Here is a 57,671-nt window from a genome sequence, read left to right on the forward strand (position 1 = left end):
GGGGGAGCAGCCAAACCTCCCCGGAACAAGACCACGTTAGCCTCGCCTCCGGGGCACCGGCCCCTTCCCACGCAATCACCGTCATGACCGGTGTTCCCCGCGGAAGGGACAGGGGCAGATTATGGGTGGGGTCGCGAAGGGTGTGGATAAGTAGAGTGAAAGATTTTTGTGAAAGCGAACGGGGTCAAGGGGTTGGACGGAGATTGGTCAGCTTTTCATGCACATCTGGCATGCTTGGCGCTGCCCCTCACCTCCCCGCAAGGGCAGGGAGAGGGCGACGGCAGGCGTGGGCGGAAAGCACCCCTACCCTTTGCCCACACGCACGAACCACTCGTCCTCGTCGATCACCTCGATGCCGAGTTCGCTTGCAAGCTTGAGCTTCGAACCAGCGCCCGGCCCGGCAACGACCAGATCGGTCTTGGCGGACACCGACCCGGCCACCTTGGCGCCAAGCCGTTCGGCCATCGCCTTGGCTTCCGAGCGCGACATCTTTTCAAGCGATCCAGTGAACACGACGGTCTTGCCCGCAACCACGCTGTCGGCAGAAACGGTGACGACATAGGGCTTGGGGCGGACCTGGGTGAGCAGCGCGTCGAGCACATCATCGTTTCGCTCATTGGCGAAGAAATCGCGCAGCGCCCCGATCACGGTATCGCCGATGCCGTTGATGGAGGGGAACACCGTATGCGGATCGGCAGCCGCAGCTGTCTCCTTGCCGACCCGGATCAACTCCTCGATGGTCGAGAACGTTTTTGCCAGAAGCGCGGCGGTCGTCTCTCCGACATGGCGGATACCCAGCGCAAAAATGAAGCGGTCGAGTTCCGGTTCGCGGCGAGCGTCGATTGCGGCAAACAGCTTGTCGAGGCCTTCATAATTGCGATCTTCGACACTGCGGACATTCTTGCGTGTCTTGCCCGAAGCCGCCTCCCTCAGCCTGGCCTGTTCTTCACGGCGCTCTGCCAGCGCCAGCTGCACATCGGGACGCCTGTCCTTCAGGGTGAAGATGTCGGCAGCAGTCTTGATCAGCCCGGCGTTAAAGAAAATGTCGATATTCTCCGCGCCGAGGCCCTCGATGTCCATGGCCCCGCGCGACACGAAATGGCGCAGCGCCTCCACCGCCTGCGCCGCACAGATCAGCTCGCCCGTGCAGCGCCGGCGCGAATCTTCCTTGCCGGTCTTCTCATTGATTTCGCGCGTGGCCGGCGACCCGCAAACCGGGCAGGTATGCGGGAATTGATAGGGCTCGGCATCGGCAGGCCGCTTGTCGATCACGACGCTGACAATCTGCGGGATGACGTCCCCTGCCCGCTGGATCACGACGGTGTCGCCGATGCGGATGTCGTTGCCTTCGCGGATCGGCAGGCCAAAACTGTCGAAGCCCTTGATGTAGTCCTCGTTGTGAAGCGTGACGTTCTCGACGACCACGCCGCCAACGGTGACAGGCGCAAGCCGCGCCACCGGGGCGAGCGTCCCGGTGCGGCCAACCTGGATATCGATCCTGCGCACCGTCGTGGTCGCCTGCTCTGCCGGGAATTTATGGGCGACCGCCCAGCGCGGCTCGCCTGTGACAAAGCCCCAGCGACGCTGCAATTCAAGCTGGTCGACCTTGTAGACGACCCCATCGATGTCATAGCCGAGCGACGAGCGCTGCGCCTCGATCAGCTTGTATTGCGCGATAAGGTCCTCCACCGACCTCGCCCGCACCATCAGCGGGCTGATCTTGAACCCCCAGTCGGCGAACTTCTGCACGGCATCGTACTGCGTGGGAGCCGGGTCCTCGCTCGTATATCCCCAGGCATAGGCGAAGAACTTCAGGTTCCGGCTGGCCGTCACCGTGGGGTCCTTCTGGCGCAGCGAGCCGGCCGCCGTATTGCGCGGGTTTACGTAGTCCTGACCGCCGCTGGCGGCGGAACGTTCCTTCAAGGCCTGGAACTCGGCATAGGTCATGTAGACCTCGCCGCGGATCTCGATGACCTCCGGCCAACCCGAACCGGCAAGACGTTGCGGAATGTCGGCAATCGTCTTGAGATTGGCGGTAATGTCTTCGCCAACCGCGCCATCGCCGCGCGTCGCACCTTGCACGAAAACGCCCTTCTCGTATCGCAGCGACGCCGACAATCCGTCGATCTTCGGCTCCGCCGTAAAGGCGATATCGAGGTCCTTGTCCCGCTCGAAAAAACGCCGGCCACGTTCGATGAAATCGACCACGTCCTGATCGGTATAAGCCTTGGCAAGGCTGAGCATCGGCACGGCATGGCGCACCTTGGCAAAGCCCTCTGCCGGGGGCGCGCCTACGGTCTGGGACGGCGAGTCTTCGCGGATCAGCTCAGGAAAGCGTTCCTCGATGGCGAGGTTGCGACGCCTCAGCTCATCGTATTCCGCGTCGGAAATCGTCGGCGCATCCTCGGCATGATAGCGCCGGTCATGCTCCGCAATCTCGATCGCAAGCCGTTCCAGCTCGTCCGCAGCTTCGCCCTCGGTCAAAGCATCGACAGGTTTACCAGACATGGCGCCTCTCCCACGCGAACGGTGCAATACGAAGACGGATCAAGCGATAGCGGGAGTAGTAGCGCAGGAAGCTGCAAGGAAACAGCCACATACGCGCTTATCCTGACTCAATTTGGCAGCTCACTAACAGTTCAGGAAGCCGCCGCCGTGTTCTCCCGCAAGAGCCGCTCCGCCGCCGCGCGAGCCTCATCCGTAATGGTCGCGCCGGCAAGCATGCGGGCGATCTCTTCCTGCCGCGCATCCGTATCCATCTCGGCAATGCCGGTCGCCACGCGGTCGCTGCCACCTGACTTCGAGATCAGAAAATGCGTAGCCGCCCTCGCCGCCACCTGCGGCGCATGGGTAACCGACAGAACCTGCACACGCCTGGAAAGTCGCGCCAGCCGCTGCCCGATGGCATCCGCCACAGCGCCGCCCACGCCGGTATCGATTTCATCGAACACAAGGGTCGGCGCTGAACCCCGATCGGCCAGCGCCACCTTGAGCGCCAGCAGGAACCTGGAAAGCTCGCCACCGGAGGCAACCTTCATCATCGGGCCAGGGCGGGTGCCCGGATTGGTCCGCACCCAGAACTCGATCTGGTCAATGCCCTCTTCCATGCGGTTGCCGGCCTCGCTCGACATCTCCACGAGGAACTCCGCGCGTTCCAGCTTGAGCGCGGGAAGCTCCGCCATCACCGCCTTGAGCAGGCCGGTAGCCGCCGCATGGCGAAGGGCTGAAAGATGCGCCGCTGTCTCGTCATACAGGCTACGCGTTGCCACCGCCTGCTTCTCCAGCCCGTGCAAGCGATCCTCGCCCGCATCGAGATCGGCAAGGTCGGCTGACATTGTGTCGCGCAGGCGTGCAAGATCATCCACCGCTACATTGTGCTTGCGCGCGACGGCCCTCAGCGCAAACAATCGCTCCTCGGCCTTTTCAAGCTTTTGCGGATCGTATTCGGTCGCGCGAAGCGCTGCCTCGACGCCCGCCTGCGCGGCGTCGAGCGAAAGCAAAGCCTCGTCAAGCGATTTGACGACATCGTCAAGCAGGCCGGGCGCTTCGCCAGCCTTGCGCTGCAACCGCCTCAGCAGACTTGCTAATTGCGGCAAGGGTGAAGACGGACCTGACAGGACATCCTGCGCGTCATGGATTTCAGAGGCAACCTTCTCGGCTCGCATCATGGCGGCGCGAAGTTCCGCCAAGTCGCCTTCTTCGCCCGGTTGCGGATCGAGCTTGACCAGTTCCGCCACCGATGCCCGGAGAAAATCGGCTTCCCGCGCCGCAGCCTCCACCTTGGCGCGATGACGCGCAAGCTCCTGCTCCGCCGCGCGCCACGTGCGCCATGCTTCGGCGGTTTCGCGAACGGCACCGGCATGGCCGCCGAATGCGTCCAGCAGTTCCCGGTGCGCCCCAGCATCCACCAGAGCGCGGTCATCGTGCTGGCCGTGGATTTCCACCAAAGCGCGGCCGATATCGCGCATCAAGGTAACGCTGGCCGGCTGGTCGTTGACGAAGACGCGCGTGCGCCCATCCGCCGTCTGCAAGCGCCGAAGAATGATGTCGCCATCGTCCTCGATCGCATTTTCGGAAAGAACAAGTCTGGCTGGATGGTTGCGCGGCACGTCGAAGACGGCCGTCACCTGACCCTGCGTCGCGCCGTGGCGAACCAGCGAGGCGTCGCCTCGCGCGCCAAGGGCGAGCGACAAAGCATCGAGCAGGATGGACTTACCAGCACCCGTTTCGCCGGTCAGCACAGAGAGCCCCGGCGAAAAGTCTATGTCCAGCTTCTCGATCAGAACGATATCGCGGATCGACAGTCTGGCGAGCATCAGGACCTTCAGCCGGTGATGAGCTTTCCGGCCTTGGAAATCCACGAGCCGGCATTCTCACGCGGCGCGAGACCGCCGCCCTGCAGCAGCTTGTAGGAATCCTTGTACCACTGGCTGTCCGGATAGTTCTGGCCGAGCACGGCAGCAGCGGTCTGCGCCTCGTCGGTCAGGCCCATCGCGTAGTAGGCTTCGACCAAGCGTGCCAGCGCTTCCTCAATGTGGCGGGTGTTGGAATAGGTTTCGACAACGCTGCGGAAGCGCTTGATCGCCGCCAGATATTCACGCCGCTCGAGATAGTAGCGGCCGATCTGCATTTCCTTGCCGGCAAGCTGATCGTTGGCGAAACGGATTTTCGCCTTCGCGTCCTCGACATATTCCGAGTCGGGCCAACGCGTGACCACTTCTTGCATGGTCTGTACGGTCTGGCGCGCTTCCTTCTGATCCTGGGTCACGTCCCTGATCTGGCGGAAATAGCAGAGGCCGATGATGTACATCGCATAGTCGGCGTCTTCGGTCGAAGGATACAAGGTCAGGTAGCGCTTGGCCGACCCGATCGCTTCTTCGTAATTGCCCTGGCGATAGTTGGCGAAAGCGCCCATCACCATCGATTTGCGGGCAAATTCTGAATACGGATGTTGTCGGTCGACGGCCGCAAACTTCTTGCTTGCCTCGGCAAGGCGTCCGGCATTGAGGTTGGCGAGGCCCTGATTGTAGAGCACGTCGGCAGGCTCGGTCTGGTCGACATAGGTCGAGAGGTCGATGTCCTTTTCGGACGACATGCAGCCGGACAGCAGCAAGGGCGCCGTTGCAACCGACAGGGCCAGGAGAATACGTTTCGCGGGTGCCATCGATCGATCAGCCCGTTTGAACAACATGATTGGAGTCGGCCCTTTCGGCACCATTTCAGTCATCAGCGAGCAGCCATAGACCATAACAGCATCGCGCGGCAACGCTATCATCCGGCAATCGCACATTTTTGTGGCAGCGGCCTAAAGTCAGACTACCCAAGGTGCATAGACAGGCGAGCGAACCGCCCGCATTTCGGCACTGCGCCCGCGTTCCGGTCGCGTCGTTTCAACGATCTCGAAGGCGGTACGGTCGGACAAAAGCCTCCGAAGTGCAGCCGCATTCAAGCGATGGCCGCCACGATAGGAGCGGAAACAACCGATGAAGCGCGCGCCGGCAAGAGCCAGATCACCCATCGCATCGAGCGTCTTGTGGCGAACGAACTCGTTCGGGTAGCGAAGGCCGCCCATGTTGATGATGCGGTTGTCGTCTCCGATCACCACCGAATTTTCAAGCGAAGAACCAAGCGCATAGCCCGCCGCCCAAAGCCGCTCGACATCCTTCATGAAGCCGAATGTGCGCGCGCGCGCAATATCACGGCGGAAAACGTCGGCATTCAGATCGGAAGCGAATTGCTGACGGCCGATGGCTGGGCTTTCAAAGTCGATCTCGACTTCGAAGCGTGTGCCTGCATAGGGTCGGAACTCCGCCCAAGAGGCGCCACTTTCAATGCGAATCGGCTTGACGATGCGAATGAAACGCCGCTTTGCCGCCAGCGTTTCGATACCCACCTGGTCGATTGCATCGACAAACATGGCGGCACTGCCGTCGAGGATCGGAATTTCGTTGCCGTCGATTTCTATGACGAGGTTATCGATGCCGACGCCGAGAAGTGCGGCCGTCAGATGTTCAACAGTCGCCACATGCTGGCCGGCCGGATCTCCCAACAGTGTGCAGAGATCGGTTGCGCCGACTTCTGAAACCAGCGCTCGCACTTCCTTGTCCGACGCCGCTCCACCGACAAAATGAAACACGATGCCTGTGTCGGCATCCGCCGGAGCGAAGCTTACGGAAACCGGCTTGCCGCTGTGCACACCCGTTCCGGCCAGCGTCACTCGCGCTTTAACTGTCGTTTGATAATCGTTCAAAACGATCCCCGTGTGCCCAAGCCCACATTGCCAGCTTTATCAGTCCAGCCGGCTTTGTACATATCAATGACTGGAGGCCCCATCCCAACCCACAGTCAGTTATTGCCGCGCGAAGATAATAATGCGTCCGACAGACTCCAAATCACGCTTTCTTTCCTCGTGTAATGGCGCATCCTTCGTCGGGGTGGCGGCAACCTCTTGATTTAAAGGCGTTTATACAGAAACAGGCAGGCGTTTTCACGCCTGCCTGTTGATAAGTATTACAACCGGTTAACGGTCAGTTTGCCTGGCGCCGGAGGAAGGCCGGAATTTCCAACTGATCCTCTTCGTGAACGCTGCGCGACGGCGATGCGAGGCGGCCGTGGTCGTCAAGCTGGCCACGGCGCGGCGCGTAAAGCTGCGGGTCCTGGCTCGGCAGGCGACGAACTTCCGGAGCGGCCTGACGCAACTTCGGTTCGCGCGGCTGGGCGGGCTGCAAGCGTGCCGGCTCCTCCTCGCGGCGGGTCAAGCCATTGGTCAGGCGCTTCAGCAGGCCCATCGGGCCGCGATCCTCATGATCGACCGGATGCGACTTGGCTTCGACTTCCGCCTTCACGACCGGAGGAAAATCCTCCACGCGAGGCATGCGCTGCGGTGCGGCAGCCATCGGCTGCTGCATCTCGCGCGGCTGCGGAGCCGGCTGCATGGCCTGAGGGGCAACGTGCTGGACGGGTGCCTGTGCAGGCGGGGCCTGGAACAGCTTGCTCTGCGGACGGAACTCCTCGGCATGTCCGGTCGGGGCCGCACGGTGTGCCATCGCGGCCGCATTCTGCTCTGCCATCTGAATGGCTTCGGCGATCGGATCATGCGCGCGCTGCTCCTGCTGTATAGCAGGCTGCGTCGGAGCCGGACGAATTTCAGCCGCAGCGGCAGGCCGCACCGGCTGCTTCGGCGGAACCGAGCGGATGGCGATCGGCGCAGCAGCAATATCAGCAGCCGACTTGTCGATGCCGGTGGCGACGACCGACACGCGGATGACGCCTTCCAATTCCTCGTCGAAGGTAGCGCCAAGAATGATGTTGGCGTCCTGGTCGACTTCTTCGCGAATGCGGGTTGCAGCTTCGTCGACCTCGAACAGGGTAAGGTCGCGACCGCCTGTAATGGAGATCAGCAGGCCCTTGGCGCCCTTCATCGACGTCTCGTCGAGCAACGGGTTGGCGATAGCGGCTTCGGCTGCGGCCATTGCGCGACCGTCGCCCGATGCCTCGCCGGTGCCCATCATCGCCTTGCCCATTTCGCGCATCACCGAACGGACGTCGGCGAAGTCGAGGTTGATAAGGCCTTCCTTGACCATCAGGTCGGTGATGCAGGCAACACCGGAATAAAGCACCTGGTCGGCCATGGCGAAGGCATCGGCAAAGGTGGTCTTGTCATTGGCCAGGCGGAACAGGTTCTGATTCGGGATAACGATCAGCGTATCGACGCACTTCTGCAGCTCCTCGATACCCAGAACGGCCGTCTTCATGCGGCGCTGGCCTTCGAAATGGAACGGCTTGGTGACAACGCCGACGGTCAGGATGCCCTTTTCACGGGCAGCGCGGGCAACCACCGGAGCAGCACCCGTGCCCGTGCCGCCGCCCATGCCGGCGGTGACGAAGCACATATGCGTGTTCGAGAGATGGTCGTTGATCTCGTCGATGCACTCTTCCGCCGCCGCACGACCGACCTCGGGCTGCGAACCAGCGCCAAGACCTTCGGTCACATGGGCGCCGAGCTGAACGAGCCGCTCGGCCTTGGACATGGTCAGAGCTTGCGCATCCGTGTTCGCCACGACGAACTCGACGCCGCGCAGGCCCGCCGTGATCATGTTGTTGACCGCGTTTCCGCCACCGCCACCGACGCCGAATACGGTGATTCGTGGCTTGAGTTCGGTAATGTCCGGCTTTTGCAGATTGATTGCCATTGTCCTCGTCCTTTGCCTTTTCCCGCCGCCTCGCCGTAGCGGCCGCCTATGGGGCTGTCCCCGTCAACTCTAGAAACTGTCCCTCAACCACTGACTCATGCGATGCAATCGTCCATCGGTTCCGGTCATCTTCAGACCAGATACTCTACTTGCTGAAGCACTCTCGAAGCTTGCGACCTGCGGGTAGATCAAAAGTCCGACCACGGTCGAAAATGCAGGTCCCTTTGCCGCTTCGGGAAGGCCGGCAACGCCGAGCGGCCGCCCTATCCGCACATTTCTTCCAAGGATACGCCGCGCCGCCTCCGGCAAGCCGGCAAGCTGGCTCGCGCCGCCCGTCAACACGATGCGCTTTCCAACGGCACTGCCGTAGCCTGATTTGTTGATTCGGTCGCGCAGCAATTCCAGCGTCTCATCGACACGGGCGCGGATGATACGCGTCATCACCGAGCGAGGAATTTGCTGGGGGGCCTCATTGTCGTCGCCGATCGGATGGATGGTGACCAGATCGCGGTCATCGGCGCTTCCAGGCAACGCCGAACCGTGCATCACCTTCAGGCGCTCAGCGGCCTCGATCGTGGTCGACAGGCCCTTTGCCAGATCCAGCGTAACGTGGTTGCCGCCAACAGGAATGGCATCACCATGCGCGAAAGACCCTTCCGAGAAAATCGAGATGGTCGTCGTTCCGCCGCCCATGTCGATGCAGGCAGCGCCCATTTCGAGTTCGTCATCGACCAACGCCGCCAGCCCGCTGGCATATGGCGTAGCGACAAGGCGCTCGACCGACAGGTGCGACCGGTTGATGCTAAGCTCGAGATTTTTCAGAGGCGCGGCATCTCCCGTCAAGACGTGCATGTCGACGCCAAGCGTATCGCCCACCATGCCCCGCGGATCGCGCACGCCATGTTCGGCATCCAGCGCGAAGCCGACCGGCAGCGAATGGATTACCTCACGCTCGGACTTCAGCGCCTGCCGCGCACCGGCCAGGAGAACCCGCTTGATGTCGCCTTCGTCGACCTCATGCCCGCCCAGATTGATGGTTGCGGAAAAGGTTTCACTCTTGAGACGACCCGCCGTCATGTTGACGATGAGCGAATCAACCGTAAGCCCCGCCATCCGTTCAGCGGAGTCGACAGCCAGGCGAATGGCATGCTCGGCGCGATCGAGATCGACGACGACGCCGGACTTCACCCCCTGCGATTTCTGGTGACCTATGCCGATGACCTGAACACGATGCGAACGGCCACGCAGCAGCTTGCCGTCCTCGTTGGGCTTCAGCTTGGCAACAACGCAGCAAACCTTGCTTGAACCGACGTCGAGCACCGTAAGGATGCCGGATCGGCGCGATGAGGAATCGCCATGCCCGCCAAGCCAGCTCATATTTTCTTCTCCGGCTTGCCAAGGCCCTTCGGCTTTTCTTTCAGCGCCGCCATGCGCGCCGCCGATGCGTCCGGCGACAGCTCCACGGCAACGCGATCGGGAATTCTCAAATCGACGGCGACGACATCACGTCCAAGCAGGCCATTTTCACGGTCCATCCGCACAATGTCCGCAAGAGCTTGACCGACATCGTGCTCCGGCAGCTTCACGGTGATGCCATTGCCCAGCTTGATGTTCCAGCGTCGGTCGCCGACGCGGATGTAGCCCTTGACCTGCGCGGCAAGCGTCGGAAACTGCTGCACTTGCGCCATCAAGTCAGGAGCATGGTCGGGCGCACCATTGCCAACGATCAACGGCAACTTCGCCAGTTTCCCGCCGGTGAACGGCGCAATGATGCGGCCGGAACGCTCGATCACGTCAAGCGTCGTCCCTTGCTGCCAAAGCGCGAACGCCTGCCGTTCGTCGATGCGGATCTCAAGCGTGTGCGGATAGACCTTGCGAACGGTCGCGACTTCGACCCAGGGCAGCGAAGCCACCCTTTCGCGTGCGGCTTCGACATCAAGCCCGATCAGCGAAGTCCAACCATTCAGCTCGAGCTTGTCGAGAATATCGATTTCGGAGGTATGCTGGTTGCCCACCACCTTGATCTGGTCGACGGCAAAGCCGGTTCGCGCCGTGACACTTTGAACAAAGCTGTCGAGATGCCCGCCGACATAGGCCCCATAAGTCGCGCTGGTCGAAAGCAGCACAGCCGAAAGGATCGTCGCAGCGTAGGGCGGGGCAGTGTAAGCCCCCTTACCCAACCTCGACACCATGCGCAGCGGTCGACGCAGCCAACGGCGCGGAACGAAACGGCTCAACGGCGCAAAGACATCAGCCAGCGCAGCGCCCGAGGCGCCCCTTCCGCCACTCTGTCCCCACCTCAACGCAGACACGAAGCGTCCTCCACCATCCAACTCAACAAATCGCCGAACGAATGTCCCGCATGAGCGGCGATTTCGGGCACCAAAGACGTCGGCGTCATGCCCGGCTGGGTATTGACCTCAAGCCAGACAACCTCGCCGTTTTCGGAGTGACGGTCGTCGTAACGGAAGTCCGACCGGGATACGCCCCGGCAACCGATCGCTTGGTGAGCCTTAAGCGACAGTGTCAGTATTTTTTGGTAAATATTCGGTGAAATTTTTGCGGGGCATTCGTGTTTTGATCCGCCGACCACGTATTTTGAATCGTAATCATAGAAGGCATGCCCCGTCGGGATGATCTCGGTTACACCGAGCGCCACATCGCCCATCACGGCACATGTCAGCTCGCGCCCATGAACATAACGTTCGACCATCACCACATCGCCATACTTCCAGTCCGGCGACGAAATCACCTGGGGCGGATGCGACTGCCCTTCCTTGACAATGACCACGCCGAAGCTCGAGCCCTCGTTGACCGGCTTGACCACATAGGGTGGCCGCATCGGATGCTTTTCGACAATCGAAAAGCGGCTGACGACCTTCGATTCCGCCACCGGCAAGCCGGCGGCCTTGGCAACCTTCTTGGCTTGCTCCTTGTTCATCGCAAGCGCCGAGGAAAGCACCCCGGAATGTGTATAGGGAATCGCTAGGTATTCCAGAATCCCCTGGATCGTACCGTCTTCGCCAAAGGGGCCATGCAAGGCATTGAAGGCAACATCCGGCTTGAGTTCGGCAAGAGTGGCGCCCACGTCACGATCAACATCCAGCCGCGTAACACGATAGCCTTCAGCCTCGAGCGCATCCGCGCAAGCCCTGCCGGAAGACAAGGACACAGGCCGCTCTGACGAGAAACCACCCATCAAGACAGCCACGTGCTTGTTCTTCATTCCCCGTCATCCCCTTGGCGGGCCAGCAACCCTGCTTCCTGAAACAAAAACCAAGCGCCCGGCGGGCTGCCCCGCCAGAAAAACAACGCGCTAAACGACTCAAATCAGGAAACGCTTCCAGAGCAGAGAATCAGAGAGTTGATTCCGTGACAAGTGCTTAAGATTCCGAGAGATTCACTTTCTGCGAAAACAGCGAAAAAACTGCGGAAGTGAGTCTTCAGAGCAACTGTCCGAGAAACTCCTGGACCGTATGCCCGGCCCGGAAATTTCCGATCCGCTTGATCTCCCAATGAAGGCGGATGCCGGAATGTTCGAGCACCCGGGCGCGCACGGTTTCGCCCAGATATTCAAGGTCGTAGCCGGTAGCCGACCCTGTATTGATCATGAAATTGCAGTGCATGGGCGACATCTGCGCGCCGCCGATCATCAGGCCGCGGCAGCCGGCATTGTCGATTTCCTTCCACGCCGAGGTGCCCTCCGGGTTCTTGAAGGTCGAACCGCCAGTCTTCTCGCGGATTGGCTGCACCGTCTCGCGATGATTCTGAACGGCATCCATGGCGGCCTTGATCACCGCCTTGTCTTCTGGATACCCCTCGAACAACGCCGACGTGAAGATGAAATCCGCTGGTGCCGACGAATGCCGGTAGGCATAGCCCATGTCGGAATTTGAAAGCGTGTGGCGGTTGCCCTTGCGATCCAGGGCTGTCACTTCCACCACGCGCTCGCGCGTCTCGACCCCGTTGGCCCCCGCGTTCATCCTGAGCGCGCCGCCGATCGCACCCGGTATGCCGTGATAGAAATGGAAGCCGCCGATACCGGCTTCCAGCGCCACCGCCGCAACGCGCTTGTCCGGCACGGCGGCGCCTGTCCTGATCTGGGTGCGCGAGACTGCCTCGGCCTCTCCAAACCCCTTGGCGGAAAGGCGAACCACAAATCCGCCAATGCCACCGTCCCGGACCAGAAGGTTGGAGCCGACGCCGACAACGGTCAGCGGAACATCTTCAGGCACTGCTTTAAGAAAAGCCGCCAGGTCGTCCTCGTCAGCAGGCTGGAACAGCGCGTCGGCAAGGCCGCCTGCCCGGAACCAGGTGATCTTGTCCATCTCGGCATTCGGCGTGATACGCCCGCGCAAACCTGCGAGTTCGCCACCAAGCTTTTCTATCAGTGCTTCGCCACGGCTCAAATCTTCGCCTCGCCAAGTTCCTTGGGCAATGCATAGGCCCACTGCGTGATGTTACCAGCACCAAGGAAAACAACGAAATCACCGGGCTTTGCAAGGTCACGCACAAGTGGCGCGATAGCGGACGGGCCTTCGATGTAGCGTGCATCGCGGTGCCCGCCGGCGCGCATGCGCGCAACCAGTGTGTCGCTGCTCACACCTTCTATCGGCTCTTCGCCTGCCGCATAGACAGGCGCGACCATGACCGTATCGGCATCGTTGAAGCAGACCGAGAAGTCGTCGAAGAGGTCGTGCAGGCGCGTGAAGCGATGCGGCTGCGCAATGGCGATGATGCGGCCCTTGGTCGAATCGCGCGCAGCCCGCAGCACGGCCTTGATCTCGACCGGGTGGTGGCCGTAGTCGTCGAATATCTCCACCCCACCCCATGAGCCGGTATGGGTGAAACGCCGCTTCACGCCGCCGAACGACGACAGGCCTTTCCTGATCGCCTCGGCGGACAGGCCAAGTTCATGCGCGACGGCTATGGCAGCGGTGGCGTTCGACACATTGTGGCGGCCAGGCATCGGCAGCCTCAGCCCCGGAATGGAGATGTCGGCGCCAGTCTTGCGGTTGCGGATGATGACATCGAATTCGGAGATGGCACCATGCATGCGGTGATTGGTGAAACGCACGTCGGCCTGTGCATTTTCACCATAGGTGATGACGCGCCGGTCCTCGATGCGGCTGACCAGCGCCTGCACTTCCGGGTGGTCGATGCACATGACGCCGAAGCCGTAGAACGGCACGTTTTCGACAAACTGCCGGAACGCCTCCCGCACACGGTCAAAGCTGCCATAGTGATCGAGGTGCTCGGGGTCGATATTGGTAACGACGGCAATTTCAGCCGGCAGTTTCAGGAACGTGCCGTCGCTCTCGTCGGCCTCGACCACCATCCACTCGCCGTCGCCCATGCGGGCGTTGGTGCCGTAGGCGTTGATGATGCCGCCATTGATCACCGTAGGATCAAGCCCGCCGGCTTCGAGCAGCGTCGCGACCATCGACGTCGTGGTCGTCTTGCCATGCGTGCCGCCGATGGCCACCGCCTGGCGAAAGCGCATCAGCTCGGCCAGCATTTCGGCGCGGCGCACCACCGGCAAAAGTTTTTCGCGCGCCGCTTTCAGTTCCGGGTTGGATTTCTTGATCGCCGTCGAAACCACGACCACTTCCACATCGCCGAGGTTTTCAGCCCGGTGACCGACGAAACACTCGATACCCTTTTCGCGCAGACGCTGGACATTGGCGCTCTCGGCCTGGTCGGAGCCTTGCACCCTGTAGCCAAGGTTGTGCAGCACCTCGGCGATGCCGCTCATGCCGATGCCGCCGATGCCGATGAAATGCACGAGGCCGATGGATTGCGGCATCTTCATGCGTGCAGTTCCTTCCTGAATTGTTCGACTGATTTGCCGGACGCAATAGCCTCTGTCAGGTCGGCGAGCAACCTCGTGGCGTCCGGTTTGCCGACAGTCCTGCCGGCAGCGGCCATCGAAGCCAACCTGTCCGGACCGTTCATCAGGCTGCCGATCAGTCCGGCAATCTTATCCACCGACAGCGTCGATTGTGCGTGGACTTCCGCACCGCCGGCAGCGGCAAGTGCTGCCGCATTCGCAGCCTGGTCATGGTCGAGCGCGTGCGGGTATGGAACGAGCAAGGCAGGCCTGCCGATCACCGCGATTTCCGAAACGGTCGAAGCGCCCGAGCGCGAAATCACCAGATGGCTGGCCGCCATGCGAGCCGCCATGTCGGTGAAGAATGGCGAGACTTCCGCCTGTACCCCAATCTTCTCGTAAGCCGCCTTCACCCGGGCCACGTCTTCCGCCCGCGCCTGCTGCACGACGGAGAGCCTCGCCAGTTGATCCTTATCCAACCGCGCGACGGCGGCGGGAACCGCGTCGGAGAAGAACTGTGCGCCCTGGCTTCCGCCAAACACCAGAAGGCGAAATGCGTCGCCGGATCGCGAAACCGAATATGGCGTTGCCGCCGCCGAGATCACTTGCGGCCGCACCGGGTTTCCGGTGGTAACGGTCTTTGCCCCGGCAGCGCTGGCATCCTCCGGCAGAAAGCCGCCGGCAATTGCCGTCACCCGCCTCGACAATGCCCGGTTGGCACGGCCCATCACTGCATTCTGCTCATGGATGAGCGTTGCCACGCCGCGCCGCGTCGCCGAATAGAGCGGCGGCAACGTCGGATAGCCGCCAAATCCAACGACCACCGCCGGCTTGATCCGCCTGATAACCGTCGAAGCCTGGCGCACACCGTCCCACAGCTTCCAGAACGTTGCCAGCAAGGCGAGCGGATTTTTCGAGCCTACAGTTGCCGAACGTATCTGGTGAATGGCCTCGGCAGGAAAATGCCCTGCGAACCTCTCGGCGCGATCATCGGTCGCGAGATGAACTGCCCAGCCTCGCTCCTTCAGTTCGTGAGCCAAGGCCTCGGCAGGGAAAAGGTGGCCGCCCGTGCCTCCGGCAGCAAGAAGAATGACGCCCTTTGCCATTTACTCTGCCGGCATCGCCCGCTGCAAAAAGCCGTATTCGGCCTGTTTGCGCTTTTCCGGCTTCCTGCGCGTCAGGGCAAGCACCATGCCCATGGAAAGGGCGATGGCAATTTGCGACGAGCCGCCATAGGAAATGAACGGGAGCGTCATGCCCTTGGCCGGCATCAATTGCAGGTTGACGCCCATGTTGATGACCGATTGCAGCCCGAAAACCGTGACCAGTCCACCAATGGCATAGCGGGTAAAGTCATCGTGCTCTTTCAGCGCAGTACTCAGGCCGCGCAGCACGATGAAGGCAAAAATCAGCATGATGCCAAAGCACATGATGAGGCCGAATTCTTCGCCCGCAACCGCAAAGACAAAATCGGCGTGACTGTCGGGAATGAGGCGCTTGATCGTACCCTCGCCAGGCCCAAGCCCAAGCCAGCCGCCATTCACCAGCGCCTCGTGGCCCATGTCGACCTGGAACGTGTCGCCCTCTCCGGTCAGGAAGCGGTCGATACGCCCGGCGACGTGAGGAAACACCTCATAGGCCGCAAACATGCCGCTGACCCCGATCACGCCGAGAGCGATGATCCAGATCCACGGCAATCCGGCCATGAAGAACATAACGCCCCAGGTGCCGGTCACCAGCATGGTCTGGCCGAGGTCAGGCTGCGCCACCAGAAGCGCCAGCACCAGCCCGAGCAAGATCATCGCAAACAGGTTGCCCGGAATATCCGGCTGGCGCTTGTGTTCGGCAAAAAGCCACGCGCAGATGACCACGAAAGCAGGCTTCAGGAACTCGGAAGGCTGGATCGACAGACCTGCCAGCGACACCCAGCGCCGCGCACCCTTCACTTCGACGCCGATGTAAAGGACGGCAACCATCAGCACCAGCATCAGGCAAAGCATGATAACTGCCAGCCGCCTGATCTGTCGCGCATTGAGGAAGGACACGGCAAGCATCACGCCAAGCGCGGGAATCGTGAAGATGATCTGCCGGGTGGCGAAGTGGAATGAATCAAGCCCGATGCGTTCCGCAACAGCAGGGCTGGCCGCAAACGACAGGATGATGCCCAATCCCATCAGCGACAGGAAGGCGGCAAGGAACCAGCGGTCGATCGTCCACCACCAGTTGGAAACCGGGCTAGTGTCGAGACGGCTCTGCATCAGCGTGCCCCTCCAATAGGCATTACACCCTTTATGGCATGCGCAGCTTGCCTGAAGGCTTCGCCTCGCACCTCGAAATTCTTGAACTGGTCAAAGCTCGCGCAGGCTGGTGACAGCAGCACCACGGCCTCGCCGCTACCATCCTGTTCGGCATCATGCGCGGCATGTTCGATCGCCGCCGCGAGTGTACCGGAAATCTCATAAGGCACGGTTTCGCCCAGCGTGGCCGAGAAGGCAGGCGCTGCCTCGCCGATGAGATAAGCCTTGGCGATGCGCGAAAACAGGCCGCGCAAAGGTTCGATGCCGCCCTCCTTCGGAAGCCCTCCGGCAATCCAGTAGATGCGCGGGAAGCTGGACAAGGCAGGTGCGGCTGCATCCGCGTTGGTCGCCTTGGAATCATTCACGAACAGCACGTGCCCCTTGCGGCCGACCTGCTCCATGCGATGCTCAAGACCCGGAAAGCTCTCGAGGCCGTTCTGTATTTCGCCGAGGTCGAGACCAACTTTCAGGCAGGCTGCAACCGCAGCCAGTGCGTTCTGCGCATTGTGCTGGCCACGCAGCGAGCCGATCCCTTCGAGGAACCCGATCCGGCTGTAGCGCCCATCCACGGCTTCCATCAGGTTGGTGCCATCGGCAAAATAGCCGTCCGTCAGAGGCAGGCGCTTGGAAATGCGGACGACTGTCTTGCCGGCGCGCTCGAGCCGGTCCGCGATCTGTGCGCACCAGCTATCGTCAACGCCGATGATCGCCGTATCGCTGCCGGCGACGAGGCGCTCCTTGATCGAAGCGTAATGCTGCATCGTGCCATGACGATCGAGGTGATCGGGCGTCAGGTTGAGCAGCACGCCCGCAGTCGGGTTGATCGAGGGCGCGAGATCGATCTGGTAGGACGAGCACTCCACGACATAGCACCGGTCGGCGGCTAGCGCATCGAGTGTCATCACCGCACGGCCGATATTGCCGCCCATCTGCGCATCGCGGCCTGCGGCCTTCAGGATATGGGCGGTCAGCGCCGTCGTCGTCGATTTGCCGTTCGTGCCTGTAATCGCGATGAACGGCGCATCCGGCGCACGCGCAATGCGCTCGCGCGCAAACAGTTCGACGTCGCCGATCACCTCGACGCCCGCGCCCCGCGCCAGCTCTACCGTCCAATGCGGCTTGGGATGCGTCAACGGCACGCCGGGCGACAGCACGAACGACGAGAACGTCGCCCAGTCCGCGTTGCGCAGGTCTCCCGTCGGAATGCCCTCCGCTTCGGCCTTTGCGACGCTTTGCGGATTGTCGTCCCAGGCAAGCACGTCTGCGCCGCCGGCCATCAAGGCGCGCGCCGTTGCGGTTCCCGAACCGCCAAGCCCGAAAAGTGAAACCCGCTTGCCTGAGAATACCGATGCTGGGATCAAGTTGTTGCTACCGGAGCTTGAGAGTGGAAAGGCCGATGAGCGCCAGGATCACGGCTATGATCCAGAAGCGGATCACGACCTGGCTCTCGGTCCATCCGAGCTTTTCGAAATGGTGGTGTATGGGCGCCATCAGGAAGACGCGCTTGCCGGTCATCTTGAAATAGCCGACCTGGATGATGACCGACAGGATTTCGACCACGAACAGGCCGCCGACGATGGCCAGCACGATCTCGTGCTTGGTTGCAACGGCAATGGTGCCGATCAGCCCGCCCAATGCCAGCGAGCCCGTATCGCCCATGAAGATCGCCGCCGGAGGCGCATTGAACCACAGGAAGCCGAGGCCAGCACCGATGACCGCACCAAGGATCACCGCCAGTTCACCGGTTCCCGGCACGAAATGGATCTGTAGATATTCCGCGAAAACCGCATTGCCCGAGAGATAGGCGATGACGCCGAAGGAAGCAGCCGCAATCATGATCGGCACGATGGCGAGGCCGTCGAGCCCATCGGTCAGGTTGACGGCATTGCCAGCGCCAACGACAACGAAGGCGGCGAACGGAATGAAGAACCAGCCGAGATTGAGCAGGAATTCCTTGGCGAACGGAAAGGTCAGCGACGACGAGAACGGCGCCTGGCCATTGTGCATGATCACCCATGCGGCGATACCCGCGATCAGGAATTCGAACGCAAGCCGCGCCTTGCCGGAAAAACCGAGATGCGATTGCTTGGTGACCTTGAGATAGTCGTCGTAGAATCCGATTGCACCGAAGCCCAGCGTCACGAACAGCACCACCCAGACATAGACGCTGGTCAGGTTCGCCCACAACAGCGAGGACACGACGATGCCGGTCAGGATCATCAGGCCGCCCATCGTCGGCGTGCCGGCCTTCTTGAAATGCGTCTGCGGCCCGTCTGCGCGGATCGGCTGGCCCTTGCCCTGCCTGATGCGCAGCGAATTGATGATGGTCGGCCCGAAGATGAACACGATCAGCGCCGCCGTGATCAACGAACCGCCGGTCCTGAACGTGATGTAACGGAAAACGTTGAAGGCCGTGAACCGGTCTGCAAATTCAACGAGCAGCGTCAGCATGCTTTGTTCGTCCCCCAGACCTGTCAGGTCTGTCTTGAAAATTCAGTTTCGGCCGGAAATTTCTTGAGCAAGGCATCGACCAGCTTGGAAAAGCCGATCCCCTTCGACGACTTGATCATAACAACGTCGCCCGGCTTGATCGTATCGATCAGAACCGGTTTCAAATCCTCAGCCCCGGCGCGGTGTGCAACCTGGATATCGGCAGGCAGCGCATCGGCGAGATGCTGCATCTGCGGCCCGCCAAGCAGCACGGTCGAGGTCTCCGAACCGACGATCAATTCACTCAAGGCCGCATGCAGCTTGGCCGAGTGGTCGCCAAGTTCGAGCATGTCGCCCAGCACGGCAACACGCCGGCCGTCGCCGGATACCGGCGTCGTGTTGAGCAGTTCCATCGCCGCCTTCATCGAAGCAGGATTGGCGTTGTAGCTTTCATCGATAAGCGTGAACGGGCCTTTCGGATGGTGCAGCAAATGCCGCTTGCCGCGGCCCTGCTCGGCCGAAAGGTCGCTGAGCGCCAATGCCGCCTTGGCAACATCCGCGCCCGCGAGATGGGCTGCGCCCAATACGGCGAGCGCGTTCTGCACCATATGGCGCCCGGGCGCGCCGATGCGCAGCACCATCTCCTTGCCGGCGATCTTGGCCGTCACCGTCGAATGGTCCGCGTGCAGCACGCAGTCGATCAACCGATAGGTGGAGCGCGCATTTTCGCCGAAGCCATAAACGCGCTGTACGCCGGCCGCCCGCGCCAGCTTGTTCAGCATGTTGGCGCGCGGATCGTCGCGGTTGAGCAAGGCCGCGCCTTCGGGTTCAATGCCTTCAAATATTTCAGCCTTGGCCTTGGCGATCTCGTCCAGGTTCTTGAAGAAGCCAAGATGCGCCGCGGCAATCAGTGTGATGATGGCGACATGCGGCCTCACCATCTTGACCAGTGGCCGGATTTCGCCGGGATGGTTCATGCCGATCTCGAACACCGCATACTGCGTATGTTCGGGAAGACGCGCCAGCGTCAGCGGCACGCCCCAATGATTGTTGAACGACTTGTCCGAGGCATGGACCGAGCCGACGGAGCCAAGCACGCGCCGCAGCGCTTCCTTGGTCGTCGTCTTGCCCGCCGAGCCGGTGACGGCGATGATCTTGCCCTTCGACCTCGCCCGCGCGGCCGCGCCGAGCTTTTCCAGGGCCACGAGCACGTCCTGCACGACGATCATCGGCGCGGTAAGCCGTCCCAGCGCCGGCAGCTTGCCTTCAGCGATGACAAGCACGGCCGCCCCCGCCTTTACCGCGGCGGTCGCGAAATCATGGCCGTCCATCGCCTCGCCCTTGATGGCGAAAAAGGCGTCGCCCGGCTGCAGGCTGCGGCTGTCGATGGAAATGCCGGAGATGCCTTCCGGCATCGAACCCAGGGGCCGTCCGCCCATTGCTTCGACAAGCGCGTCTGAGGTCCACAGGAAACTCATGCCGCGCGATCCTTCAGCGCTGCACGCACTTCCTCGTGGTCGGAGAACGGAAAGGTTTCCGCCCCGATGGTCTGGCCTTCCTCATGCCCCTTGCCGGCCACGATCAAGGTGTCGCCGGCATGCAGCATCTGAACGGCTTCATGGATGGCCTTGCGCCTGTCACCGATCTCGACCGCGCCGGGCGCCGCAGCCATGATCGCCGCACGGATCTCGGCCGGGACTTCCGAGCGCGGATTATCGTCCGTCACGATCGTGACATCAGCCAGCCTCGTCGCGATCTCGCCCATGATCGGGCGCTTGCCGCGATCGCGGTCGCCGCCGCAACCGAACACGACGACGACGCGGCCCGTCGTGAAGGGGCGCACCGAGGTCAACACATTCTCCAGCGCATCGGGCTTGTGGGCGTAATCGACATAGACCGGCGCACCTTCCCTTGTCGTGCCGACAAGGTCGAGACGGCCGGGCGCACCTTGCAGCTTTTCCAACGCCATCATCGCCTTGGCAACCGGCGTTCCAGTCGAGATGGCAAGACCGGCGGAAACAAGAGCGTTTGAAATCTGGAAATCACCGGCCAACGGCAGATCGATCTCGTAGAGGGTGCCGTCGGCCTCGACCTCCGCCCGCTGGCGGTGCCGCTCGTGTTCCACCCGCTTCAGCTTCAGGAACGAACCGTGGCGTCCCACGGTTCGCACATCGAGCTTGGCCGCTTGCGCTGCCTTTATCGTAGGCTCGGACCACGGATCGTCGGCGAAGATGACCGCCGGCGCGCCCTTCGGCAGCAGCGTATCGAACAGGCGAAGCTTGGCGCGGTGATAGTCCTCGACCGTTGGATGATAATCCATGTGGTCGCGGCCAAGATTGGTGAATCCGCCGGCTGCCAGCCGCACGCCGTCGAGACGGCGCTGGTCGAGACCGTGGCTGGAGGCTTCCATCGAGGCGTGCGTCACGCCCACATCGGCCAGTTCCTTGAGCAACAGGTGCAATGCGACCGGATCGGGCGTCGTCAGCGAGCCATATTCGTTGCGGCCCGGCGCAACAACGCCCGTGGTGCCGATGGACGCGGCGGCAAATCCGGCATGTTCCCAAATCTGGCGCGTGAAGGCGGCAACCGAGGTCTTGCCGCTGGTGCCCGTCACCGCGATCATCGTTTCTGGTTGCTTGCCGAAGAAGCTCGCCGCCGACAGCGCCAGCGCCAGCCGCGGATCGTCAACCTGCAACACAGGAACAGAGAGATCGGAGGGTGCGCTGCCTTTACCGGTTACAATCGCAACCGCGCCTCGCTTGGCTGCGTCCGAGGCATATGTCGCACCGTCGGCCTTAGTGCCGGACAGGGCAAAGAACAGCATGCCGGGCTGGATTTGTCGAGAGTCCGACGAAATCCCGGTAATCTCCGTGTCGGAGGCAAGCGCCCCTTCGACAGGCAGTATGCCGGTTAGATCTTTCAGCTTCATCTAAATCCAGTCGCAATAGCAGATGGGCATCAACGCGCCCGTAGAATCACTCGTAGGAAACCAGCGTTGCCGCATTTTCATGGCTGAAATCCGGCTCAACGCCAAGCATCGAAGCCGAACGGCGAATGATGTTTGCAACGATTGGCGCGGCGTTCGAGCCGGCAGTCGCACCCATGCCCGGCTTTTCCGGCTGCGGTTCGTCAACGATGGACAGGACGATATATTGTGGATCGTCCATCGGGAACGACGCGACAAAGGCATTGAAACGCTTGTCGCCTGAATAGCGGCCGTTCACGACCTTTTCGGCCGTACCGGTCTTGCCGCCGACCCGATAGCCCGGAACCTCGGCCCGCTTGCCCGATCCCTTCTCGGCATTAAGCCGGTAGAGATAACGCATGTCGTTACTCGTCTTTTCGCTGACGACCTTCTTGGCTTCAGCCATCGCCTGTTCCTGCGTGCGCGGCAAGAATGTCGGCTCCATCAGGTAGCCGCCGTTCATCAAGGCGGCGCAGCCAACTGCCGTCTGCAACGGCGTCGTCGAGACGCCGTGTCCGAAGGCGATGGTGATGGAATGGACCTTCTTCCAGACCTTCGGCTCTGTCGGGCGCGCGACTTCCGGCAATTCGGTCTGCATCTTCTCGAGAATGCCCAGCCGATGCAGGAATTCGCGGTGGCCCTCGATGCCGACCACATCGGCTTCCTTCGCGGAACCGATGTTGGATGAGTAGATGAAGACTTCCGGCACGGTCAGCACGCGATGCTTGCCGTGGAAGTCGCGGATGGTCTGGTGGCCGATGGTGATCGGGCGGGTCGCATCGAAGGTGCTGTCCAGCGACACCTTGCCGGAATCCAACGCCATCGCCGTCGTGAAGCTCTTGAAGGTCGAACCCATTTCATAAAGACCCGCGGACATGCGGTTCAACCGGTCCTTGTCCTGGGCGTTGTAGGGGTTGTTCGGATCGAAGTCCGGAACCGACGCCATCGCCACGACCTCTCCGGTCTTGACGTTGAGAACGACGGCACCGGCGGCGATTGCATGGTATTTTTCAAGGGCGGCGGCAATCTCATCATGCACGATGTGCTGCACGCGCAAATCGACCGACAAGCGGACAGGCTCAAGGTCCTTGGCAATGGCGAGCCCCGACTGCTGCAGGTCGGCCAGCCCTTGCCCGTCAATATACTTTTCCAGGCCGGATATGCCCTGGTTGTCGATGTTGGTCAGGCCAACGATGTAGGCCGCAGTTTCGCCTGCGGGATAGAAGCGGCGCTTCTCGGTCCGAAAGCCGATGCCGGGGATGCCCAACTGCATGATTTCGGCTTGCTGCTTCGGCGTCAGCTGCCGCTGCAGCCACACAAAGCCGGCACCGCTTTTCAGCTTGTTGTAGGTCTGCTCGTAGTCGATTTCCGGCAGGACTGTCGCAAGCTTTTCGATTGCCTCGTCTGCGTCCACGATATGGCGAGGTTCTGCATAGAGCGATGACGTCTTGATATCGGTCGCCAGCACTTCACCATTGCGGTCGACGATATCCGGGCGAGAGGCCGTGACGCGGCTAGCTGGCGCGCCCGATGTGTCCGGATCCTGGAAACCGAGATAAACGAGACGGCCACCGATCGTGGCGTAAATTCCGAAGAACACGGCCATGGTGAGAACGACGCGCGTTTTCGTCTTGCCGCCGGTTGCCTTGCGGGCCGCATCGACGACAATCGAACCGTCTTCGCTGACGGCCCGGGTTCGCTTGAACGGATTCAACCTGAGCTTCATTCCACCGCTCCGGTCTTGGTCGGATCAAGCAGTTCATCACCGGTGCCTGCGGCGTCCGCCGACGTGATGTCTTCAATCGTCAACGGGCGCGGCGGTAAAACATCAAGGCCCGCAAACTGGTGCGGATTGACCGGTTCCAGTCCCAGTTGTTCCTGATACCGCTCCACCAGTTTCTGCAGCCGTGACGGTTGGGTCAAAAGGCTCCAGTCGGCCTTCAACAGGTCGATCGTGTCTTCTTCCGTGCGGATCTGCACCTGCAGCTTGCGAACATTATCGAGCTGCTCTTCGGCATCTCGCTTGATCGTATAGGTCATCGCCGCCGAAGCGACCATGACTGCTATAAGGACGATGTCACTGGGGCGGAACACGTGCTCACCTCTCTCCCGATTGGTGGATGCCGGGCAGCTTTGGAAGGCCGAAAATCGAAAAGTCTTCGCCGCGCGCCGGAGCTTCGGTGCGGATGGCAGCGCGCAGACGCGCAGAACGCGCGCGCGGATTCTGCGACACTTCGGCATCGCCCGGCGTGATCCCGCCGCCCAATTTCTGGAAAGTTGCAGTCCGCGCTTGCGCCTCGGGCATATGGCGTGAGCCGGCGGCGGCATCGGCGCGGTCAGCGATGAAGCGTTTGACGATCCGGTCTTCCAGCGAATGAAAAGTCACCACGGCCAGACGTCCGCCCGGCTTCAGCACTTTTTCGGCAGCGATCAGCGCCTTGGCCAGTTCACCAAGCTCGTCGTTGACGTAGATGCGCAGCGCCTGAAAAACGCGCGTCGCCGGATGGATCTTGTCCTTGGGCGCGCGACCGATATGGGTCTCGATGGCATCCGCCAGGTCAAGCGTGCGCTCGAACGGCTTCTTTTCACGACGCGCTTCGATCATGCGGGCAATGCGGCCGGCATGGCGTTCTTCGCCGAGAAAGCCAAAGATGCGGGCGAGATCGCCGGCCTTGAGCCTGTTGACGATATCGGCGGCGCTCGGACCGGCCTGCGCCATGCGCATGTCGAGCGGACCGTCCGTGCGAAAGGAAAATCCACGTTCGGCCTGGTCGAGCTGCATCGAAGAAACGCCGATGTCCAGCACCACCCCGTCAGCCTCGTCTATCTGCTCGGCAAGCGATGAGAACGGCGCATGCACCAGCCGGAGACGTCCTTGCGACTGCGTCTCCAAAGCCTTGCCGGCAGCGATTGCATCGGGATCGCGGTCGATCGCCACCACGGACGCGCCGCTGTCCAGGATCGCGCTCGTATAGCCACCGGCACCGAAGGTCCCGTCAATGATGATGTCGCCCTCATTCGGCGCCAAGGCTTCAAGCACCTCGGCAAGAAGGACCGGAATGTGACGGATCAGTCCGCCAACGGCGGTGTTGTCATCGCCGCGACCCGTCATCATTCCGGTCGCTCCCCAAGCTTCGTCCCCTGTCGAAGCTTCAACAGCCTCGCCCGCACTTCCGCCCCATAGGCGGCAAGCCGGCCAGGCTCCCAGATCTGAAAGAATTGGCCGCGGCCGACGAAGGCCACTTCCATGCCAATTCCGGTATGTTCCCTGATGAAGTCCGGAACCGTGATGCGTCCGTCCCGATCGAGCTTTAAAAACGTCCCGTCGCCATGACAGAAAAAAGACATGTCGTCCGCGGTCTGGAGAAACGGGTCCTCCTGCGCGATACGCTCTTCGTAGCGGTCGAGCAGGTCGAGACCACCGACATCCATCGCAGGAACATCGAGACAGCGCAGCGCGTAAAGCTCGGTATAGCCGCGCTTCTGCACGACGGAACGGAAATGCGCCGGTACCGAGACGCGCCCCTTGGCGTCTATCCTGTTCACTGAGTTCGACAGAAATCGGTCCATTACGCGCCACAGCCGCTTGCGCCGCTGCATCCCTCCCCGTCTTCACGCCGCCGCGGCGCGTTTGCTGGCGATTCTCACCGTTCGAGCGGGCAAATTGCGTCGCACGGAAAGCCGTTGCGGCTGCCCGTCTGGCGTACGCTTCACCCTGACACGAAACGAAGGCTTGAATCTCGATATGGGATACCATGGGCAACTATGGGCGTCAACGGGAACAGGCTCGGTTGTCCGCTCGCTTCGACCTCACGAAGCACTTGTGCGGCATGCTCGCCTTTATGTTCCATTAAGACTAACGAACCGTTTAGAAATGGGTTGGCGTAACGCCTGTCTCTTGCAGCGCGCGCCGTGCAGGCATAGCGTCAACCTGCGTTTCTGCAGAATGAAGAAAGTTGCCTATAAATGTCCGATACCCCATCGAGGTCCGGTAACGCCAAGTCCCGCGCCGCAGCCTTGTCCCACCTCCGCCGCGCTTCGCTCAAAAAAGGAGATTCCATCCCGCTGCCGCTGACCATGGCCGCGGTTTTCCACGCTCCGGGCGATGCAACCGGCTTCCACCAGTACGGCCGCTTCAGCAACCCGACCTGGGATGCAGTGGAACACATGATCGCCCATATGGAAGACGCGCCCTGCGTTGGCTTTCCTTCCGGCATGGGTGCGATTTCAGCCGTGTTCTTCGCGCTTTTGCAGGCCGGCGACCGCGTTCTCATCGCCAGTGACGGCTACCCGACCACGCGCGGCATCGGCGACCGCTTCCTGAAGAAGTTCGGCGTCGAATACGACACCCGCCCAACCGCCACCTTCCTCGACGGCGGCTTTGCCGGCTACAAGCTGGCTTTCATGGAAACGCCGTCCAATCCCGGCCTCGACATTTGCGACATCGCTGCCGTGGCCAAGGCTGCCCATGCCGCCGGCGCGCTGCTGGTGGTGGACAACACGACCATGACACCGCTCGGCCAACGGCCCCTCGATTTCGGCGCGGATATCGTCGTTGCCGCCGACACCAAGGCGCCCAACGGCCACTCCGACGTGCTGTTCGGCCATGTCGCCAGCCGCAATCCCGATATCATCGAAGCCGTGAGGGACTGGCGCAAGACCTGCGGCGCGATCCCCGGCCCGTTCGAAGCCTGGCTGGTGCATCGCGGCCTGGAAACGCTGGACGTGCGCTTCGAGCGCATGTGCGACACCGCAGAATACATCGCGCCGCGCCTCAAGGCCCATCCCAAGGTGCGCATGGTCCGTTTCCCCGGCCTCGAAGGCGACCCGTCGCACAACCTCGCCCGCGCCCAGATGGAGCGCTTCGGCTTCCTGATCAGCTTCGTCGTCGCCTCCGAGGATGCCGCCGAGGATTTCATCAACGGTTGCGAACTGATGGAATCCGCCACCTCCTTTGGCGGCGTGCACACATCGGCCGAACGCCGCACGCGCCGCGGCGACATCGTGCCTCCCGGCTTTATCCGCATGTCGATCGGCTGCGAGCCGGCCGAAGAACTATGGGAAGCGATCAAGGGATCGCTTGACCGCCTGTCCGAATAGGCGGCGCGCCAAAACAGTGCGGCGGTTCAAGACGCACTTGAATCGCCGTCACCGCCTTCCAGCGCATCCATCTGGAATAAAAGGAAAAATGCCAGCCGGCCTGTAAGCCGGGTTCTGTATGGCCTCCGCCCCTTGCGGCGCGGAAACGTGGCGGCCATTCATCTTGGACGCCTGTTGCCAGGCATCTCACGCAACCTACCCGGGCGGTGGGCGGGAAACAGCCCCCGAGGGTTTCCCCTCGCACCGCCCCTATTCGGTTTTGCTCCCGGTGGGGTTTACCATGCCGCTCCCGTTGCCGGTCGCGCGGTGGGCTCTTACCCCACCCTTTCACCCTTGCCACGAAGTTCGTGGCGGTCTGCTCTCTGTGGCACTTTCCCTGGGGTCGCCCCCGCCGGCCGTTAGCCGGCACCGTGTTTCCATGGAGCCCGGACTTTCCTCACCCGCAGCCTTTCGGCTCTCGCAGGTGCGGCCGCCCGGCCAGCTGGCAGCGCGTATAAAGGGGCTAGCCAGCCAAAACGCAACAAAAAAGCAGTCGCAGCCGTTAAATCGACGAGCCGAGCGCCGCCATCTGCACCTTCACCTTGCTGCAATAGGCTGACGAGACGGGATTCATGCGGCGCGCGGCGTGGCCTGCATTGTACTTCAGGATCGTCCCGCACGTCGTGCCGCCGCCGAGGTCATGCGCCATCGCCAGGTACTTCATGCCGTACTTGATGTTCGTCTCGGGATTGAACAGCCCCTTGGCGGAGCCGCTGTAGCCCATCATCCTTGCCGTTGCCGGCTTGATCTGCATCAGGCCGATCTCGCCCGCGCTTCCCACGGCGTTCGTGCGGTAGTTGCTCTCAACCTGGATGACCGCATGCGCCAGCGAAACTGGCACGCCATAGCTGGCGGCATAGCGCTGGACGATCGTGTTGAAGCGCGGCCCGCTCGCCGAGTTCGAAGCAACCTGCTTTGTCTCGTTCTTGGACTTCTTCGACGCAGTCTTGGTGGCCTTCTTGGCAGGTGCAACGCTAGCCTTGGCGCTCTTTTCCGAAGCCTGCTTTTTCTCGGCCTTCTTGGGCGCAACTTGCGATTGGGCGGCCCCGATCATGCCGGGCAGTTCCATGCGCCCTGCCTGCGCCGTGTTTGCGGCAATAGTTAACACACCAGCGGCAATGGCCGCTGTCAGAACGGACAACTTCTTCATAAGATCCTATACTAATTTGGCCGTGGGAATGTATTCACACGGAAGGGCTTCATCGAGGCTTGAACATCTTGCAAAAGACATCCGGAACCTGCTCGGCCTGCGCTTTGAATGCTGAAATTGTGCCAAAGAAGGCGGATCAAGTCACTTTGGGTGACACGTTGTAATCTAGATCACCCTGTTTCAGACTTGACCTAGACTTGGTTCAACCGACGCGAGCAGCGATGCCAGCGTACGCCTTGTCGAGCCATCGGCTATCCCATCCACGCGGCGCGGCCGGAAATGGCGCTGGAATGCTTCGACGACGATTTCGGTCTGCTGGTCGAATTTGCCGGTGATTTCCGCGCCATAGCCGTAGAGAGCCAGCATGGATTGCAACTCTTCGACGGCGCGTCCCTCGTCGCCCCGGTGCAACACGCGCCCGCGCCTGATCGGCGCCGGCTTCACAAGATGCCCCACCCCAGCCTCGAACAACCTCGGCCACGGGAATTTTTCACCCGGATCGACTTTGCGCCCCGGCGCGACATCGGAATGCGCCAGCACAAACTCCGGCGCGATGCCGTATCGGTCAATGATGCCCCGGCAAAGATCGACCACCGCATCGATCTGGATTACGGGGAATTTCGGATAGCCCAGCGTATGGCCGGGATTAACGATCTCGATACCAACCGAACGCGAGTTGGTATCGGTTACGCCGCGCCATGAACTCTTTCCCGCATGCCAGGCGCGGTCGCTCTCGCGAACCATCTGCACGATGCGGCCATCCTCATGCACAAGGTAGTGCGACGACACTTCGCTTGCCGGGTCGCAAAGCCAGGATTCCGCGCCTTGCCCGGTTTCCATCCCGGTATAGTGCAGCACGATCATGTCCGGTTTGCGCGTGCCTTCTCGCGGTCCGAAATTCGGCGAAACCCTGACATCTGCTCCGGCGTGGTCGGGCAGGAAACCGCTCATGCCGCTTGCAGGCTCCGCTCGATGATTTCGTAGGCGGCATTGATTGCCGCCAGCCGGGTCGTTGCGATCTTGATGAATTCCTGCGGCAGGCCGCGCGCAATTAGCCTGTCGGGATGATTGTCGGCCACCAGCTTGCGGTAGTGCTTCTTGACCTCGACCAGCGATTTGCCGCGCTCGATGCCAAGCACGACATAAGGGTCCGCGTCGCCCAGGTCGACATGCCGCGACAGGATCGTCTCGTAGTGCGCGTCTTCGATTTCGAAGATTTCGGCGATACGGCGCAGGAACTGGCCTTCCCGTTCATGCAGCACGCCATCGGCGGTCGCGATATAGAAAAGACCGTCCAGTATGTCTTCAAGCATCATGCAGTTGTGGGCGCCATTGCCACACAGCCCGGCCATTTGCTCGGCATAGGCCTCGAAACCGGCAATATCGCGCTTGGCAAGGTCGTAGAGACGGGCCACGTTGCGCGCTTCTTCCTTCGGCACCTCGAAAATAGCCTGAAAGGCGCGCACCTCGTCTTGCGTGACGACACCGTCCGCCTTCGCCATCTTGGCCGAAAGCGCAATCATCGCGACCGAGAACGCAACCCTGCGCCGCAATTCTGGATCGCCAGCGAACACGGTACGCACGGCTTCGACAACCTCCGCCACCCCTTGGGTCGCGGAAGCCGACATGCGCTGGATGAATTCACCTATGCGAAGCCAGATCGACATGGGCGCTTCATAGAGCGAACGCCCCGCCGCTATCAAGCTATGATCGGCCCTGGCGCGCGGATTGGCCGCGCAAAAAGGAAAGGCCGGCAAATGCCGGCCTTTCCTGACATGTGAAGCGGATTACTGCGCAGGCGCAGGTGCCGGCTGCACGGGCGTCATGGCACCATCATCGGCCGCACCATCCGAAGGCGCAGGCGTAATGCTCTGCGTCGTGGAATTATCGGTCGCAGGCGGTGTCGTCGCATCGGGTGTTGCCGGCGTCATCGGCTGTTCGGCAGCCGGAGGATTGGTGCTTTGGGTCGTAGTAGTATCGGTCCCGCTGTCACTGCAGGCAGCAACGCCGAAAAGGGCAAGGGCAGAAACCGACGCTAGAATGAGCTTCTTCATCTTATCTCTCCTTCATAATAACGCCCCCGTTTCGGCGGGCGGTCGAGGAGAAAATGTCCGTCGCGCCAATCCGTTTCATAACGTTGCGTTTCGATCTGTAACAACGCCTCTTTTGGGCCAACGGGTCAAAACCGTTGTCGATCAATCCATTGCGGTCTAACAGGCGTGGAAAATATCAGCGGAGAGCGGGCGATGCCGAACGCCAAGTGGGATTTCTGGATCGATCGCGGCGGCACCTTCACCGATATCATTGGCCGTGATCCAGAAGGCCTCTTTCATTCCCGCAAGCTCCTGTCGGAGAGCCCCGAAGCCTACTCGGACCCCGCCATTCAGGGCATCCGCGACCTGCTCGGCCTGAAATCGCATGAGCCGGTTCCCTCGCACCTTATCGGCGATCTCAAGATGGGTACGACGGTCGCTACCAATGCGCTTCTCGAACGCAAGGGCGACCGCGTCCTGCTCCTCATCACCAAGGGTTTTCGAGACGCGCTGCGGATCGCCTACCAGGCGCGGCCCGACATCTTTGCCAAAGAGATCATCCTGCCCGAGCAACTCTATGAACGTGTGGTCGAGGTGGATGAACGTGTCCTCGCCGACGGTTGCGTCGAGCGCCTGCTCGACATCGCGGACGTCAAGCCCGCCATCGAACAGGCCAAGTCTGACGGCATCGATGCCGTTGCCATCGTCTTCATGCATGCATGGAAATATCCCGATCACGAAAACGCCGTCGCCAAGGTCTGCCGCAAGCTTGGCTTCGGCCAGATTTCGGTGAGCCATGAAGTCTCGCCGTTGATCAAGCTGGTCGGGCGTGGCGACACGACGGTGGTGGATGCTTACCTCTCGCCCATCCTGTCGCGTTACGTCCGCAACGTCGCGCAGGAACTCGGCGTCGACAACACGCAGACCGAAAGCCCAGCCATTCCGGCCGAAGTCCGAGCGCGCGACGGCGCGCCGAGTGATGGTTCACCCGCCCCGGCGGAGGCCAGCGAGCGGAGCGAGCGCTCGGCCGCGAGCCCAAGATTAATGTTCATGATGTCCTCGGGCGGCCTGACCGCGGCAGACATGTTCCAGGGCAAGGATGCGCTTCTATCCGGGCCGGCTGGCGGCGTCGTCGGCATGGTGGAAACCGCGAAGCTTGCCGGCTTCGGCAAGGTCATCGGCTTCGACATGGGCGGCACGTCGACCGACGTCGCGCATTATGACGGCAACTACGAACGTGCTTTCGATACCGAAGTGGCGGGCGTCAGGGTACGTGCGCCGATGATGCGCATTCACACCGTCGCTGCGGGCGGCGGTTCGATCCTCCACTACGAGGCTGGCCGCTTCCGGGCAGGCCCCGACTCCGCCGGAGCCAATCCCGGCCCCGCCTGCTACCGGCGGGGCGGACCGCTCACCGTCACCGATGCCAACGTGATGCTGGGCAAGCTCCAGCCCGACCTGTTCCCTGCAATCTTCGGCGCCAATCAGAACGAGAGATTGGATGCATCCATCGTACGCGAGAAATTCGAGGCATTGGCAGCCGAGATCGGTGGCGGCCGCACGCCGGAAGCGGTGGCGGAAGGGTTCATCACCGTCGCGGTCGAAAACATGGCCAATGCCATCAAGAAGATTTCTGTCCAGCGCGGCTATGATGTCACCGAGTACCTGCTGAACTGCTTTGGCGGCGCAGGTGGCCAGCACGCCTGCCTGGTGGCGGATGCGCTCGGCATGGAAGCCGTGCTCATCCATCCCTTTTCGGGCTTGCTCTCCGCCTACGGCATCGGCCTGTCCTCCATCTTCGCCTCGCGCCAGCAGGCGCTGCTCCAGCCGCTGGAAGATTCTTCCTTGCTGGCAATCGATCAGTTGATCGGCTCACTTGAGCAGGCGGTCGTGGAGGAACTTGCGAAACAAGGCGTTGCCAACTCGGCAATTGCCGTGAAGCCGATCCTGCACATCCGTTATGACGGGACGGATACCTCGCTTCCGGTAGGTTTCGGGCACGGATCGATCGAGCTGGCGAGAACGAGCTTCGAGACCGATCACAAGGCCCGCTTCGGCTTCATCTATGACGGAAAACCCATGGTCGTCGAAGCGGTCGGCGTCGAAGGCTCCGACACCAGCACCAAGGGGTTGGGCGAGCTTGTTTCAGATATCGAGGACATCGCCGCAACGTCCTCACAAACCGGCAGGATCTTTATCGAAGGCGACTGGCGCGATGCCGGCATTTTCCTCCGTGATCGACTGAAGCCGGGCCACAAGATCCTCGGCCCGGCGCTGGTGATCGAGCCGAACCAGACGATCGTGATCGAGCCCGGTTGGGAGGCGACGATTACCGCCAGGAACCACGTCCTGATGCGCCGCATCGAAAAGAAGCGCCGTCAGGAAGCCCTCGGCACCAAGGCCGATCCGGTCATGCTGGAAGTGTTCAACAACCTGTTCATGTCGATCGCCGAGCAGATGGGCGTCACGCTCCAGAACACCGCCTATTCCGTGAACATCAAGGAACGGCTGGATTTTTCCTGCGCGGTGTTCGACGGCACCGGCGCGCTGGTAGCCAACGCTCCGCATATGCCGGTTCATCTTGGGTCCATGGATCGGTCGGTCGAAACCATCATCCGGCTCAACGCCGGCAATGTGCGCCCCGGCGACGTCTTTGCGCTCAACGCGCCTTACAATGGCGGCACGCACCTGCCCGACATCACCGTGGTGACGCCGGTGTTTGACGATAAGGAAGAGGAAATCCTCTTCTGGACCGCCTCGCGCGGCCATCATGCCGATGTCGGCGGAACGGCCCCCGGCTCGATGACGCCGCTGGCCACCACGGTTGATGAAGAAGGCATCCTTTTCGACAATTTCCAGATCGTCGAACGCGGCCGCTTCCGCGAGGCCGAACTGCATGCCCTTTTGACCGACCACCCCTACCCCGCGCGCAATCCGCGCCAGAACGTCGCCGACCTGAAGGCCCAGATCGCCGCTAATGAAAAAGGCACTGCGGAATTGAAGAAAATGGTCGCCCATTTCGGCCTCGATGTCGTCGAGGCCTATATGGGTCATGTTCAGGACAACGCCGCCGAAAGCGTGCGCCGCGTGCTCGAGCGCCTGCCTGACAGCTCGGAATATGAATACCCGACCGATACCGGCCAGGTGATCAAGGTCAAGATCACCGTTGATCGCGCCAATCGGCAGGCCACCGTCGATTTTACCGGCACCTCGCCGGTGATGAGGAACAATTTCAACGCGCCCGAACCGGTCACGCGCGCCGCGGTCCTCTACGCCTTTCGCGTCATGGTGGAAGACAACATCCCCATGAACGCCGGGTGTCTCAGGCCAATCAACATCATCGTCCCCGACGGCTGCATGCTGAAGCCGTCCTATCCGGCAGCGGTGGTGGCCGGCAATGTCGAGACCTCGCAACATGTCACCAATGCGCTTTTCGGCGCCATGGGCGCGCTTGCCAATGCGCAGGGCACCATGAACAACCTCACCTTCGGCAACGACGCTTACCAATATTACGAAACCATCTGCTCCGGCTCGCCCGCCGGCATTAAGAACGACGGCGCGGGCTTCGCAGGCACCTCCGGCGTGCACACGCACATGACCAACTCGCGCCTCACCGACCCCGAAGTTCTTGAACTGCGTTTCCCGGTCGTGCTGGAGGATTTCCACATCCGCGAGGGCTCCGGCGGCACGGGAAAATGGAGCGCCGGCGACGGAACGCAGCGGACCATTCGCTTCCTCGAAAAGATGGAATGCGCCATCCTGTCCTCGCACCGCAACCGCCCGCCAGAAGGTCTGGCAGGCGGCGGCGACGGCGAGCAAGGCTCGACCAAAGTGCGGCGCAACGACGGTGCGGTCCAGGTCCTGAAGGCTTGCGACCAGACTGAGCTCGATCGCGGCGAAGCCGTCATCGTCACCACGCCGACGGCGGGAGGATACGGAAGGCCTAGAGCGTGTCATGGTTAGATAGAATCATTCTGTTTGTCGTGCGGCGAGGTGATCCACGCGAAGGGTTGCGAAGGTCGATGTGGTTCATCGGCCGAGCAAGCCGACAAAGTGGGCGACCGCCGCAGGCAAACAGAATGATTCTATCTAACCATGACACGCTCTAGGCCAGCCGCCCCGTCATCCGACTGTCACGCCGCTGCGTTACCCGCTTGCGCACTGCAACCGGAGAATCGCCTTCCATGTCCGACGTTTCCAACGAACTCGTTTATCGGCGCGGCAAACAGGTTGGAAAAGCGGTCTACCAGAACAGGGCACTCTCGAAGGCAGGCTTGTCGGAGCGGCTGTTTGCGCTGGCCTTCTCCGGCCTCGTCTATCCGCAGATCTGGGAAGATCCCGAAATCGACATCGAGGCCATGCAGCTAGGCGAAGGCCATCGCGTCGTCACCATCGCATCGGGCGGCTGCAATCTCCTCGCCTACCTCACCCGCCTGCCCGCCCGCATCGATGCCGTCGATCTCAACGCCGCGCATATTGCGCTCAACCGCATGAAGCTGGCCGCCCTTCGCCACTTGCCTTCGCATGCCGATTTCTTCCGCTTCTTCGGCACAACCGACAATCCATACAATTCCCTTGCCTATGACCGGTTCGTTGCCCCGCACCTCGATCCGGTGAGCCGGCACTATTGGGAGCGGCGCAGTTGGCGCGGCAAGCGTCGCATCGAAGTGTTCAATGCCAACTTTTATCGTACCGGTTTGCTTGGCCTGTTCATCGCCGCCGGACACAAGGCTGCGAAGCTGCATGGCATCGACCCGTCCGAGATCATGAATGCGAAGTCGCTGCCTGAACAGCGCCGCTTCTTCGACCAGAAGCTGGCCCCGGTTTTCGACCGACCCTGGGTGAAATGGGCGACCTCGCGCAAATCCTCCCTGTTCGGTCTCGGTATCCCGCCTGCGCAGTATGACGCGCTCCTCACCTCCGGCGACGGTTCAATGGCCGGCGTGCTCAGGGCGAGGCTGGAAAAGCTCGCCTGCGACTTTCCGCTGCGGGACAACTACTTCGCGTGGCAGGCTTTCGCGCGCCGCTATCCGGCCGAAAGCGAAGCGGCGCTGCCGCTCTATCTCGAGCAGCGGAACTACCGCCTGCTGCGCGAAAAAGCCGGCAACATCGCCATCCACCACGCCAACATGATCGACTTCCTCGCCGAAAAGGACGCCGGCTCCGTGGATCGCTTCGTGCTGCTCGATGCGCAGGACTGGATGACCGACGACCTGCTCAACCGCCTGTGGACGGAAATCACCCGCACCGCATCCGCAGGGGCCCGCGTCATCTTCCGCACCGCCGCCGAGCCGAGCCTGTTGCCGGGCCGCCTTTCGCCCACTTTGCTAGACCAGTGGGCCTACGAGGAAAAAGCCTCGCTCGACTTCTCCAGTCGCGACCGCTCAGCGATTTATGGCGGCTTCCATCTCTACGTGAAGAAACCGGCATGAGTTCCACCTCGACGCGGGCGCAGAACCATGCCGCCCTCATGGACGGCACCTACCGCTGGCAGCGCCATATCTACGACCTGACCCGCAAATACTACCTGCTCGGCCGCGACCGCCTCATCAATGGGCTGGACGCACCTGCCGGTGCGGCCATCCTCGAGCTCGGCTGCGGCACGGGCCGCAATCTCGTCATGGCGGCGCAGCGCTATCCGGACGCCCGCCTGTACGGACTGGATATCTCGGCCGAAATGCTGGCAACGGCGCAAAAAGCCGTCGATGGCCGGGCACTTTCCAGCCGCATCCGGCTTGCCCAGGGCGATGCGACCCGGTTCGACCCTGAAGCCTTGTTCGGCATCGCCCGCTTCGACCGGGTCTTCATCTCCTACTCCCTGTCGATGATCCCCGGCTGGGAAAAGACCGTTTCCGCAGCACTCGCCGCCCTCAAGCCGGGCGGATCGCTGCACATCGTCGACTTCGGCCAGCAGGAGGGCCTGCCGCGATGGTTCCGCGGCCTGCTTCGCGCATGGCTTGCCAAGTTCCATGTCACGCCGCGCTACCGGCTGCGCGAGGTGCTGGAATCAGGATCTGCACGCGTAGGCGCAAGCCTTTGTTTCGAAACGCTCTATCGCGGCTACGCCGTCCTCGCAGTCGTTACCGCGGCTGGCGCAACGGCAAGATAAGCGCCGACACCAGCCTCTGCGGCCGGTAGTTGAGCTTCGACGGCGTCAGCCCCATGCGAACCACAACCAGGCGCTCCGAAGGCACGATCGCGACCGACTGGCCGTCATGGCCTTCCAGCCAGTACGTATCGGCCGGCAATCCCCAGCCCTCGCCGCCGCCTGACACCTCCTCGTCGCCGGGGCCGGAAATCCATAGCTGGCCCTTGGCATAGGTCCCGTTGGACGCCGGCGCCACTTCGCGCATCCAGGTCACGAACCCGGCGGGCAGGATTTCCTGTCCGTTCCAGCTCCCGTCCTCCAGCAGGAACTGGCCGAACCGCGCCCAGTCTTGGGCCGTGGCGTAAAGATAGGAGGAGCCGACAAAGGTGCCGCGCTCGTCCGTCTCCAGCACGGCGCTGCGCATGCCAAGCGGATCGAACAATGCCTTGCGCGGCCAGCCGATCGCCGCCTGTGGGTCTCTCAGCGCTTCCTGCCACAGCCGCGACAGGATCATCGCCGTGCCGCTCGAATAGGAAAACGCCGCGCCCACCTCGCCGGCCAGGGGCTTGGCTTCGGCAAACCCTGCCATGTCGGGCTCGAGATAGAGCATGCGCGTGACATCGGTGACGTCGCCATAGTCCTCGTTGAACTCGAGGCCACTCGACATCGCCATCAGGTCGGACACGCTGATCGCCGCGCGGTCGTCCGCATCCCACGGCTTGGCGAGTTTCCTGCCGTCCACGCCGATCTTGCCGTCCTTGACCAGCGTCCCGAGGATCGCGGCGTTGACCGTCTTGGTCATCGACCAGCCGAGAAGCGGTGTCTTCTGGTCGAAACCTTCGCCATAGCGTTCTGCAACGATCCTGCCATCCTTGACGACGACAACCGCGCGCATTCCCTCCCCGGTCAGCGCCTTGTCGTCGAGGACCGCAGCCACGTCTGCCGACTGCGACGGCTCTATCCGATCCCCTTCCGGCCACAGCGCATCGGCAGGCTCGGTAGATGGCAGCGCCGGTCCAGCGAGTTCCCTCGCCTTCATTACGTCACCGTCCGGCACATTGGTGCAACCGAGCCCGTCACGTACCACGGCAACACTCTTGCCCAGGATGCCGAACAGTCCCGCCGAAACGGTACCGGCCTCCTTGTCGACGGAAACCGACATCAGCTTGAGCAGCGGATGGCCCGGCGCCTGGACATCGACCGCCAGCACCTCGTCAGCATCGCGGCCAGCGAGGAACACATTGGAGCAGACAATCTTGGCGGAATAGCCTGATCCCACCCGGATCAGGTCCGGCGGAGCGAAATAGAGCCATGCGAATACGCCGATGATCGCAAGGACGAGCAGCACCACCAGCCATTCGACGATCTTGAACAGAAACCGCATTCCAAACCTTTTCAAAACCACCGGCGCTTGCGCAAATCGCCCCAGCACTCTCGAATGCCATCAATCGAATATCAACCATGTTGATAGATGACGATGGGGCAACGCGACGATAGAAGCAGGGGGTGGCGGCTGGCAATGCACGCCCTCATCTCGACTTTGGCCTGACGGATTTTGGGGGAACTGATGCGCAAACTTGCGCTGCTGGTTGCATTGACGCTGCTGAGTGCCTGCACCACCATCGATGACCTCGCTCCCGTCAGTGGCCCGTCCGCCACCGGCACATCGCATTCGCCACGGTTTCAGGACAGGGACCCCCACGAGTGGACCGGCCGCGCGCCGTGGCACTATGCAGTCCACGGCACCGACGTTTCCAAATACCAGACTTCCATCGATTGGCAGCGGGTGAAAGCGAGCGGCATCTCCTTCGCCTTCATCAAGGCGACGGAAGGCGGCGACCGCGTCGACGACTATTTCCATGAACATTGGCGCGGGGCCAGAGGCGCGGGAATCCCGCGCGCTGCCTACCATTTCTACTATTTCTGCCGCCCTGCCGCGGAACAGGCGCGCTGGTTCATCGAGAACGTTCCAAATGACCGCTCGGCCCTGCCTCCAGTGCTGGATATGGAATGGAACCCGCTATCGCCCACTTGCAAACTGCGGCCGCCGCCCGAAACCGTGCGCAGCGAAATGAGCACCTTCCTGTCGATCATCGAGAGCCACTACGGCAAGAAGCCGATCATCTACACCTCGATCGATTTCTTCGACGACAACAACCTCTCGACCTTCAGGGGCTATCCCTACTGGTTGCGCTCGGTCGCCGGACATCCCGGCGAGAAGTATGGCAGCCACCCTTTCACCTTCTGGCAATACACCGGAACAGGCATTGTGCCGGGCATAAGAGGCGACGCCGATATCAACGTGTTCAACGGTTCGGCGGCCACCTGGGATAAATGGCTGCGGCAGAACACCCGTTGACAGCGCGGAACTAGCCTGCTTTTCGACAACATTGACGCACAAGTGGCGTCAGGCAAACGCGGCGAAACACGCCTCAGGCCGGAAGGTTGTCATGCGACTGCACTCGATTGTTCTCGCGGCGCTGCTGTCAGCCGCGGCCGGTTCGGCAATGGCCGAGCAATGCGGCGGCGATTTCGAGACCTGGAAACAGGGCATCGCCTCGGAAGCGAGGGCCGCGGGCGTCGGCGAAGCCGGCCTGTCGGCATTCGAGGCGGCAGCCATAGATCCCAAGGTCTTGGCCCGCGATCGGGCCCAAGGCGTCTTTTCGCAAACCTTCGTCCAGTTTTCCGGCCGCATGATTTCCGACTACCGCCTCAAGCAGGGCGCGGCCAACCTAAAGAAATACGCCGATGTCTTTGCCCGCGCTGACCAGCAGTTCGGCGTCCAGCCGGCAATCATCACCGCCTTCTGGGCGCTCGAAACGGATTTCGGCGCTGTGCAAGGCGACTTCCATACGTTGAGCGCGCTGGTCACGCTGGCCCATGATTGCCGCAGGCCGCAACTCTTCCGGCCCCAGCTTGTGCCGCTTCTCACCCTCATCGATAGCGGTGTCCTGCCGGCCGATGTAAGCGGGGCATGGGCAGGAGAGATCGGCCAGACGCAGATCCTGCCATCCGACTATCTGGCGCGCGGTATCGACGGCGACGGCGACGGCATCGTGGACCTGCGTCGCAGCGCGCCTGATGTCATCATGACCACCGCCAACAAGGTGCTTTCCCGCGGCTGGAAGAGCGACCAGCCTTGGATCGAGGAAGTCCGGGTTCCCGACGACCTGCCGTGGGACCAGACCGGCCGCACCAATAAGCTGCCGCTCTCCAAATGGGCCGAGTGGGGCGTCACCCGGCCAGATGGCACGCCTCTTGTGGACAATGGCCTCAACGCCGGCCTTGCCCTGCCAATGGGCCGTAAGGGGCCGGCCTTCCTCGCCTACGACAATTTCGACGTCTACCTGCAATGGAACCAGTCCTTCACCTATGCGCTCACCGCAGCCGTGCTGGCCACGCGCTTCGCCGGCGCTTCGCCTTACGATCCGCGTAATGCGGAGCCCGGCCTTACCGGCGACAGGATGAAGGAGTTGCAGTCGAAGCTGGAAGCCAAGGGCTACGACGTCGGCACCGTAGATGGCATTTTGGGCACCAACACCCGTGAAGCGGTTCGGCAGGAACAGATGAAGCTCGGTCTCGCCGTTGACGGCTGGCCAACCGAGGAACTGCTGGCGAAACTGTAGGCTTGCGAGGCAGCCACCCTACTGCCCTACTGCCCTACTGCCCTACTGCCCTACTGCCCTACTGCCATGCTGCCCTAGTCCGCCATCGTCTCGAGGCTCGCGAAGCCCTGCGGCGCGTCGCCTTCGTCGAACGGCGTGGTGACTTCGACGAAAGTGTCCGGATAAAAGCCGTTGAAGCGCGTGCGTAACGACAGCGAATAGGCTCCGATATGGCCTATCTCGATCCAGTCACCGGTATCGACCGTCTCTGGCAGCCGGAATGGCCGCGACAGGATATCGACGGAATCGCAGGTCGCCCCGCACACCTTGAACGGCACGATGTTCTTCTCCGAGCCATTGCGCGAACGGATGGCCGGATCGGGAATGAAGCGGGCCGGCAGCGTGATCTTTCCCGTCCACGAATCCGACAGCGAAGCCCATATGCCGTCATTGATGTAGAGCCGCCTGCCCTTGCGCAGCAAAACGCGCACAATCAGCGACAGGCAACGCGCCACGATCACCCGTCCCGGCTCGGCCACCAGCGGCATCTGGTCGAACTGGTATTCCTTGATGTCCCCCGACAGGCGCGACATGATCTGCCCGAGCGACGGCATCTCGACCTGCTTGCGGTTCGGATCATGGCCGTACTCGGCCGGAAAACCGCCGCCGACATCGAGCCCCGCGAGATCGAAGCTCAGCCGGTTGCGCACCCAGTCCGCCGAGGCCAGCGCACGCTCATAGGTATCCGGGTCTTCGATCTGGCTGCCGACATGGAAGCACAGGCCCACCTTATAGCCCGTCTTGGCGAGGCGTTCGGCCAGTTCAACAGCATAGGCGGGGCCCGCGCCGAATTTCTTCGACAATTCATAGGCGGCATGGCCCTTGGTCTGCACCCGCACAAAAACCGTGATCGCGCCGGGGTCGATATCGAGCGCTCGCACCACGCGCGTCAGCTTGGTGATTTCATCCTCATGATCGACCGAGATGACACGGATGCCGTACTTTTCCAGCGCCAGCTTGATGTCGGCCTGTGCCTTTACGGGATGCATGTAGAGCATCTCCGCATCGTCAGACACCGCCCGCACCGCTGCAAACTCACCCGGCGACGCAACGTCGAAGGCAGTCACGCCGGCTTCCACCAGCGCCTTCAGGACGATGGGTTCGCCGTTGGTCTTCACCGCATAGGCTGTCTTGCCCGGAAACATTCCCATGAACTGCACGGCATCGTCCTTCAGCACCTGGGGCCGGAAGCAATAAACCGGTTCGTCCGGGCGCAAAGCCAGCGCTGCGGCGCGCGCATTGTCGAATCGCTGCATCAAGCGAATCCCTGTTTCGGCGCGCAAAACTAATCCCGCCCGGGGAAGAATGAAAACCCCTCCATGCCTCGCTCATGCATCCGGGCGGAGTTAAATCTCGCAGGGCAAGTTGAAGGTTGCCTGTTTCGGGTGGCTACGCGCCATAAAGTGCCTCAGGAAGCTGGAACCGACATCTTCGGCGCATTTTTCAGGAATACCCCAATGACAACGATGACCGAGACGGCACAGCGCGAGCCAATGGCGCTGAAGGATTGGGCGCAATTGCTTGTTCTCGGCGCGATATGGGGCGGCTCCTTCTTCTTTGCCCGCATTGCCGTCGCGGAAATTCACCCGTTCGTTCTGGTGTTTTTCCGCGTCTCCATCGCCGCGCTCGTCCTCCACCTCTATCTCGCCCTTCGCGGTCCGTCGTTCCGCATCGCCTTCACACATACCGGCCTGTTCTTCGCGCTGGCCTTGACCAACAACGTCATCCCCTTCTCCCTGATCTTTGCCGGCCAGACCGAACTCGGCGCCGGGCTGGCGGCGATATTGAACGCCACGACGCCATTCTGGACGCTCATCATCGCCAACTTTTTGACCGATGACGAAAAGCTGTCGCCCGGCAAGATCGCCGGCATCGCTCTCGGCATCGGAGGAACGGTGGTCATGATCGGCCCCGGCCTCTCATCCGGCCTCAGCGGCCCGGTCTGGGCCAAGTTCGCCCTGATCGGGGCAACGATCTCCTACGCGGTGGCGCTGATGATTGCCCGGCGGTTCAAGGGTGTGCCTTCTCCGGTTGTCGCAACCGGTCAGTTCACCGCATCCACGATCATGATGATTCCGGTCGTCCTCGTGGTTCACGGACCATCGGGCCTGTTCTCGGCAAGTCCACCCGTCTGGGCCGCAGTGTTGGCGTTGGCGATCCTGTCAACGGCCTTCGCCTACATCCTCTACTTCAACCTCGTCGCGTCGGCTGGCGCGACCAATGCCTCGCTGGTCACGCTGGTCGTGCCGGTCAGCGCAATTCTCCTCGGCGTTGCCTTCCTCGGCGAGCATCTGGAGGCATTCGAAATCGTCGGCATGACCATCATCGCCCTCGGCCTTGTGACCATCGACGGTCGCCTCTTTCACAAAAAATGACACGATCGCGCCACAATTTATTCACAGTCGGGCCGATGCCGTTTGCCAAGGAATTTCAACGCCTAACGCCAAAAGTAGGTCGAAAATTCCACATTTGCGTCGCAATGCAGCACATTTTCCGCTTGCCTGTGGCCGAAATGCTTCTAGATTCCGGCCATAGCTTTTCAAGAGGAGGCTATCCATGGGACTGACGAGGCCAATCAACGCATTGATGATCTGCGCTGCATTCGCTTTTATCGGCGCTCTTATCGTGGGCGTTCTTCCATAACCGCTTAAGCGGAGAAGGCTAGCACCTGACAAAGCAGAGAAGACGAAAAGGCCGGGATTTTCCCCGGCCTTTTTGTTTCTGCTGCTCTCTAGGCCGCCGCTGAATTCGGGCTCGCCTCGGGCTTGTGCGAGCGGATGCCGATCATGTGGCAAACGGCAAAGGCAAGATCGGCCCGGTTCATCGTGTAGAAGTGGAAATCCCCCACCCCGCGCTCGACCAGATCCAGCACTTGTTCGGCCGCGACGGCTGACGCCACCAGCGCATGCGTCTGCGGGTCCGATTCCAGCCCGTCGAACCGCTCCCTCAGCCAAACCGGCACATGGGCTCCGGCGCGCCCTGAAAAACTCGCCACCTGCGCGATGTTGTGGACCGGCAGGATGCCCGGCACGATCGGGATATAGATGCCCGCGCGGCGCACGCGCTCGACGTAACGCTCATAGATATCGTTGTCGAAGAAGAACTGGGTGATCGCCCGCGTCGCCCCATTGTCCACCTTGCGCTTCAGCATGTCGATGTCGGTGGCGAAGTCCGGGCTTTCAGGATGCTTCTCGGGATAGGCGGAAACAGAAATGTCGAAATCGCCGTGACGCTTGAGCGCGCCAACCATCTCCGCGCCGTTGGCGTAACCGTCCGGGTGCGGCTGGTAGCGCGTGCCGGCACCCGCTGCCGGATCGCCACGCAACGCCACGAAGCGCGTGATGCCGAGCGCAGCGAACTGCCGGATCACGTTGTCGGCCTCTTCCCTGCTTGCATCGATGCAGGTCAGGTGCGCCGCCGGGCTGAGCGACGTCTCGCCAAGGATGCGCGCCACTGTGCGCGCCGTCCGTTCGCGCGTGGAACCGCCGGCGCCATAGGTCACCGAAACGAAGTTCGGCCTCAGCGGCTCCAGCCGCTTCACCGTCTCCCAAAGCCGCGCTTCCATCTCGTCGGTCTTCGGCGGGAAAAACTCGAAGGAGACCCTTATCTTGTCGCCAATGTCGGGCCGGCGTGAAAAACGGAACTGGCTCATCAGGCGACTTCCCCGATCTTGATGGATTGGTTGCCGTTGGATGGATCGGCAATGAGCAGACGCCTGTCACGGCCAAGCCAGAGCTTGACGGTCAGCTTGGCCTCGCTGTTGCCGCGCGGTTCGAAATCCTGGCTGGTTTCCAGATCGAGGCCGGCCTCGTTCAGCCACTCCCCGATCTGCCTGTCGGAAAAGCCGAGGCGCTGGTGGGCGTGGTCATCGCGCAGGAATTCCAGCGTGTGTGCGGCAAAATCGACAATGACCAGCCGGCCGGATGGCCTCAGCAGCCGCGCCGCCTCCCTGATCGCACGGGCCGGGTCGTCCAGATAGTGCAGCACCTGATGGATCGTCACCAGGTCGAAGGCGTCGCGCTCCACCGGCGGCGCGAAGATGTCGCCCTGCCGCACCTGCGCGTTGGTGACGCCGGCCTTGTCGAGATTGGCGCGCGCCACCGTCAGCATCTCGCGCGACATGTCGATGCCGACGCCGCGCCGGTAAAGCGGCGCAAAAATCTCCAACAGCCGCCCCGTACCGGTGCCGAGGTCGAGCATCGACTGGAACGGGCGCTTGCCGACCAGCGCGAGCAGCGCGCTCTCCACCGCGCGGTCCGGCACATGCAGCGAGCGGATTTCGTCCCAGCTCGCCGCGTTCTCGGAGAAATACTCCGCCGCCCGCTCCTGCCGCTTGCGTTTCACCGCCGACAGGCGCTCGAGATCGCGTTCGACCTGCGGGTCAATACTGCGGATACCGGCAATCAGGCCGACTACGAACTCGCGCGCCGCATCCGAATCCGACAAGCGGAAAAAGGCCCACGAGCCCTCCTGGTAGCGGCCGATCAGGCCGGCCTCCAGCAGAAGCTTCAAATGCCGCGACACGCGCGGCTGCGACTGGTTGAGGATTTCGGTCAGGTCCGAAACGGTCAGGTCGCCGCGCGACAGCAGCGCCAGGATACGCAGCCGGCTGGATTCGGCCGCCGCCTTCAATGTATCCACCATGGTGTCGAGTGAAACGTCCATTCGCCAATCTTTCGAAAAGATATAAAGATATGTTTATGTCATTTTCATCGGCAAGACAACAGCCAATATCACGACAAGAACCGCTGCCGCCGTGCGCTTCCACCTGCTACGCTGTCGGCGCACGACCATACTCCTTCCGAATCGGGACCGGCTTCGATGTTTGAATTGCGAGACAATGAAAAGGTGATGGCGCTCGACCCCGCCTCCCTGCCCGGCGACGCCCACATCGTTTTCATCGGCCGCATCCGCTCGCCATGGCGTGAGCGCGCCGAATGCCCCAAGAACATGCGCGCAGCCCTTGAAACGGGCCAGCGCGCGTCGCTGGTGCTGGACCCGCCCTACCGCGAAGGCCTGCTTGGCCTTAAGGGCTACACCCACGCCCACATCTTCACCTGGCTGCACAAAGTGCCGCGGAATCTGATTGTCCAGAAACCGCGCCATGCCGCTGAAGAAAAAGGCGTTTTCGCCTTGCGTTCTCCCATTCGCCCCAACCCCGTCGGCCTGCACACGGCAAGATTGCTTGGTGTCGATCAAGAAACCGGCGTGATCGAACTGGAAGCCATCGACGCGCTCGACGGCACCCCGGTCATCGACATCAAGCCATATTTTCCGTCGGTCGATACGCTCGCCGATGCCGCGACGCCGGACAGGCCCCGGTGATGAACGCACCGACCGGGCGACGCCGCGCCATAGCCAAGGCGCTGACGGCGCTTTTGCCTGTTGCTCCCTATTCCGACATGGAGCGGATACGCGAAGACGCCGCGTCCAGGCACCTGAAAACCCTGCCCCCGACGATTGCGGTGTGGCTTGCCACCGTGGCTCACGTCCGCCATGTGCATACGGACTACGAGAAGCTTCTCGCCGAAGGCTACGACCGCGATGCGGCCCGCTTTTTCGTCGTCAACGACATCAATGCGTGGCTGACCAAATGGCGGGCTACCCGCCTGCTCGACCCGGATGATGACGACGCCTAGAATTGCGCCGCCAAATGACTGGGCTTACGCCCCTCGCTTCGCCACGATGAACAGACGCGGGAAGCGCAGCAGGACCTTGCCATTGTCGGCCGGCGGGTAAGCCTGCCTGATCTTGTCCAGGTAGCGGGCAAGGAACGCCTGTTTCTCGCCCTCGTCCAGCGGATCGATGAAGGTCTTCAAGCCGGTCGACTTCAACCACTCCACGATAGCTTCGGCATTGGCCAGCGGGTGGTTGTAGTGGGTGTGCCAGATATCGACCCGGTCGGCCAACGGCGTCAGCAGATCGTAGTAGAAGGCGACCGGCGGCAGCGGATCGCGCGCCGCACCCGCCATCTTGGCAGCGAAAGGCATTTCGGCGGCGGCTTCCCGCATCAGCCTGTGCGAAGGTTCGCCGAGATTGTCGGGCATCTGCACCGCCAGCGCCCCGCCGGGCGCAAGCAATCCCATCAGCCGCTGGAAAACCGCCGGATGTTCCGGCAGCCACTGGAACACCGCATTGGCGAAAATTACATCGACCGGCTTTTCAGGCTTCCACCCGGCGGCGTCCGCCAGTTCGAAGCGCACATTCGGCAAACGCTTGCGCGCCTTCTCGATCATGTCGGGCGAGGTATCGAAGCCGCTGATCTCGGCTTGCGGCCACCGCTCCACCAGCAACTCGGTCGAATTGCCCGGCCCGCAGCCGATATCGACAACCCGCCTGGCGTTCGGCACCGGCACTTGCGCTACGAGGTCGCGCGCCGGCCGGGTCCGCTCGTCTTCGAATTTCAGGTATTGGGCGGCGGACCAGTCGGCCATGAAAGTTTCCTTAAAATCAAAAACGCCCCGCTTGTCAGCGGGGCGTAGTGGTAATTTAGCGGGTAAGTCTCTTGTGCGTCATGCGGTGCGGCGTGGTTGCCTCGACGCCCAGCCGGCGCACCTTGTCCTTCTCGTATTCCTCGAAGTTGCCCTCGAACCACTCGACATGCGCATCGCCCTCGAAGGCCAGCATGTGCGTGGTCATGCGGTCGAGGAACATGCGGTCGTGGCTGATGATGACGGCGCAGCCGGCATAAGCTTCAAGCGCATCTTCGAGCGCGCCCAGCGTCTCGGTGTCGAGGTCGTTGGTCGGTTCGTCGAGCAGCAGCACGTTGCCGCCGTTCTTCAGCATCTTGGCCAGGTGCACGCGGTTGCGCTGGCCGCCGGAGAGGTTGCCGACTTTCTGTTGCTGGTCGCCGCCGCGGAAGTTGAACGACGAGCAATAGGCGCGACTGTTGACCTCATGCTTGCCAAGCTTGATCACCTCGGCGCCGCCCGAGATTTCCTCCCAGACGGTCTTGTTCGGGTCGAGCGCGTCGCGGCTCTGGTCGACATAGCCGAGCTTGACGGTCTCGCCGATGCGGATCGAACCGGAATCCGGCTTTTCATGGCCCGTGATCGTCTTGAAAAGCGTCGTCTTGCCGGCGCCGTTCGGGCCGATAATGCCGACGATACCGCCGGGCGGCAGCTTGAAAGACAGGTTTTCAATCAGCAACTCGTCGCCGAATCCCTTGTTCAGGCTGTCGACCTCGATCACCACATTGCCGAGACGCTCACCGGCGGGGATAACGATCTGCGTATCCGTCGGCTTGCGGTTCTGTGCCTGCTCGACCAGGTTTTCATAGGCCTGGATACGCGCCTTCGACTTGGTCTGGCGCGCCTTGGGCGAAGACGCGATCCACTCGCGCTCGCGCCAGATCGCCTTCTGGCGGGCGTCGTCCTCGCGCCCTTCCTGGATCAGGCGCTTGGCCTTGGCGTCGAGATACTTTGTGTAGTTGCCCTCGTAGGGAATGCCGCGGCCACGGTCGAGTTCGAGAATCCAGCCGGTCACGTTGTCGAGGAAGTAGCGGTCGTGGGTGATGATCAGCACCGAGCCCGGATAGTCGCGCAGGTGCTTTTCCAGCCAGGCTGTCGTTTCGGCGTCCAGATGGTTGGTCGGTTCGTCGAGCAAAAGCAGGTCGGGCTGCTCCAGAAGCAGGCGGCACAGCGCCACGCGGCGGCGCTCGCCACCCGAAAGGTTGGTTACTTCAGCATCGCCCGGCGGGCATTGCAGCGCTTCCATCGCCATTTCGACCTGCTGTTCGAGATCCCACAGGTTCAACCTGTCCATCTCGTCCTGCAGCTTGGCCGATTCCTCCGCCGTTTCGTCGGAGTAGTTCATCATCAGCTCGTTGTAGCGCTCGATGATCGCGGTCTTCCTGGCAACGCCATCCATGACGTTCTCGAACACCGTCTTGGCCGGATCGAGTTTCGGCTCCTGTGCGAGATAGCCAACCGTCGCGCCTTCCGCGAGCCATGCTTCGCCGGTGTATTCCTTGTCGAGGCCGGCCATGATCTTCAGGATCGTCGACTTGCCGGCGCCGTTCGGCCCGAGGATGCCGATCTTGGCATCCGGGTAGAAGGACAGGTTGACGTTTTCCAGCACCTTCTTGGTGCCGTAGGCCTTTGAAAGGCCGGCCATATGATAGATGAACTGGCGTGCCACGCGCGCTTTCCCTGAAAAAGGTGACCTTCTCGGTCACGCTGGACGGAGGTTGGCCGCTATGTAGGCGATAGGGGGCGAAACGGCAATCGCTTTCGGCGCCAGTTGCCGGGTCGCTCCTCGATAAGGCCCCTTGACGGCCCAATACCATGGCTCGCCCCACGAACTCCGCATAGACCTATACAAATCCACGCAAAAGAAAGGCGCAATTAACCCTTCCCCGGCAAAAGGGGGTGGAAGGAAATGCCGGCGCTTCGCGATTTCCGCAGTTGGGAGCCGATCGTATTGCACAACAGCCTTCTGCTCTTTCTTGAAGCAGCCGCCTACTTCGGCGTGATGGTGACGCTGTTCCGGCTTCGCAAACGCATCGGCATCGGCGTTTTCTTCTGCGCGCTTGGCGTCATGCATTTCCTCGAAACCTATCTTGCCAGCGCATTCTACGTCGCCTTGCCGTTCGGCATCGTTTCACCCGGCTCGTCGGTGCTGTTTTCCGGCAAGCTGGTCATGCTGCTGCTGGTCTACATGAAGGAAGACGCCACCACCGTGCGGCAGCCCATCTACGGCCTGCTGTTCGGCAACGCCTTGATGATCGGCCTTGTCCTGCTGTTGCGCCAGCACGACATCGCCCCGCTGCCCAATGGACAACGCCCGGACATCGCCTTCATCGACCAGATGGGTTGGCTGATGGTCTGGGGCACGGCCTTGCTCTTCGTCGATGCCATACTCATCATCCTGCTCTATGAGCGGCTCGGCAGATTTCTGCGCAAGGCGCTGTTTACCCGCATTCTTGTTTCAACCGCCTGCGTGCTGACTTTCGACCAGATCGGCTTCTTCACCGCGCTTCACTTCGTCACCGGCGCACCGACGGAAGTCTTCTTCGGCGGCTGGTATGCCAAGATGGCGGCGGCCTTCACCTACAGCATGATGCTCGTGGCCTATATCCGCTGGGCGGAGTCGCACCCCATCCCCGCACCACGCGGCCTCGGCGATATCTTCGAGATGTTGACATATCGCGAGCGCTACGAGGCGCTGATCCAGCACGTCGGGCGTGACGGGCTCACCGGCCTCTGGCATCGCGGCCGCTTCGAGACCGATGGCGAGCAGGACGTTGCCGCAAGTCTCGCTTCCGGAAAACCGCTCAGCCTGATCGTGCTCGATGTCGATCACTTCAAGTCGATCAACGACCGCTTCGGGCACGCCGAAGGCGATCGTGTGCTGCGGTCGATAGCCATATTGCTGCGCGATGTCGCCGGTCCCGGCGATCGCGTCTACCGCACCGGCGGCGAGGAGTTCGCGGTCCTCTGCCCTCACCCGCATGCGGTTGCCCGCCTGCTTGGCGAAAACATCCGCCATGCCGTCAAGGCAGCCAACGTCACCAAACTTTCCGAGCTGACGATAAGCGCCGGCATCGCCACCCTGTCGATTTCGACCCCGGGCCTGTCCGAACTCTTCGCCGTGGCGGACCAGCGCCTCTATCACGCCAAGGCCAGTGGGCGCGACCGGATCGTCGGCGAACCTTCAGCTGCCGAACCCGCAGCACAACCACCCCTTTCGGCCGGCAACGGTCACTGACTTCGTCCGCCTTTCCGCTACCGTTGATTTCCGGTCGGATGCCGTCTTGACGCCACTCCCGCCCGATCTACTCTCCACGCCGAGGGGACAGGCAAAATGCCGTTCGACGAACAAACCACTTTGGCTTCGCCAACCGGTGCGGCGCTTAATCTTTACGTGAAGCGTGCCAAGGGAAAGCCTCGCGCCGTCGTCCAGATCAACCACGGCCTTGCCGAACATGCCGCCCGCTATGCCCGCTTCGCCGATTTTCTCAGCATGCGCGGCTGCCATGTCTTCGCCCATGACCATCGCGGCCACGGCTTCACCCGTGCCCCCGACGCCCCGCAAGGCCGCTTCGGCAGCGAGAACGGCGGCGACAAGGTTCTGGCCGACGTCACCGCCGTCCATGACCTCATCGCGGCAGACCACCCGAACCTGCCCGTCATCGCCTTCGGTCATTCGATGGGCGGCCTCATCGCGCTGAACTTCGTGCTCCGGCACTCCAGCCGCATCCATGCCGCCGCCGTCTGGAATGCCAATTTCACCGCCGGCCTGCCCGACCGCCTTGCGCTCGCCATCCTCGCCTGGGAGCGTTTCCGGCTCGGCTCGGATGTCCCCTCGCAGCTTTTGCCTCGCCTGACATTCGGCGCGTGGGGCCGCAAGATCGCCGGCCACCGCACGCCATTCGACTGGCTGTCGCGCGATCCAGCCGAAGTCGACAAATACGTCGCCGACCCGCTCTGCGGCTGGCCAGCGTCCGTGTCGCTGTGGCGCGACCTGTTCGGCTTCATCTTTAATGGAGCAGACGACGCCAACTTTGCCGCCGTGCGCAATACCCTGCCGTTCAATCTCGTCGGTGGCGAGAAGGATCCGGCGACCGACGGCGGCACGGCGGTCGAGCATCTCGCCAGCCGGATGCGGCGGATGGGCTTTTCGAATCTCGTTTCAACGATTTATCCGCAAACCCGCCACGAAAGCTTGAACGAGATCAACCGCGACCAGGTCATGGCCGACTTCGCCGCATGGCTGGACGGCATCCTGAAATAGCGCCTCCGCTTCTGGCCCAGCGTAAGGTCCGTGACATCGCAGCAACGGGTTGGTAGAGCACGTCTATCCTCTCGATCAACGGCGCAGATATCCATGACCGAAGCTCCGCTCAAAGGCGTCCGCGTAATCGAACTTGCACGCATCCTCGCCGGTCCGTGGGCCGGGCAGTTGCTGGCCGACCTCGGCGCCGACGTCATCAAGGTGGAAAGCCCCGACGGCGACGACACCCGCAAATGGGGCCCGCCCTTCGTAACCGGCAAGGATGGGGAAAACCTGTCAGCCGCCTACTATCACTCCTGCAACCGCGGCAAGCGCTCCATCGTCGTCGATTTCTCGACCCCCGAAGGCGCCGAAACCATTCGCAACCTCGCCGCCGGCGCCGATGTCCTCATCGAAAACTTCAAGCTCGGCGGCCTCAAGAAATACGGCCTCGACTATGAGAGCCTGAAGGCCGTGAATCCGAGCCTTGTCTATTGCTCCATCACCGGCTTCGGCCAGGATGGCCCTTATGCCCCCCGCGCCGGCTATGACTTCATCGTGCAGGGCATGTCCGGCCTGATGTCGATCACCGGCGCAGCCGATGGCGAGCCGCAGAAGGTCGGCGTCGCCGTCACCGACATCTTCACCGGCCTCTATTCCGTCATCGCCATCCAGGCCGCACTTCGCCATGCCGAGGCGACCGGCCAGGGCCAGCACGTCGACATGGCCCTGTTCGATGCCCAGATCTCGGTGCTGGCCAACCAGAACCTGAACTATCTCGTCTCCGGCACCCCGCCGACCCGCATGGGCAATGCGCATCCCAACATCGCGCCATACGAGGTCCTGCCGGTCAAGGACGGCCACTTCATCCTCGCCACCGGCAACGACAACCAGTTCCGCAAATTCTGCGCCATCATCGGCCGCGACGAACTGGCCGACGACCCGGCCTTCGCCACCAATTCGGCCCGCGTCGCCAACCGCGTCGCCCTGCACGATCACATGGTCCAAGCCCTTGCCGACCGCAACCGCGAGGACGTCCTCGCCGCGCTCGAGAAAGCGCATGTCCCGGCCAGCCCCATCAACGATATCGGCCAGACCTTCGCCGATCCGCAGGTCATCGCGCGCGGCATGCGCCTCGACCTCGATGACGGCCACGGCAACGCCCTGCCCTCAGTGCGCGCGCCCATCGTGCTGTCGCAGACGCCGCTCACCTACAATCGCCCCTCGCCCCGGCTCGGCGAGCACACCGGCGAAATCCTTGCCGAACTGGAGCAGACGAAATCATGAAGACCGGCGGACAACTCATCGTCGACGCGCTGGAAGCCAATGGCGTCAACCGCGTGTTCTGCGTGCCGGGCGAATCCTACCTCGCCGTCCTCGATGCGCTCCACGATTCGAAAATCGAAACCGTCGTCTGCCGCCAGGAAGGCGGCGCCGCGATGATGGCCGACTGCCACGGCCGCCTCACCGGTCAACCGGGTATCTGCTTCGTCACCCGTGGGCCCGGCGCCACCAACGCCTCGCCCGGCATCCACATCGCCCGCCAGGATTCCATCCCGATGATCCTGTTCATCGGCCAGATCGCCCAGAAGGCCCGCGAGCGCGAAGCCTTCCAGGAAGTCGACTACCGCGCCTTCTTCGGCCCCATCGCCAAATGGGCAACCGAAATCGAGGACGCCGCCCGCATCCCCGAAATCCTCACCCGCGCCTTTTCAGTGGCAACGTCCGGCCGTCCCGGCCCGGTCGTCATCGCGCTTCCGGAAGACATGCTGACCAGTTTGGTCGAAGCGCCGGCCGCCCTGCCTTCGGCTCCGGTCGAGACCCGGCCCGGCGAAGCCGAACTTGCCCAGCTTGAGACCCTGCTTGCCAAGGCAAAGCGCCCTGTCGCCATTCTCGGCGGCACCCGCTGGGGCGAGCAGGCGACAGCAGACATGAAAGAGATCGCCCGCAACTGGTCGCTGCCGGTCGGCGTCGAGTTCCGTCGCCAGATGCTGTTCGACCACCTTGACCAGAACTATGCCGGCGATGTCGGCATCGGCATCAACCCGAAGCTCGGCGACTACATCAAGGGCTCCGATCTCGTCCTGCTCGTCGGCGGGCGTTTCGGCGAGATGCCGTCATCCGACTACACGCTGCTCAAGAGCCCGTATCCGGACCAGCAGCTTGTCCACATTCATCCCGACACCAGCGAACTTGGCCGCGTCTATCGGTCCACGCTCGCCATCAACGCCTCGCCCGCTGCATTTGCCCAGGCTTTCGCAAGCCGCAAGCCGAAGGCCGCACCAGCGTGGGCCGAGCAGACGAAACAGCTTCACGCCAACTACCTGAGCTGGTCGACACCGCCGCAAACCGGCCCCGGCGCGGTCCAGATGGGGCCGATCGTCGCCTATCTCAACGAGACCTTGCCGGAAGACGCCATCCTGACCAACGGCGCCGGCAACTATGCCACCTGGGTCCACCGCTTCTACAAGTTCCGCCGCTACGGCACGCAAGGCGCGCCCACCTCCGGCTCGATGGGCTACGGCACGCCCGCCGCCGTTGCCGCCAAGGCGCTCTATCCCAACCGCACGGTCGTAGCCTTCGCCGGCGACGGCTGCTTCATGATGAACGGCCAGGAGTTTGCCACCGCCGTCCAGTACAATCTCCCGATCATCGTCATCGTGGTCAACAACGGCATCTACGGCACCATCCGCATGCATCAGGAGCGGGAATATCCCGGCCGCGTCTCGGGCACCTCGCTCCACAATCCGGATTTCGCCGCCCTTGCGCGCGCCTATGGCGGACACGGCGAGACCGTCGAAAAGACGGCCGACTTCATTCCGGCCTTCGAGCGCGCCCGCGCTGCCGGCAAGCCGGCCCTGATCGAGATCAAGCTCGACCCGGAGGCGATCACGCCGTCGCGGACGCTCTCGGACATCCGCGACAAGCGTTGAACTGGAGCATCGGACCGGAAAGCGGAATCCGGTTTTCGGACTGTTCCGATGCTCGATCGAACTGCCGGAGACCCTGCTCAGGCGGCGGACAGCGCCTGGGCGAGGTCCGCGACCAGATCGTCGGGATGCTCGACGCCAATTGACAGGCGGATCGTCGTATCCAGCACGCCGATGCGCTGGCGCACCTCGATCGGCACGCCCGAATGCGTCATCGCAGCCGGATGGCTGGCGAGCGATTCCGTGCCGCCGAGACTGACCGCAAGCTTGAACACCTGAAGCGAGTTGAGGAAGGTGAACGCCGCCTTCTCACCGCCGCGTATGTCGAACGAGAAGGTCGAGCCAGCGCCGCTGCACTGCGTCGCGAAAACCTTGCCCTCGGGCGAATTCTTGTCGAGGAACGGCAGGTAGTGCACCTTCGCCACCTTGGCGTGATCGCGCAGGAATTCGGCGACAACACGCCCGTTCGCGTTGGCCTTCTCCATGCGGATCGAAAGCGTCTCCAGCGAGCGTCCCAGCATCCAGCAGGAATGCGGATCGAGTTGCGTCCCGATTGCGCCGCGCAGTGCCTTGATCGGCTTGGTCACCGCTTTCGAGCCCATCACCGCACCTGCAATCAGGTCGGAATGGCCGCCGACATACTTGGTCAACGAATAGAGCGAGATGTCGGCCCCGAGTTCGATCGGCCGCTGGAACACCGGGCCAAGCAGCGTGTTGTCGCACATCACCACCGGCCGATGCCCTTGCTTCACGCCAAGTTCGTCGGCAACCGCCTTCATTAAGGCGAGGTCGATGACGCTGTTGATCGGGTTGGACGGCGTCTCCACCAGTATGATCGAAACCTTGCCCTTGGCGGCTACCTCGTCCGCGGCCTTGCGAACCGCGCCAGCATCGACCCCGTCGGAGAAGCCCACCGCGCCGATGCCAAACCCGGCCAGGGTGCGGGCCAGCAGCGTCTCCGTGCCGCCATAAAGCGGTTGCGAATGCAGGACCACGTCGCCGGGCCGGGCATAGGCAAGGATTGCCGTCGCAATCGCCGACATGCCGGAGGAAAACAGGATGCAGGATTCGGTGTTTTCGTAGACCGCCAGGCGGTCCTCGACGATCTCGCTGTTGGGATGATTGAAGCGCGAATAGACGAGCCCCGCCGCAGTCCCCTTCGGTGGCTCCTTGCGGCCGGAAGTGTAGTCGAAGAAATCGCGCCCTTCTTCGGCCGATTTGAAAATGAAAGTGGAAGTCAGGAACACGGGCGGCTTGACCGCACCTTCCGAAAGCAGCGGATCGAAGCCATAGCCCAGCATCAGCGTTTCGGGGTGGAGCTTGTGGTTGCCGATATGGGTCCTGGAAGGTTTTGGCGCGGTCATGATGTTCCTCGATATGAGATTGCCAGCACAATTTAGCTGATCGCGATGGATGGGTCCTTGCTATTTCATGGCCATTATGGACGTCTGCACGCAATCCAGCCTCATACGGTGCAGAGCATGCAGCAGAAAATTGCCGACGAGTTCGACCAGAAAATTCTCCGCGAACTTCAGGCGGATGCGCGCCTGCCAAACAACGAATTGGCCGAGCGCATAGGCCTGTCGCCGTCACCTTGCCTGCGCCGCGTGCGGCGGCTTGAGGAAACCGGCGTTATCCGCGGCTATACGGCGCTGGTCGACCCGGCAGCGTTCGGCTGGACCATGATGGCGATTGCCACCATTCGCTTGAGCCAGCAGAACGAGGACGAAATCGTCATGTTCGAACAGGCCGTGCAAGGGTGGGACGAGGTGCTGGAATGCCATCTGGTCACCGGCTCGCGCGACTACATGCTGAAGGTCGCCGCCTCGGACCTTGGCGACTACGAGCGTTTCATCAAGCAGAAGATCGCCCGCCTGAAATGCGTCGCTTCGATCGAAACCAGCCTTGTCATGAGCACCATCAAGGAACGTCGCGGGTAAGCAGCCGCTTCGCCGCGTGAGCAGGAGCGCGCGCCCTCCGCTTCGTCATCCCGAAATTCGCTTCGAGCGGAGCGAGAATGAAATCTCCGGGATCCATGCCGTGACATCGAGGACGCGCATCAACGGTACAGAACCGGCTGCGCTCACCCCTCATCCGACCTCGCTACGCTCAGCCACCTTCTCCCACAAGGGGCGAAGGGGACGCTCGCGCATTCCTCAATTCCAATCGCAAACATTTGAGATTGGCAGAAGCGGCTGCGAAAGTCTTACCTTCGCCCCTTGTGGGAGAAGGTGGCTGAGCGTAGCGAGGTCGGATGAGGGGTGCTTGGCGCAAACGCTGACGCCCCCTCTCCCTGTTTACGGGGAGAGGGTAAGGGTGAGGGGCAGCGACAAGCACGCCAGATGTGGACGAAACGTGGACCACTCTCCGCCCAACTCCTTGAACCCTTTCGCTTTCACAAAAATTTTTCACCTCCCTTGTCCACCCCCATCCCCGCCTCTCCCATAATCCGCCCCATCGCTCTTGCGGGAACCGGCTGCGCACCGGGCAACGGTTGGGGCGGCGGTGACCTCCCCCCATTGGTTCGGCCCAATGGACCCGAGGGCATCCGACAGGCCGGCGTCCTGCGGCGGGCTTTCCATGACAAAGGAAAGAGGCAGGAGACGCATTTCGTCTGATCGTCGCGACAGGGTGAGCCCATCGGACGATCTTGGGACCGGTCGACTGGATGACAGACACCGGACGGGCGGCCGCAAGGCCGCATACTTTACCTAAACGAGCGACCGAACGGCCGCCCGTCCTCCCGACCTGTGCTTCAAAGGCAAAGGTCAGTTCTTTGACAATGGCCAGACGGCATTTGCCGGGCGTGGTGATGAACAAGCACAACCATCTCTTCGTCATCCTAGGGCGGAGCAGGCCGAAGGCCGTCGCGAAGACCCTGGGATCCATGCCGTTACAGCGCGGCAGCGTGGAAAGGGTGCAAATTAAGGCTCCTCATCCTGAGCCGCTCCTTACAACGTGACCCTCACGGCATGGATCATCGGGTCGCGCCTTTCGCTACGCTCAGGCTTGCCCGAGGATGACGAAAGAAGAAGAACCTCCCACGAGAAGAAGCGAGCCATCCCCACCGCGTCATCCCGGAAGCGAGCCAAGCAAAGCGATGGCGATGCTATTCGGGATGAAGAACAGAAAAGCGGTGGCCGGCCCAACGGGGAGCAATCCGTCCCACAACTCCTGCGCATCCATGTAGAAAGGGGCGGTTTCCCGCCCCTTTCCAAATCAAGTCAGCCAGCCGGTCGCTTACTGCACGGCCTTGTCGGTGATGGCCGTAGTATAAGCGCCCTCAGGAGCCTTGGAGATGATTTTCTGGTCGAGCAGCGCCTTGGCCGTACGCTCATAAGCTTCCGGAATGAGCTTGCCGTCGGCGTTGTCGATAAGCTTGGCCACCTCGCCCATCATGAACTTCTGGTGGTTCTCGTCCTGCCCGCCATTTTCGACGACGATGCCTGCTGCTTCGTCGACGTTTTCGGTGGCGTATTTCCAGCCCTTCATCGAGGCGCGGACGAAACGCACCATCTTGTCCTCGAAAGCGGGGTCCTTGAGCTTGTCTTCCAGCGCGTAGAGACCGTCTTCGAGCAGGTCGTTGCCCATGGCCGTATAGTTGAAGACGATGAGGTCTTCCGGCTTGTAGCCCGCGTCGAGCACCTGGCCATACTCATTGTAGGTCATGACCGAGATGCAGTCCGCCTGCTTCTGGATCAGCGGCTGCACGTCGAAGCTCTGCTTCAGGACGGTCACACCGTCCGGGCCGCCTTCCGTCGAATAGCCGAGCTTGTTCATCCAGGCATAGAACGGATATTCGTTGCCGAAGAACCAGACGCCGAGCGTATGGCCCTTGAAATCGGCTTCCGTCTTGATCGGGCCGTCCTTCGGGCACACCAGCTCCATGCCGGCCTTCTTGAAAGGCTGCGCGATGTTGACCAGCCCGACGCCCTTTTCGCGAGCAGCCAGCGCGCCGCCCATCCAGTCGACGATGACGTCGGCGCCACCGCCGGCGATCACCTGTTCGGGCGCAATGTCCGGGCCGCCCGGCTTGATGTCGACGTCGAGGCCTTCAGCTTCGTAGAAGCCCTTGTCCTTCGCCACGTAGTAGCCCGCGAACTGGGCCTGCGTTACCCACTTCAGCTGCAGCGTCACCTTGTCGGCAGCCATGGCTTGGAACGCAGCCAACGAGAAAGCGCCGGCCAACACAGGAAGTATAAGTCTTTTCATGTTTTTACCCTCTGGAGTTAAGTTTTC

General features: G+C 62.0%; 46 protein-coding genes and 1 other RNA gene. 14 read left to right on the forward strand and 33 right to left on the reverse strand.

What is annotated here, in order from left to right; translation table 11 throughout:
* Positions 1-303: 303 nt before the first annotated feature.
* From ligA to mraZ, 20 genes are all read right to left on the reverse strand, one after another.
* Positions 304-2,508 (reverse strand): NAD-dependent DNA ligase LigA, encoded by a 2,205-nt coding sequence (gene ligA / locus ASD50_RS05915; RefSeq protein WP_056237362.1) that lies wholly within the window; start codon positions 2,506-2,508, stop codon positions 304-306.
* A 131-nt stretch (positions 2,509-2,639) separates the two neighbouring features.
* A complete protein-coding gene (recN, locus tag ASD50_RS05920) occupies positions 2,640-4,316 on the reverse strand; it encodes a DNA repair protein RecN (protein WP_056237367.1) in 1,677 nt (558 codons plus the stop codon).
* Positions 4,317-4,324: 8 nt separating this feature from the next.
* Positions 4,325-5,191: an outer membrane protein assembly factor BamD gene (locus ASD50_RS05925; protein ID WP_056237621.1), complete on the reverse strand. Its 867-nt coding sequence runs from the start codon at positions 5,189-5,191 to the stop codon at positions 4,325-4,327.
* A 120-nt stretch (positions 5,192-5,311) separates the two neighbouring features.
* Positions 5,312-6,250, reverse strand: coding sequence for a UDP-3-O-acyl-N-acetylglucosamine deacetylase (gene lpxC / locus ASD50_RS05930; RefSeq protein WP_056237369.1), 939 nt, complete (start codon positions 6,248-6,250; stop codon positions 5,312-5,314).
* A 277-nt stretch (positions 6,251-6,527) separates the two neighbouring features.
* Positions 6,528-8,192, reverse strand: a complete 1,665-nt coding sequence (gene ftsZ / locus ASD50_RS05935) for a cell division protein FtsZ (protein ID WP_056237374.1) — start codon at positions 8,190-8,192, stop codon at positions 6,528-6,530.
* 69 nt (positions 8,193-8,261) lie between these two features.
* Positions 8,262-9,569: a cell division protein FtsA gene (ftsA, locus tag ASD50_RS05940; RefSeq protein WP_056237377.1), complete on the reverse strand. Its 1,308-nt coding sequence runs from the start codon at positions 9,567-9,569 to the stop codon at positions 8,262-8,264.
* Positions 9,566-10,504, reverse strand: coding sequence for a cell division protein FtsQ/DivIB (locus tag ASD50_RS05945; protein ID WP_056237380.1), 939 nt, complete (start codon positions 10,502-10,504; stop codon positions 9,566-9,568). Before ASD50_RS05945 ends, ftsA begins: the two co-directional genes overlap by 4 nt.
* A complete protein-coding gene (locus ASD50_RS05950) occupies positions 10,492-11,418 on the reverse strand; it encodes a D-alanine--D-alanine ligase (RefSeq protein ID WP_056237383.1) in 927 nt (308 codons plus the stop codon). Before ASD50_RS05950 ends, ASD50_RS05945 begins: the two co-directional genes overlap by 13 nt.
* A 217-nt stretch (positions 11,419-11,635) precedes the next feature.
* Entirely contained in the window at positions 11,636-12,601 is a 966-nt protein-coding gene (murB, locus tag ASD50_RS05955; RefSeq protein ID WP_056237385.1) for a UDP-N-acetylmuramate dehydrogenase, read from the reverse strand.
* Positions 12,598-14,004: a UDP-N-acetylmuramate--L-alanine ligase gene (gene murC / locus ASD50_RS05960; RefSeq protein WP_056237388.1), complete on the reverse strand. Its 1,407-nt coding sequence runs from the start codon at positions 14,002-14,004 to the stop codon at positions 12,598-12,600. The genes murB and murC overlap by 4 nt, the downstream gene beginning before the upstream one ends.
* Entirely contained in the window at positions 14,001-15,128 is a 1,128-nt protein-coding gene (gene murG, locus ASD50_RS05965) for an undecaprenyldiphospho-muramoylpentapeptide beta-N-acetylglucosaminyltransferase (protein WP_056237392.1), read from the reverse strand. Before murG ends, murC begins: the two co-directional genes overlap by 4 nt.
* Positions 15,129-16,280 carry a putative lipid II flippase FtsW gene (ftsW, locus tag ASD50_RS05970; RefSeq protein ID WP_056237396.1) on the reverse strand — a complete coding sequence of 384 codons (1,152 nt, stop codon included), beginning with the start codon at positions 16,278-16,280 and terminating at the stop codon, positions 15,129-15,131.
* Positions 16,280-17,680, reverse strand: coding sequence for a UDP-N-acetylmuramoyl-L-alanine--D-glutamate ligase (gene murD / locus ASD50_RS05975; RefSeq protein WP_056237399.1), 1,401 nt, complete (start codon positions 17,678-17,680; stop codon positions 16,280-16,282). Before murD ends, ftsW begins: the two co-directional genes overlap by 1 nt.
* Positions 17,681-17,687: 7 nt before the next feature.
* Complete coding sequence (gene mraY, locus ASD50_RS05980) at positions 17,688-18,770, reverse strand: phospho-N-acetylmuramoyl-pentapeptide-transferase (protein ID WP_056237402.1); 1,083 nt, start codon at positions 18,768-18,770, stop codon at positions 17,688-17,690.
* Between the two features lie 23 nt (positions 18,771-18,793).
* Positions 18,794-20,227 carry a UDP-N-acetylmuramoylalanyl-D-glutamyl-2,6-diaminopimelate--D-alanyl-D-alanine ligase gene (locus tag ASD50_RS05985; protein WP_056237405.1) on the reverse strand — a complete coding sequence of 478 codons (1,434 nt, stop codon included), beginning with the start codon at positions 20,225-20,227 and terminating at the stop codon, positions 18,794-18,796.
* Complete coding sequence (locus ASD50_RS05990) at positions 20,224-21,678, reverse strand: UDP-N-acetylmuramoyl-L-alanyl-D-glutamate--2,6-diaminopimelate ligase (protein WP_056237408.1); 1,455 nt, start codon at positions 21,676-21,678, stop codon at positions 20,224-20,226. The genes ASD50_RS05985 and ASD50_RS05990 overlap by 4 nt, the downstream gene beginning before the upstream one ends.
* A gap of 46 nt (positions 21,679-21,724) precedes the next feature.
* Positions 21,725-23,440: a peptidoglycan D,D-transpeptidase FtsI family protein gene (locus ASD50_RS05995; protein WP_056237409.1), complete on the reverse strand. Its 1,716-nt coding sequence runs from the start codon at positions 23,438-23,440 to the stop codon at positions 21,725-21,727.
* On the reverse strand, positions 23,437-23,808 hold the full coding sequence (locus tag ASD50_RS06000; RefSeq protein WP_056237411.1) for a hypothetical protein: 372 nt from the start codon (positions 23,806-23,808) through the stop codon (positions 23,437-23,439). Before ASD50_RS06000 ends, ASD50_RS05995 begins: the two co-directional genes overlap by 4 nt.
* A gap of 4 nt (positions 23,809-23,812) precedes the next feature.
* Positions 23,813-24,829, reverse strand: a complete 1,017-nt coding sequence (rsmH, locus tag ASD50_RS06005; RefSeq protein ID WP_056237414.1) for a 16S rRNA (cytosine(1402)-N(4))-methyltransferase RsmH — start codon at positions 24,827-24,829, stop codon at positions 23,813-23,815.
* Positions 24,826-25,284, reverse strand: a complete 459-nt coding sequence (mraZ, locus tag ASD50_RS06010; RefSeq protein ID WP_056237417.1) for a division/cell wall cluster transcriptional repressor MraZ — start codon at positions 25,282-25,284, stop codon at positions 24,826-24,828. Before mraZ ends, rsmH begins: the two co-directional genes overlap by 4 nt.
* A gap of 396 nt (positions 25,285-25,680) precedes the next feature.
* On the opposite strand from mraZ, the gene ASD50_RS06015 reads away from it, so the two are divergent.
* Positions 25,681-26,814, forward strand: a complete 1,134-nt coding sequence (locus tag ASD50_RS06015) for a cystathionine gamma-lyase (protein ID WP_056237420.1) — start codon at positions 25,681-25,683, stop codon at positions 26,812-26,814.
* A gap of 87 nt (positions 26,815-26,901) precedes the next feature.
* On the opposite strand, the gene rnpB is transcribed toward ASD50_RS06015, so the two are convergent.
* From rnpB to ASD50_RS06035, 5 genes are all read right to left on the reverse strand, one after another.
* Positions 26,902-27,299, reverse strand: an RNA gene (gene rnpB, locus ASD50_RS06385) — RNase P RNA component class A.
* Positions 27,300-27,355: 56 nt separating this feature from the next.
* Complete coding sequence (locus ASD50_RS06020; protein ID WP_056237423.1) at positions 27,356-28,003, reverse strand: lytic transglycosylase domain-containing protein; 648 nt, start codon at positions 28,001-28,003, stop codon at positions 27,356-27,358.
* Positions 28,004-28,183: 180 nt separating this feature from the next.
* Positions 28,184-28,954 carry an N-acetylmuramoyl-L-alanine amidase gene (locus ASD50_RS06025; RefSeq protein ID WP_056237425.1) on the reverse strand — a complete coding sequence of 257 codons (771 nt, stop codon included), beginning with the start codon at positions 28,952-28,954 and terminating at the stop codon, positions 28,184-28,186.
* On the reverse strand, positions 28,951-29,670 hold the full coding sequence (locus ASD50_RS06030; RefSeq protein WP_056237622.1) for a J domain-containing protein: 720 nt from the start codon (positions 29,668-29,670) through the stop codon (positions 28,951-28,953). The genes ASD50_RS06025 and ASD50_RS06030 overlap by 4 nt, the downstream gene beginning before the upstream one ends.
* Before the next feature lie 120 nt (positions 29,671-29,790).
* Entirely contained in the window at positions 29,791-30,057 is a 267-nt protein-coding gene (locus ASD50_RS06035; RefSeq protein ID WP_056237430.1) for a hypothetical protein, read from the reverse strand.
* A gap of 192 nt (positions 30,058-30,249) precedes the next feature.
* Here ASD50_RS06035 and ASD50_RS06040 point away from each other — a divergent pair, with 192 nt between their 5' ends.
* From ASD50_RS06040 to ASD50_RS06050, 3 genes are all read left to right on the forward strand, one after another.
* Complete coding sequence (locus ASD50_RS06040) at positions 30,250-33,999, forward strand: hydantoinase B/oxoprolinase family protein (protein ID WP_056237435.1); 3,750 nt, start codon at positions 30,250-30,252, stop codon at positions 33,997-33,999.
* 221 nt (positions 34,000-34,220) lie between these two features.
* Positions 34,221-35,468: a DUF3419 family protein gene (locus ASD50_RS06045; RefSeq protein WP_056237438.1), complete on the forward strand. Its 1,248-nt coding sequence runs from the start codon at positions 34,221-34,223 to the stop codon at positions 35,466-35,468.
* The gene (locus ASD50_RS06050; protein WP_056237441.1) at positions 35,465-36,145 is read left to right on the forward strand and encodes a class I SAM-dependent methyltransferase; all 681 of its coding nucleotides are present in this window, start codon (positions 35,465-35,467) and stop codon (positions 36,143-36,145) included. The genes ASD50_RS06045 and ASD50_RS06050 overlap by 4 nt, the downstream gene beginning before the upstream one ends.
* Here ASD50_RS06050 and ASD50_RS06055 read toward each other — a convergent pair.
* Positions 36,117-37,508 (reverse strand): serine hydrolase domain-containing protein, encoded by a 1,392-nt coding sequence (locus tag ASD50_RS06055; protein WP_056237443.1) that lies wholly within the window; start codon positions 37,506-37,508, stop codon positions 36,117-36,119. The genes ASD50_RS06050 and ASD50_RS06055 overlap by 29 nt on opposite strands.
* A gap of 171 nt (positions 37,509-37,679) precedes the next feature.
* Here ASD50_RS06055 and ASD50_RS06060 point away from each other — a divergent pair, with 171 nt between their 5' ends.
* Both ASD50_RS06060 and ASD50_RS06065 read left to right on the forward strand, forming a co-directional pair.
* Positions 37,680-38,483 (forward strand): GH25 family lysozyme, encoded by an 804-nt coding sequence (locus tag ASD50_RS06060; protein WP_413813877.1) that lies wholly within the window; start codon positions 37,680-37,682, stop codon positions 38,481-38,483.
* A 91-nt stretch (positions 38,484-38,574) separates the two neighbouring features.
* Positions 38,575-39,750: a lytic murein transglycosylase gene (locus ASD50_RS06065; RefSeq protein WP_056237626.1), complete on the forward strand. Its 1,176-nt coding sequence runs from the start codon at positions 38,575-38,577 to the stop codon at positions 39,748-39,750.
* Between the two features lie 74 nt (positions 39,751-39,824).
* On the opposite strand, the gene ASD50_RS06070 is transcribed toward ASD50_RS06065, so the two are convergent.
* Positions 39,825-41,045 carry an alanine racemase gene (locus tag ASD50_RS06070; protein WP_056237446.1) on the reverse strand — a complete coding sequence of 407 codons (1,221 nt, stop codon included), beginning with the start codon at positions 41,043-41,045 and terminating at the stop codon, positions 39,825-39,827.
* A gap of 201 nt (positions 41,046-41,246) precedes the next feature.
* Between ASD50_RS06070 and ASD50_RS06075 the strand changes: the two genes are divergently transcribed.
* Positions 41,247-42,164, forward strand: coding sequence for a DMT family transporter (locus tag ASD50_RS06075; protein ID WP_056237449.1), 918 nt, complete (start codon positions 41,247-41,249; stop codon positions 42,162-42,164).
* Between the two features lie 356 nt (positions 42,165-42,520).
* On the opposite strand, the gene metF is transcribed toward ASD50_RS06075, so the two are convergent.
* Positions 42,521-43,441 carry a methylenetetrahydrofolate reductase [NAD(P)H] gene (metF, locus tag ASD50_RS06080; RefSeq protein ID WP_056237453.1) on the reverse strand — a complete coding sequence of 307 codons (921 nt, stop codon included), beginning with the start codon at positions 43,439-43,441 and terminating at the stop codon, positions 42,521-42,523.
* Positions 43,441-44,454 carry an ArsR/SmtB family transcription factor gene (locus ASD50_RS06085; RefSeq protein ID WP_056237455.1) on the reverse strand — a complete coding sequence of 338 codons (1,014 nt, stop codon included), beginning with the start codon at positions 44,452-44,454 and terminating at the stop codon, positions 43,441-43,443. The genes metF and ASD50_RS06085 overlap by 1 nt, the downstream gene beginning before the upstream one ends.
* A gap of 156 nt (positions 44,455-44,610) precedes the next feature.
* Here ASD50_RS06085 and tsaA point away from each other — a divergent pair, with 156 nt between their 5' ends.
* Together tsaA and ASD50_RS06095 are read left to right on the forward strand one after the other, a co-directional pair.
* Positions 44,611-45,114, forward strand: a complete 504-nt coding sequence (tsaA, locus tag ASD50_RS06090) for a tRNA (N6-threonylcarbamoyladenosine(37)-N6)-methyltransferase TrmO (protein ID WP_056237457.1) — start codon at positions 44,611-44,613, stop codon at positions 45,112-45,114.
* On the forward strand, positions 45,114-45,428 hold the full coding sequence (locus ASD50_RS06095; protein ID WP_056237460.1) for a DUF2293 domain-containing protein: 315 nt from the start codon (positions 45,114-45,116) through the stop codon (positions 45,426-45,428). The genes tsaA and ASD50_RS06095 overlap by 1 nt, the downstream gene beginning before the upstream one ends.
* Positions 45,429-45,452: 24 nt before the next feature.
* Here ASD50_RS06095 and tam read toward each other — a convergent pair whose 3' ends face one another.
* Entirely contained in the window at positions 45,453-46,223 is a 771-nt protein-coding gene (tam, locus tag ASD50_RS06100; protein ID WP_056237463.1) for a trans-aconitate 2-methyltransferase, read from the reverse strand.
* Positions 46,224-46,278: 55 nt separating this feature from the next.
* Positions 46,279-47,928, reverse strand: a complete 1,650-nt coding sequence (gene ettA / locus ASD50_RS06105) for an energy-dependent translational throttle protein EttA (protein ID WP_056237464.1) — start codon at positions 47,926-47,928, stop codon at positions 46,279-46,281.
* A 240-nt stretch (positions 47,929-48,168) separates the two neighbouring features.
* Between ettA and ASD50_RS06110 the strand changes: the two genes are divergently transcribed.
* The 4 genes from ASD50_RS06110 (at position 48,169) to ASD50_RS06125 (ending at position 53,435) form a co-directional block, all read left to right on the forward strand.
* Positions 48,169-49,497, forward strand: coding sequence for a GGDEF domain-containing protein (locus tag ASD50_RS06110; RefSeq protein ID WP_056237468.1), 1,329 nt, complete (start codon positions 48,169-48,171; stop codon positions 49,495-49,497).
* A gap of 96 nt (positions 49,498-49,593) precedes the next feature.
* The gene (locus ASD50_RS06115; RefSeq protein ID WP_056237470.1) at positions 49,594-50,523 is read left to right on the forward strand and encodes an alpha/beta fold hydrolase; all 930 of its coding nucleotides are present in this window, start codon (positions 49,594-49,596) and stop codon (positions 50,521-50,523) included.
* Positions 50,524-50,616: 93 nt separating this feature from the next.
* Complete coding sequence (locus tag ASD50_RS06120) at positions 50,617-51,789, forward strand: CaiB/BaiF CoA transferase family protein (RefSeq protein WP_056237473.1); 1,173 nt, start codon at positions 50,617-50,619, stop codon at positions 51,787-51,789.
* Entirely contained in the window at positions 51,786-53,435 is a 1,650-nt protein-coding gene (locus tag ASD50_RS06125) for a thiamine pyrophosphate-binding protein (protein WP_056237477.1), read from the forward strand. Before ASD50_RS06120 ends, ASD50_RS06125 begins: the two co-directional genes overlap by 4 nt.
* Positions 53,436-53,512: 77 nt before the next feature.
* Here the strand turns inward: ASD50_RS06125 and ASD50_RS06130 are convergent, their stop codons facing one another.
* Positions 53,513-54,796 carry a cystathionine gamma-synthase family protein gene (locus ASD50_RS06130; RefSeq protein WP_056237480.1) on the reverse strand — a complete coding sequence of 428 codons (1,284 nt, stop codon included), beginning with the start codon at positions 54,794-54,796 and terminating at the stop codon, positions 53,513-53,515.
* Positions 54,797-54,913: 117 nt separating this feature from the next.
* On the opposite strand from ASD50_RS06130, the gene ASD50_RS06135 reads away from it, so the two are divergent.
* A complete protein-coding gene (locus ASD50_RS06135) occupies positions 54,914-55,372 on the forward strand; it encodes an Lrp/AsnC family transcriptional regulator (RefSeq protein WP_056237484.1) in 459 nt (152 codons plus the stop codon).
* A gap of 1,300 nt (positions 55,373-56,672) precedes the next feature.
* Here ASD50_RS06135 and ASD50_RS06140 read toward each other — a convergent pair.
* Positions 56,673-57,644, reverse strand: coding sequence for an ABC transporter substrate-binding protein (locus tag ASD50_RS06140; RefSeq protein WP_056237488.1), 972 nt, complete (start codon positions 57,642-57,644; stop codon positions 56,673-56,675).
* Positions 57,645-57,671: the final 27 nt, after the last annotated feature.

It is taken from the genome of Mesorhizobium sp. Root552 (genome assembly GCF_001427285.1).
Taxonomy (GTDB): Bacteria; Pseudomonadota; Alphaproteobacteria; order Rhizobiales; family Rhizobiaceae; genus Mesorhizobium.

Coding starts and splice junctions, on each gene's coding strand:
- ASD50_RS05925 (WP_056237621.1), bottom strand. CDS start 5,191: ATGTTGTTCAAACGGGCTGATCGATCGATGGCACCCGCGAAACGTATT.
- ASD50_RS06045 (WP_056237438.1), top strand. CDS start 34,221: ATGTCCGACGTTTCCAACGAACTCGTTTATCGGCGCGGCAAACAGGTT.
- ASD50_RS06070 (WP_056237446.1), bottom strand. CDS start 41,045: ATGCAGCGATTCGACAATGCGCGCGCCGCAGCGCTGGCTTTGCGCCCG.
- ASD50_RS06075 (WP_056237449.1), top strand. CDS start 41,247: ATGACAACGATGACCGAGACGGCACAGCGCGAGCCAATGGCGCTGAAG.
- ASD50_RS06085 (WP_056237455.1), bottom strand. CDS start 44,454: ATGGACGTTTCACTCGACACCATGGTGGATACATTGAAGGCGGCGGCC.
- ASD50_RS06055 (WP_056237443.1), bottom strand. CDS start 37,508: ATGCGGTTTCTGTTCAAGATCGTCGAATGGCTGGTGGTGCTGCTCGTC.
- ftsA (WP_056237377.1), bottom strand. CDS start 9,569: ATGAGCTGGCTTGGCGGGCATGGCGATTCCTCATCGCGCCGATCCGGC.
- ASD50_RS06115 (WP_056237470.1), top strand. CDS start 49,594: ATGCCGTTCGACGAACAAACCACTTTGGCTTCGCCAACCGGTGCGGCG.
- rsmH (WP_056237414.1), bottom strand. CDS start 24,829: ATGATGACGGGTCGCGGCGATGACAACACCGCCGTTGGCGGACTGATC.
- ASD50_RS06135 (WP_056237484.1), top strand. CDS start 54,914: ATGCAGCAGAAAATTGCCGACGAGTTCGACCAGAAAATTCTCCGCGAA.
- ftsZ (WP_056237374.1), bottom strand. CDS start 8,192: ATGGCAATCAATCTGCAAAAGCCGGACATTACCGAACTCAAGCCACGA.
- metF (WP_056237453.1), bottom strand. CDS start 43,441: ATGAGCCAGTTCCGTTTTTCACGCCGGCCCGACATTGGCGACAAGATA.
- ASD50_RS06125 (WP_056237477.1), top strand. CDS start 51,786: ATGAAGACCGGCGGACAACTCATCGTCGACGCGCTGGAAGCCAATGGC.
- mraZ (WP_056237417.1), bottom strand. CDS start 25,284: ATGGACCGATTTCTGTCGAACTCAGTGAACAGGATAGACGCCAAGGGG.
- ASD50_RS05995 (WP_056237409.1), bottom strand. CDS start 23,440: ATGAAGCTCAGGTTGAATCCGTTCAAGCGAACCCGGGCCGTCAGCGAA.
- tam (WP_056237463.1), bottom strand. CDS start 46,223: ATGGCCGACTGGTCCGCCGCCCAATACCTGAAATTCGAAGACGAGCGG.
- ASD50_RS06130 (WP_056237480.1), bottom strand. CDS start 54,796: ATGACCGCGCCAAAACCTTCCAGGACCCATATCGGCAACCACAAGCTC.
- mraY (WP_056237402.1), bottom strand. CDS start 18,770: ATGCTGACGCTGCTCGTTGAATTTGCAGACCGGTTCACGGCCTTCAAC.
- ligA (WP_056237362.1), bottom strand. CDS start 2,508: ATGTCTGGTAAACCTGTCGATGCTTTGACCGAGGGCGAAGCTGCGGAC.
- ASD50_RS06065 (WP_056237626.1), top strand. CDS start 38,575: ATGCGACTGCACTCGATTGTTCTCGCGGCGCTGCTGTCAGCCGCGGCC.
- ASD50_RS06020 (WP_056237423.1), bottom strand. CDS start 28,003: ATGAAGAAGTTGTCCGTTCTGACAGCGGCCATTGCCGCTGGTGTGTTA.
- ASD50_RS06015 (WP_056237420.1), top strand. CDS start 25,681: ATGTCCGATACCCCATCGAGGTCCGGTAACGCCAAGTCCCGCGCCGCA.
- ASD50_RS06035 (WP_056237430.1), bottom strand. CDS start 30,057: ATGAAGAAGCTCATTCTAGCGTCGGTTTCTGCCCTTGCCCTTTTCGGC.
- ASD50_RS05990 (WP_056237408.1), bottom strand. CDS start 21,678: ATGAAGCTGAAAGATCTAACCGGCATACTGCCTGTCGAAGGGGCGCTT.
- murC (WP_056237388.1), bottom strand. CDS start 14,004: ATGAAGATGCCGCAATCCATCGGCCTCGTGCATTTCATCGGCATCGGC.
- ASD50_RS06030 (WP_056237622.1), bottom strand. CDS start 29,670: ATGTCGATCTGGCTTCGCATAGGTGAATTCATCCAGCGCATGTCGGCT.
- ASD50_RS05985 (WP_056237405.1), bottom strand. CDS start 20,227: ATGAGTTTCCTGTGGACCTCAGACGCGCTTGTCGAAGCAATGGGCGGA.
- ASD50_RS06050 (WP_056237441.1), top strand. CDS start 35,465: ATGAGTTCCACCTCGACGCGGGCGCAGAACCATGCCGCCCTCATGGAC.
- ASD50_RS06040 (WP_056237435.1), top strand. CDS start 30,250: ATGCCGAACGCCAAGTGGGATTTCTGGATCGATCGCGGCGGCACCTTC.
- ASD50_RS06095 (WP_056237460.1), top strand. CDS start 45,114: ATGAACGCACCGACCGGGCGACGCCGCGCCATAGCCAAGGCGCTGACG.
- ASD50_RS06140 (WP_056237488.1), bottom strand. CDS start 57,644: ATGAAAAGACTTATACTTCCTGTGTTGGCCGGCGCTTTCTCGTTGGCT.
- ftsW (WP_056237396.1), bottom strand. CDS start 16,280: ATGCAGAGCCGTCTCGACACTAGCCCGGTTTCCAACTGGTGGTGGACG.
- murG (WP_056237392.1), bottom strand. CDS start 15,128: ATGGCAAAGGGCGTCATTCTTCTTGCTGCCGGAGGCACGGGCGGCCAC.
- ASD50_RS06110 (WP_056237468.1), top strand. CDS start 48,169: ATGCCGGCGCTTCGCGATTTCCGCAGTTGGGAGCCGATCGTATTGCAC.
- ASD50_RS06120 (WP_056237473.1), top strand. CDS start 50,617: ATGACCGAAGCTCCGCTCAAAGGCGTCCGCGTAATCGAACTTGCACGC.
- ASD50_RS06025 (WP_056237425.1), bottom strand. CDS start 28,954: ATGAGCGGTTTCCTGCCCGACCACGCCGGAGCAGATGTCAGGGTTTCG.
- ASD50_RS05950 (WP_056237383.1), bottom strand. CDS start 11,418: ATGAAGAACAAGCACGTGGCTGTCTTGATGGGTGGTTTCTCGTCAGAG.
- recN (WP_056237367.1), bottom strand. CDS start 4,316: ATGCTCGCCAGACTGTCGATCCGCGATATCGTTCTGATCGAGAAGCTG.
- tsaA (WP_056237457.1), top strand. CDS start 44,611: ATGTTTGAATTGCGAGACAATGAAAAGGTGATGGCGCTCGACCCCGCC.